The sequence below is a fragment of the Mycobacterium colombiense genome, from assembly GCF_001953985.1.
Lineage (GTDB): Bacteria > Actinomycetota > Actinomycetes > Mycobacteriales > Mycobacteriaceae > Mycobacterium > Mycobacterium colombiense_B.
Window position 1 is genome coordinate 1 of the sequence record NZ_MBEI01000030.1, and the last position, 56,378, is coordinate 56,378.

Consider the following 56,378-nt stretch of genomic DNA (forward strand, 5'->3'; position numbering starts at 1 on the left):
GCGGTTCCAGCCAATCCGAACGCAACAACTTGTAGAGCAGGTCAGTGCTGATATTCCCCGACCCGACAATGGCCACAGTCGCCTTAGTCGGCATGAATCCTCCTTTATTCCAACGACAATCGGACCGAACCCAGCCCGGTAAACTCCGCGACAAACTCGTCACCCGCGCGGGCGTCGATCGCCTTCGTGCAGGAGCCGGGCAGCACCACGTCGCCTTTGCGCAGCCTCACCCCGAAGCTTTCAACTTTGCGGGCCAGCCAGGCCACCGCGGTAACCGGGTTACCGAGCACGGCGTCGCTGCGGCCCTGGGCGATCAGTTCGCCGCCGCGCCGTAAGACCGCGTTGATTTTCGTAAGGTCGAGATCAGCCGGCGATACCCGGGCCCTACCCAGCACGAAACCCGCCGACGACGCATTGTCGGCGATGGTGTCGCAGAGTTCGATCTTCCAGTTGGTGATCCGGGTGTCGATCAGCTCGATCGAGGGGACGAGCGCCTCGGTGGCCGCCAGCACGTCGTCCTCGGTGCAGCCGGCTCCCGGCAGATCAGCGGAAAGGACGAACCCCACTTCCACCTCCACTCGCGGGTATAGGTAGTTGCCGGCTTTAACCGGAACGCCCTCGAACAGCTGCATCTCGTCGAGCAGATGCCCGTAGTCCGGCTCGTCGACACCCATCATCTGCTGCATCGGCTTGCTGGACAGGCCGACCTTGTGGCCCACCACCCGAGCCCCCTCCGCGACCTTCTGGCGGATGTTGATCAGCTGAATCTCATACGCGTCGACGACGTCGATGTCCGGATAGGCGGCGGTAAGCGGGGCGATCGGCTCGCCGCTCCGCTCGGCTTGCGCCAAGTCGGCGGCCAGCTCGTCGCGCACCTCATGGCTGAGCATGGCACCCAGGCGCCTCGTCGCCCGCCGAGGCCATTGCCTTGACATCCATGCCGCCAAGCGAGCCCATCCCGACTTCTGCGTTGTGCGCGTGGGCGAGGTGATGCAGGCCGAAGACGGCATCCATGCCGTTGCGTAACCCCATCTGGTCCTCACACTGGTTGATCGATCGCTTCGTCAACGCCAGACCGAAGCGCGGCATCTTTGCGATATGCGCTGCGAGGCTGAGGGTTTCGCGCTCCAGCTCCGGACGCGGAACCACCCGGTTGACCATGCCGACCGCGTAGGCGCGCCTAGCGTCGAACCTGTTGCCGGTGAAAAGGATCTCCTTGGCGAACCGCGGTCCGAGCACCCAGGGATGAGCGAAGTACTCGACGCCAGGGATGCCCATCCGCACGACGGGGTCGCTGAAAAAGGCATCCTCGGCAGCCACGATCAGATCGCAGATCCAGGCCAGCATCAGGCCGCCGGCGATACAAGCGCCCTGCACCATAGCGATGGTCGGCTTGGGAATGTCGCGCCAGCGTCGGCACATCCCCAGGTAGACCTCCATTTCGCGGGCGAAGCGCTGATCGCCGCCCGGTTTGCCGACATGGTCCCACCACAGCACGGCCCGATTGTCGTAACTGACGTGGTGGTCGCGGCCGGGAGTCCCGATATCGTGCCCCGCGCTGAAGTGCTCGCCGGCGCCCGCCAAGACGATCACGCTTGCCGCGTCGTCCTCGACCGCGCGTTGGAACGCGGCGTCGAGGGCATAGGTCATCGCCGAGTTCTGTGCGTTGCGAAATCGCGGACGATTCATGGTGATAACGGCAACACCGGCGGTCACCCGGTAAGTGACCACTTCATCTTCGTTTGGTGCGTCCATCCGCTGCCTTCCCACATGACGCTGTAAGTGCCGACCATCATCGATGCGGCTCGGCGGCGTATCGGACTCGGTGTCCGCCCACCGGGAGCCATTCCGGTCACGGCCCAGGCGAACAGCGCGATGCCGCCGCGCGAGCGATCCGACGTCCGGGGGCAGCCCCATCTGGACTATCACGAGACAGGCCGATGTTTGGTTGCGGCCGGGGGCGGCCGGGCTGACGGCCGCCTCCCGCACGAGAACCCGTGATTCCTACATCCGCACCAGCGCAAAGGGATACGTAGAGCTTCCCCCGGGCGCCCCGTGGCATCCGGCGGCAAACGACGAGTCGAGGGAACCGGCCAACGTCATGGCATCCCATGAGTAGACGTCGTGTGTGGGGATGACCGGGCCGTAGTAGACGTCGCCACATCGCAGCCCGTCCGGCACGTCGACGGACAAGATGTAACGGCCGTCGACGAATTGCGCCGAACCGCGGTACTCGAAAGCCTTCGCCACAGGCCGTGGTATCGCCTGGACGGTTACGCAGTTGCCGGTGCACGACGAGATCGCCCACACCCAGGTGTGAAAGTCGTACCTGCCGGTGATCGCGAGCTCATAGTTGCCGGTGTGCATCTCGGCGTGCGCGGCGGGTGCGAAAAGCATCGCCCCCGACGCGAACCAAATAGTTAGCGTCAAAGCCGTCACGCGGGCGCGTCGAGTCGTACGCGGCGTCATGTGGATATCACCGCCCGACGGTCGTATCGGGCATGCCATCCATGGCGACAGGTCACCCAGCGATACTGTGCCGCCGCGCCAGTGCCATCTGTCAGTCCTCCCGGTAGGCGGGACACACCGTGTTGGTCACCTCACTAATCCGGGAAGGTTTCGGCCGGGCTGTTCGTCGGCGCGGTTGGATCTGTTGGGTTTTGACCGCGGCGGCAACGATAAAAGAGGAGTCGTTCGAGTGGTGACCAAGGCGTCAGGCCGCTTGTCGCTGCGACTTCCGAAGCTCGGCAGGAACGTGGGCGGCCCTTTCCAGGCCGTCGGTGGTCTGGTCGCGATGGCGGCCGATGCGGCAAAGTTTGTCTTCCGCAGGCCGTTTCAAGGGCGTGAATTTCTGGAGCAGTCCTGGTTCGTCGCGCGGGTGTCGCTGATGCCGACGCTTCTGGTGGCCATCCCGTTCACCGTGCTGGTCAGCTTCACGCTGAACATCCTGCTGCGCGAGTTGGGTGCGGCCGATTTGTCCGGGGCGGGCGCGGCCTTCGGCGCAGTCACTCAGGTGGGTCCGTTGGTCACGGTGTTGATCGTGGCCGGCGCGGGCGCCACGGCGATGTGTGCGGACCTCGGCTCACGAACCATCCGCGAGGAGATCGACGCGCTGGAAGTGTTGGGCATCAATCCGATTCAGCGACTGGTGGCACCGCGCATGCTGGCGTCGGGGGTGGTGGCACTCCTGCTCAACAGCGTGGTCTGCATCATCGGCATATTGGGGGGCTATTTCTTTTCGGTGTTCGTCCAGGAGGTCAACCCGGGAGCATTCGCCGCCGGTATCACCCTGTTGACCGGAATTCCCGAACTCATCATCTCGTCGGTCAAAGCGCTGCTATTCGGTCTGGTCGCGGGCTTGGTCGCCTGCTATCGCGGGCTGACGATCACCGGCGGTGGCGCCAAGGCGGTCGGCAATGCCGTGAACGAGACCGTGGTGTACGCCTTCATGTCGCTTTTCGTCATCAACGTCGTCGTGACGGCAATCGGTATTCAGATGACGGCGAAGTAGGTAACCAGTGGCGTTACGCGCGACGTATCCGGGCCTGGTTCGGGAAATCAACAAACCGGTTGCCGCACTGGCCGGCATCGGTGATCACGCCGTGTTTTACGGAAGGTCGATCGCCGGGGCACCGTTTGCGGTCACCCGCTACCGACGAGAAATCATTCGGTTGTCCGCTGAAATCAGCATGGGTTCAGGGACATTGGCGATGATCGGCGGGACAGTCGTCATCGTCGGATTTCTCACCTTGGCAACCGGTGGGACGCTGGCGATCCAGGGGTACAGCTCCCTGGGCAATATCGGTATCGAGGCGTTGACGGGGTTTTTGGCGGCGTTCATCAATGTCCGGATCTCGGCGCCGATCGTCGCCGGCATCGGCTTGGCGGCGACTTTCGGTGCCGGGGTGACCGCCCAGCTTGGCGCCATGCGGATCAACGAGGAGATCGACGCGCTCGAAAGCATGGGCATTCGGCCCGTTTCGTATTTGGTCAGCACCCGGCTCATCGCGGGGATGCTGGCGATCACACCGTTGTATTCGATCGCGGTGATCTTGTCGTTCGTCGCCAGTCGCTTCACGACAGTGGTGGTGTTAGGGCAATCGCGAGGCTTGTACGGTCACTATTTCTCGACGTTCCTGAACCCGACTGACCTGGTGTGGTCGTTTCTGCAGGCAATCCTCATGGCTTTGGCCATTCTCTTGATCCACACGTACTACGGCTATTTCGCGAGCGGAGGCCCGTCGGGCGTAGGTGTGGCAGTGGGCAACGCGGTGCGGACCTCGCTGATTGTTGTCGTCTCGGTGACCCTGCTGGTCTCGTTGGCCATCTACGGGGCCAACGGAAACTTCAACCTGTCGGGCTAGGGAGAAAATCTGTGCTGAACTCCGCTGTCCGCCCGCTGCTCGGACTTGTCATCATCGGCGCGATCGGCGCGATCGTGGCGGGAACCGTCTTCCTGTTTCAGGGCGGTGCCTCGGAATCGGTTTCGGTCACAGTAATGTCGCCGCGTGCGGGTCTGGTGATGAATCCGGACGCCAAGGTGAAGCTACACGGCGCGCAGGTCGGCAAGGTCTCCTCGATCGAAAACCTGCCGGACGGGCGGGCGGCCATCCATCTGGCGATGGATCCGTCATGGCTGCACCTGATTCCGGCGAACTCGCGGGTAGACATCGAATCGACGACCGTCTTCGGATCGAAATTCGTTCAACTGATACCACCCCCGGATCCGTCTCCGCGGTCGTTGACGGCGGGCCAAATCCTTGACTCCGAACATGTGACGGTCGAAATCAACACGGTGTTCCAACAGCTGGTCTCGGTGCTGTCCCAAATCGAACCAGAGAAGCTGAACGAAGCCCTTGGCGCGCTCGCACAGGCGACGAGCGGCCGTGGCGCAAAGTTTGGTCGCACGCTCGCCGATCTCGATACGCTCCTGACCAAAATCAACCCCAGCCTTCTGACCCTGAGCCACGAAATGGCAGTGGCACCAGGTGTGCTCCGGGCGTATGCCGATGCGGGCCCGGATCTTGTCAGGACAATCGAAAACGGGACCCGCGTCAGCGATACGGCGGTCGACCGGCAGCGGGATCTGGACGCACTGCTGATCAGCGCGATCGGGTTGGCCGACATCGGAAACGACCTGCTGGTAACCAACGCGCAGCCGCTGGAGACCGTCCTGCATTCGCTGACTCCCACCACTGACCTGACCAATGAATACCACCAGGCCCTCACCTGCGGCCTGGCCGGCCTGAAACCGTTGGCCACCGGCCCACCGCTGCCCGTGCCGGGCGTCCTGTTGCTGGATTCGTTTCTGCTGGGCACCGAACGATACCGGTATCCGCAGAACCTGCCCAAGGTCGCGGCGACCGGCGGTCCCCAGTGTATGGGCCTACCGAATATCGGCTTCGGACAGCGCCCCCCGTATCTCGTCACCGACATCGACGCCAACCAGGCACAGTACGGAAACCAGGGAATCTTGGTGAATTCCAACCGTCTCAAGCAAATGCTGTTCGGCCCGATCGACGGGCCGCCACGCAACACTCCGCAGATCGGGCAGCCGGGATGAGAGGCGGGGGCGGGACTGCCGTCAAGTTCGGAGCCTTCGCCGTGGTGACGCTGCTGTTGACCGCGGCCCTATTCGCGATCCTCGGGCAATACCGCACGGGTGCGACCAACGGCTACTCGGCTGTGTTCACTGACGCATCCAGTCTGAAGCCAGGAGATTCGGTGCGCGCCGCAGGGATTCGGGTGGGGACGGTCGACGGCGTCGTCCTGCAGCCGGACAACTCGGTGCTGGTGGATTTCGATGCCGACCGCGCGGTCATGCTCACCACCAACACCAGGGTCGCGGTGCGCTACCTCAATCTGGTTGGTGACCGCTACCTCGAGCTGCTCGATGCGCCGGGTTCCACCACGATCCAAGCGCCCGGTTCTAGGATCCCGCGAAACCGCACCGAGCCGGCACTGGACCTGGATTTGCTGCTCGGCGGACTCAAACCGGTGATCCAGGGGCTCAACCCGCAAGCGGTCAACGCGCTGACCAACTCATTGCTACAAATTCTGCAGGGCAGCAGCGGCGATGTGGAGTCGCTGTTCGCCAAGACCTCGTCGTTTTCGAATGCGTTGGCAGACAACGATACTGTGGTGCAGCGACTGATCGACAATCTCAACGAGGTGCTCGCCACGGTCGCCAAAGACGGCGACAGATTCTCCGGGACCGTGGATCGCCTCCAACAACTCATTACCGGGCTATCGCGGGATCGCGATCCCATCGGTGACGCCATCACGGCACTGGACAGCGGGACCGCATCGTTGGCGGACCTGCTAACCCAGGCGCGTCCACCGTTGGCCGGAACCGTTGGCCAACTCAGCCGGCTGGCTCCGCTGCTCGACAATGACAAGGCGCGACTGGACCTTTCATTGCAGCGCGCTCCCGAAAACTATCGCAAACTCGTCCGGCTCGGCGCGTACGGCAGTTTCATCAACCAATACCTGTGTGGAATTTCCATTCGGGTCAGCGACCTTCAAGGCCGCACCGCGGTATTCCCATGGATCACCCAAAACACCGGAAGGTGCGGAGAGCCCTGATGCTCAAATATCGCGGAGCTCACCTGATCCGGGCCGGCTTCATCGGCTTCGTGCTGGTTGTGCTGATCATCGTCATCGGATTGCGCTCCCAGCAGTTGGTGTCGATGGCCACGTCGATCCGGTACCAAGCGCTGTTCGCCGAAGCCGGTGGTCTGACCGCCGGCAACGACGTCCGGGTGTCGGGCGTCAAGCTGGGCACGGTCTCCGACGTCGCGCTCAGTCACGGCAAGGCCCTGGTGACCTTCACCCTGGACGCGAAGGTCCGCCTCGGATCGCGCACCACGGCGCACATCAAGACCGGGACGGTGCTGGGTGCGCGAATGCTGGCGGTGGAGCCGGCGGGTAGCCGAGTCATGCATTCGTCCGACGTCATCCCGCTGTCTCAGACGTCATCGCCCTACTCGTTGACCGATGCCGTCAGCGACTTCGCCGGCAACACCGCCGAGACGGACACCGGTTCGCTCAACCGGTCGCTGGACACGCTGGCCGAAACGATCGACCGGGTTGCGCCGCGGCTGGGATCCACGTTCGACGGGCTGAGCCGGCTGTCGCGCTCGCTGAACGGCAGAAACGACTCACTGGCCAACTTGCTCAAGAGCGCCGCCGATGTGACCGCGGTCCTGTCTGCGCGCAGCCAACAGGTCAACACCTTGCTGCTCGACGCCAACGACCTGATGGGGGTCTTGAAGCAACGCCGCTACGCCGTCGTCAATCTGCTGGCCAACACTTCGGCGCTCGCCAAGCAGTTGTCTGGGCTGGTGTCCGACAACGAAAAGGAACTGGCACCGACCCTGAAGCAACTCAACTCGGTCACCGCCATGCTGGAGAAGAATCGGGACAACATCGCCAAGGCGATCGTCGGGCTGGCGAAATACCAAGTGACGCAGGGGGAGTCGGTCAACAACGGCTTCTACTACAACGCCTTCGTCGGGAACCTGTTGCCGGCACAGGCCCTGCAGCCGTTCCTCGACTACGCCTTCGGGTTCCGGCGAGGCGCCAACGCGGGCCAACCACCCGACAACGCCGGCCCACGAGCTGAATTCCCCTGGCCACACAACGGTATCCCGGGAGGACGATGATGCGGGCGCGGCCACCGTGGATCACCAAGGTGCTGATGTCGATCCTGACAGGGCTCATCGTTTGTGGCACAACGTTCCTGGTGCATCAGGAGTTCTTCGGGCCCAAGATCATCACCGCATATTTCAGCTCGGCGACGGCGATCTATCCCGGGGATGAGGTGCGAGTCGTCGGCGTCAATGTGGGCACCATCAAATCGATCGAGCCGCAGGGAACCCAGGCCAGGATGACCCTCGCCGTCGACCATGACGTGCCGATCCCGGCCAACGCGAAAGCGGTGATCGTGGCGCAGAACCTCGTCGCGGCCCGATACGTTCAGCTGACGCCGGCCTACGATGCCAGCGGTTCCGGAGGTCCCGTCATGGCGGACGGTGCGGTGATCGGCGTGGAGCGCACCGCGGTGCCCGTCGAGTGGGACGAAGTCAAAACGCAACTGATGCGACTGGCGACGGACCTGGGCCCGGCCAACGGAGTATCGGCCACGTCGCTGGGCCGCTTCATCGACAGCGCCGCGAATGCTATGGCGGGCAACGGGGACAAGCTGCGGCAGGCCATCGGCCAGCTCTCCAACGTGGGCCGCGTCCTGGCCGCAGGCAGTGGCAACATCACGGAAATCATCCAGAACCTGCAGATCTTCGTGGCGGCGCTGCGCGCCAGCAACGTTCAGATCGTGCAGTTTCAAGACCGGCTCGCCACCGTGAGCAGCATCGTCGACGACAACCGGTCCGATCTGGACGCCGCGCTCACCAACCTCTCTTCGGCGGTCGGCGAGGTAAAGCGGTTCATCGCCGGAAGCAGGGACCAGACCGCAGAGCAGATCTCGCGACTGGCGAACGTGACTCAGAATCTGGCCGACAACCGCATGGGGGTGGAGAACCTATTGCATGTGGCACCCAACGCGATCGCCAACGGCTACAACATCTACAGCCCCGACAGCGGGACGGCCCGAGGGGCCTTCGCGATGTCGAACTTCGCCAATCCGGTGACACTGGTGTGCTCGGCAATCGGGGCCGTCAAGAACGCCACCGCAACCGAGACCGGCAAACTGTGCGCGCAATACCTCGGCCCGGCACTGCGTTTGATCAACTTCAACTACCTGCCGATACCGTTCAATGCCTACCTGGCCAAATCGCCGAGCCCGGGAAATCTCGTGTACTCCGATCCGAAACTGGCTCCCGGTGGGTCCGGCGGAGTCCCCCCGATCCCGTCCGAACCGCCGGCGGTATCGGCGTACACGGGTGCCGATGACATACCGCCGCCGGCGGGCTGGGGAATGCCGCCCGGTCCGCCGGGAGCCTATGCGCCCAACGGGTTACCGGCAGATCCCTCGCCCGCGCTGTTCCCGGGTGCGCCGGTTCCACCCGGGGTGTCCAGGGCGGCGCAACCGGCACCCGCGCCGGGCAATCTGCGGGACATGTTGCTACCGGTCCAGTCCCAGCCGCCGGTGGCTGCCACGGCGCAGCCGGGCGGGGGGACAAAGTGACGGTCGCCCGATCCTTGCGTCGGATGACAGCGATCACGTCGTGGGTGGTGATGACCGCGACCGGATGCGCATTCGACGGGCTGAATTCGCTGCCTCTGCCTGGCACCGTCGCGCGTGGTCCGGACGCGGCGACCTACCACGTCGAGATCGCCAATGTCGGTACACTCGAATCGAATTCGCCGGTGCTGAGCCACGATGTCGTGGTCGGCAGCGTAGGCAAAATGACGCTGCGGAACTGGCACGCCGACGTCGAGATCTCGGTGCGCCCCGATGCGGTGGTGCCGGCCAACGCGGTGGCCAGCGTCGGCCAAACCAGCCTGTTGGGTTCGATGCACCTGGCGCTGGACCCGCCGCCGGGCCAGCCGGCGACCGGCAGACTCAAACCCGGAGCGACCATCGGTCTGCAACGCTCGTCGACGTATCCGTCCACGGAGCAGACTCTGTCCTCTCTGTCTGTGGTCGTCAACGGTGGCGGCCTGGGGAAGGTGGGCGTTCTGGTCAACGAGTTCAATGCCGCACTGGGCGGGCGGGAAGACAAAATCCGGGATCTGCTGACCCGCCTCGATGACTTCGTCGGCGTTCTGGATACGCAGCGCGACAATATCAACGCATCCATCACGGCACTCGACGCACTCGCAGGTACTGTGGCAGGCCAGCGGGGTGTCATAACCACTGCGCTGCAACGCATTCCGCCCGCTTTGGACGTGCTGATCAAAGAACGTCCACGGATCACGACTGCGTTGGACAAATTCCGGGTGTTCAGCAACACTGCGACCGGAGTGGTCAGATCAACGCAAGCCGATCTGGTCCAGAACCTCAAAAACCTGGAACCGACCGTGCGCGCTCTCGCCGACGTCGGCCCCAGCCTGGACACCGTTCTCGCCTTCGCGCCTGCCTATCCGTACCCGCAGAACTTCATCGACCGCGCGATCCGGGGCGACTATTTGAATGAGTTCATCACGTTCGATTTCACGATTCCGCGGCTCAAGAGGGGGCTGTTGCTGGGCACCCGGTGGGGGCAGGAGGGCGCCCAGTTGGTCCCCGCGCCCGGGGATCCCTGGTACAGCACCTTCACCAAGGACCCGCTCAACGCGCCGCTCACCGCGCCACCGACCGCAGTGGCGGTGCCGTCGGCGGCCGTCCCGGCACCGGCCGCCGCACCGGTCACGGCTCAACCAGTGACGAAGGCGCCGATCCCGGCGCCGACCGATTTCGTGCCCTTGGACGTGGGGGACCGCTGATGTTGACGCGTTTCGTCCGAATCCAGCTGATCATTTTCACGATCGCGTCGGTCATCGGCATGGCCGTGATGGTCGTCGAGTACCTGCAGGTGCCCACCCTGCTGGGGGTCGGCCGCATCACGGTCACGCTGGAATTGCCCGGCACCGGTGGGCTCTACCGGTTTTCGAACGTGACTTACCGGGGGGTGGAGGTCGGAAAAGTCACCGATGTGCGGCCCACACGCACGGGCGCGGAGGCGACGCTGTCGTTGAAGACCGCCCCGAAGATCCCTGCGAATCTGCACGCGGCCGTCCTCAGTGTGTCCGCGGTGGGCGAACAATACGTGGACCTGCAGCCAACCACCACGGCGGCGCCGTACCTCGATGACGGCGCGGTTATCCCCGCGGGGAGAACTTCGATTCCGCAGGCCGTCGGACCCATGCTGGATCAGGTCAGCTCGCTTATCGACAGCGTTCCCAAGCAAAAGATCGGCGGCCTGCTCGACGAAACGTTCCGGGCGTTCAACGGATCCGGGTTCGACTTCGGGTCGCTGCTCGACTCCTCGTCGCGAGTCATCGGCGACGTGAACGCGAACGCCGAGCAATCACGGTCCCTCATCGACGACAGCGGCCCGCTGCTGGATGGCCAGGCGCGATCTGCCGACGCCATCCGGACCTGGGCGCGGAGCCTCGCCGGAATCAGCCAGCAACTCGTCAACGACGATGCGAAGACGCGGACCCTACTGCGCACGGCGCCCGGGGCGGCCGACGAGGCGTCGCGCCTCTTCGAACAAGCGAAACCAACGCTGCCCGTGCTGTTGGCGAACCTCACCACCCTCGGTCAGGTGGGCGTCACGTATCACCCGTCGCTGGAGCAACTGCTGGTGCTACTGCCGCCTACGATCGCCGCCACTCAGTCCTACGGCGCACCAAAAAACAATCCCACCGGGTTCTCGCTCGGCGACTTCACCCTCACGATCGGCGACCCGCCCGCGTGCACGGTGGGCTTTCTGCCGCCGTCGTCCTGGCGATCCCCCGAGGACACGTCGGTGATCGACACCCCCGACGGCCTATATTGCAAGCTGCCGCAAGATTCCCCAATCGGGGTGCGCGGCGCCCGCAACTATCCGTGCATGGGACATCCCGGAAAGCGCGCGCCGACCGTCGAAATCTGCGACAGCGATAAACCCTTCGAGCCATTAGCGATCCGTCAGCACGTGCTCGGTCCCTACCCGGCGGATCCGAACCTTCTCGCGCAAGGCATTCCGCCCGACGATCGCGTCACCTTCGGGGACCAAATCTTCGGACCCGTGGACGGTACGCCGCCGCCGGGGACGCCCGCGTCACCGCCCGCCGCGCCCGAGTCGGCGCCGGGCGATCAGGGCGGCACCGTCCCCGAAGCCGCCCCGAGTGCGTACACGTCCCACCGCCCCGGCCCGTCGATCGCCATCGCCACCTATGATCCGCGCACCGGGCGCTACGCCACCCCCGACGGCACCGCATATCGGCAGTCGGATCTCGTCGCGCAGGCCGGGACGCGGTCGTGGAAGGATCTCTTCCCCACATGATCACCCGCCTCCCTCGGAGCATTCGAACCGCTAAACATGCTGCGGTGCAGACGATCTGCGCTTGTTCTGCCCTGGCGGGCATCGTCGCCGCCGGAACGATCGGGCTCGGGTTTGCGTCGCCACCGGTGGCCGCCGCTGACGATTGGGGACTCAACGGCACCTACATCGCGACCTCGAACGGAGAGTGGGCGAAAACCAACGAAGTCTTCCACAACGAGGCCAGCATCAGAAGCAGGTGGACCGTGAGCACGACGTGCAGTTATCCCACCGAGTGCACCGGCACTGTCGTGAGCGATTGGGGCTGGCGGGCTCCGATCTATCAGACCGGGGGCGTCTGGTTTGTCAAGCGCGCCGTCGACAACTGGCAGCCATGCCCGGACGGACCGGCAGGGCCCGGGCTACAGGTCTTCCGTTTCGCCCCCACCAGCCCCGACGGCGATTCCGTCGACCCGGCCTCGCCGATTCTGACCGGCGCCGACGAGACGACCGGCGTCAGCGGAACATGCGGCATCAGCAAGACACTGTTCATCTCCATGCCATTCAAGCTGGTCAGGGCGTCGGCATGACCGAAGCAGATAAAACCGTCTCTCCGGGAGAATATTTCGATTCTTTCGCAACGCGACGTCCTCGGCGTGATGCGGTGCGATCGGTCGTGCTCGGCATGGGACTGTTGGCCGTGGCCGTCGCGACGCCGGCACCCGCTCTTGCCGGTCCGTCATCGTGTGACGACCCGTCCTGTGTCCCGGGCATCACCGGTGGCGTCGTGCTCGGGGCGCCATGCTCGGATACCACCCGCTTCGTATTCGGCACGACGTCCTGGGGACGACTGGTCTTTTGCGGATCTCCGCGACGCTACGCGCCCAGATATTTCCGCTCCCCGTCGATGCGGGGGATCAAGGACGAGAACTCCGGCTGCGAGGGTTCCGAGAATTCGGTCGCACAGGCACCGGATGGTCTGTTTCTGACGTGCCTGTCGGTCGACGGTGCTCCCCGCTGGGTTCGTGGTGACGCGTAGGCCCCCCGAAGTGTCGGGAAGGAATCGAGCCTGGGTATGCGTGGTCGCGCTGGCATTGCCTCACCTGATCTCGACGGCCGCCGCAGCGGTCGCGGGTGCCGACCAACCGGTGCTGCACCACGTAACTTACACGGTCACCGCCGAACGACCGGCCCACGCGAACATCTACTTCCGGGACACCGACCCGCTCAACTGGGCCGAATATAGCCACGACCCATACCAATTCAGCCCCAAGGTCGACGCCGATATAGGCCCCAGTGCGCGGTGGACGCACGAGGTCATGCTCGCCGATCCTGAGCAGTGGGCGATGGTGAGCGTCACCGGCGGGCCGGCGGCGGCAACGGCAGGGTTTCACTGCGAGTTGTCGGTGGACGGTGCCGTCGTCACGTCCAACGATGGTGCCAAGGGCGCGCTGTGTTCAATGCGCCATTGGTGAGCCGGTACCGCGGGCGCCGAGACGAGTGCTCACTGAGCGGGAACCTGGTCCCGAGCCAACCCCCCATCGGGGTAAGTTGCCTTGTTCGAACCGAATTCGCGGCGCTCCCGCCCAATCCCGGTTCCTCGCATCCGGCGGAAAACGAGAGGACGGCAATGCCCGGCACGAATTCGCCTCTCGAGCTCGACGCCGACCGGGTTGCCCTGATCGACGCGGAGGAAGAAGCCGCCCGAGCTGAGGAGCTCGCTGCGGCAGCTCGAGCGCGTGTCGCAGCCCTGCGGCTACGCCGGCACGCCGAGGCGGCCGACGGTGGGGCATCGGAAACCTCGAAGACGGCCGCGACTGACGGCGTTTCAACGCCCCCTGCCGACGAAGCCGAACGGGTCGCGCCGGCATCAGCAGATGACGGCGTGGAAAGGACGCGGCGGCGATTCCGTCGTCCGCGGCGAACGACGGTCGCCGTCGGCGTAGCAGTTGTTTGCACCGCAGCGCTTCTGGCGGTGAGCGCCATGATGGTGCGACATCAGCGGGATCTGGTGCACAAGCAGCAAGACGCAGCGGAGTTCACGGCTGCGGCACGGCAAGTCGTCGTCACCCTCATGTCGATCAACGCCGCCAGCGCCAAAGACGATGTGCAGCGCATCATCGACAGCACGACCGGTCAATTCAAGGATGAATTCCAGCGCGCGGCAGAAGATTTCGCCAAGGTGGCCCAGAGCGCGAAGGTCTCCACCAAGACGAGTGTGCAGGCCGCGGCCGTTGAATCGATGACCGAGGACACCGCGGTCGTGCTCGTCGCCGCCAGCTCGACCCTCACCAATGCGGCCGGTGCCACCGAACAGCCCCGTTCCTGGCGGCTGAGCCTGAAACTGGCCAGGGAAGGCGGGAAGATCAAGATGTCGAGCATGGAATTCATTCCATGACCGCCGAACACCCCGAGGATTGCGGCGAGCCGCAGGTCGTTGACAAGCGAATCGGAGCCGGCGATCACCGGCACGCTGACGACAGTAGCCGCGACGCCGAATGTCTCACTGTCAGAACGTCTGTGCGTGCGCAGCGCCGCTGGGCGCGCCGAGCGATCTCGCGTTGGCCGTTGATCGCCGCCGGGGCGCTGCTGGTGGCCGCCGCCGCGACCACCGCGGGGCTGTACTTCGGTCAGTATCGGGACGGCAGGCAGATCAACGATGCCGCCGCGAAATCGGCGATCGGTGCCGCCTCCGATGGAACCGTGGCGCTCCTGTCATATTCTCCGGACCGGCTGCAAAGTGATTTGACGGCCGCAAAATCACACTTGACGGGTGAGTTCTTGACCTACTACGGCAAGTTCACCGATCAGATCGTGGCCCCGACGGCCAAAGAAAAGGCCGTCAACACCAAGGCCGTGATTCAGCGCGCGGCCGTAGCCGACCTGCACGAGGACACGGCCAGGGTGTTGGTGTTCCTGGATCAGACGACGACGAGCAAAGACGCGCCCGAGCCTGTTCAGACCGCCAGCAGTGTCATGGTCAGTTTGACCAAAGTCCATGGCGCGTGGCTCATTTCGGCATTCGATCCTCTCTAGCCCTGACACCGAGACGTTGCAACGACGCTGGGACTGAGTTGATGGTATTCGCTAATCGCGCGACAGGAACGCCAGCACAGTGCTTTCGAACGCGTCCTTGGCCTCGATCATCGCCCAGTGCCCCGAGTTGGGGAAGATGTGCAGCTCCGCGTTGGGAATGGTGCGCATCGGGATCAGCGCCATGTCCGGCGGGCTCACCCGGTCGTCGCGGCCCCACGTCAGCAGGGTGGGCGCGGTGAGCTTGTGCATGGTCGCCCACGGCAGCGGCCGGTCGGAGGAGTTCAGCGCGGCGTTCATCCCGGCGAACGCCGCCTTGCCGTACATGCGTCGCGCCGCGGCCAGGGTGTCCGGGTCGGTGGCCAGCTGCCAGCGTTCCTCGATCAGCTGGTCGGTGACCAGCGCCTGGTCGTAGACCATCGACTTGAGCCAGTCGACCAGCCGTTGCCGCGTGGGGTCCTCGACGAACTCCTGCAGCAGCCGAATGCCTTCGCTCGGACTGGGACTGAAGATGTTGGTGCCGATGCCGCCGATGGTCACCAGCCGGTCGACGCGGTCCGGATTGTGGGTGGCGAAGTTGATGCCGACGCCGCCGCCCATCGAGTTGCCGACGATGTGCACCTTGTCGACGCCCAGCGCGTCCAGAAAAGGCGACACCGTGCCGAACGCGGTGACCATCGGATGGCCGCCGAAGTCGTCGCTGACCCCGAAACCGGGGAATTCCAGGATCAGGCACCGGTAGTGGGCGGCGAAGGCGGGCAGCACGCCGCGGAAGTTCCGCCACCCGGTGACGCCGGGGCCGGACCCGTGCAGGAACAGCAGGACCGGACCCGAATCCGGGCCGCCGGTGTCGTAGTAACGCAAAGCGCCCTTTTCAAGGCCGATCTCACGCAGGTCGTCCGCTGCGATGGTCGTCGGTTCAGAAGTGTCTGCCACGGGTGTCACCCTGCCATGCCATCGCGCGCAGGGCGGACGTGGTTCCGCTGACCGGGCCGCTCAGAGTGTGCTGTCCGCGGGCTCGCCGCAATTCAGCAGCTCTTTGAGCGCGGCCGGGAACGCGTCGGCGAGGTCCCACAGGTCCGGCACCAGGTCGGGGCAGGAGATGATGCCGACGCCGAGTCGCCCGTTGAGCGACATCACGGTGATGTTGAGCGCGGCGCCCGCGATGATCGGGCCGAGCGGATACATGGCGTCGAGCCGGCACCCCAGGAAGTAGAGCTGGTCCTGCGGGCCGGCCACGTTGGACATCACCAGGTTGTGTGGCGGCTTGTCCGGGAGGGGGATGCGTGGCAGCAGTTTCCGGGCGGCGCCGAACATGGTCTGTCCGGCCACCTGCGTCCAGTCGTGCAAAAGGGTCGGGCCCAGCGCCGCGGAGTGGTCCTTGGCCGCGGCGTTTCCGGCGGCGATGCTGGCCAGCCGTTCCACCGGGTCGTCGATGTGGGTTTCGAGCCGGCAGAGCATCCAGGTCATCTGGTTGTGGCCCGTCCGAGTCGATTGGTCGCGGACGGACACCGGCACGCTGGCGACCAGGGGCAGGTCCGACAGCGCGCCGCGGTCCTGGAAGTACTGGCGCAGCGCGCCGGCGCACAGCGCCGCAACGACGTCGTTGACCGTCACCCCGAACCGGCGTTTGACGGTTTTGACGTCTTCGAGGTCCACACTCGTCAGGGCGATGTTGCGACGCCGGGTGAACGAGCCGTTGAACACCGTCGGGGGCGCCGCGAACGGAGCCGCCATCGTCTGCCCACCGCCGCGAGCACGCAGCAGGGTTCCCGCCAGGGTCAGCGCCGTTGACGGCACGACCTTGGCCAGCCGCCACGGCCGCAATGCCGCGCCGATCAGCCCACTGGCGGCGATCTGCAGCGGGTTCGCCGAGCCGATGCGCTCGGCCGGTTCCGGCGGCGCGGCGTCCGGCACGGCGCTGCACAACTGGGCGAGCAGATTGGCGCCGCCCACGCCGTCGACCACCGCGTGGTGGACCTTGAGGACGACGGACAACGCGTCGGTGCCGTGCAGGCCTTCGATCACCCACATCTCCCACAGCGGGCGATCCCGATCGAGCGCCAGCCCGGCGACGTGGCCGCAGATGTCCGCTAATTCCTTCGGGCCCCCGGGCGAGGGCAGGGCGACGCGGTGTAGGTGCCGTGCCAGATCGAACCGGTCGTCGTCGACCCACACCGGGTGGTCGAAGTTCAGCTGGTTGTCGGCCAGCTTGAGGCGGAATTCGGGCACGGCGTCCACCCGCACCGACAGCGCCTCCTGGAAGCGCTCGAAGGTGTAGCCCCCCGGCATCGTCGTGGGGTCCATCTCCAGGACGCAGCAAATATTCAACGGCTGCGTCGGTGATTCCAGGTATAAGAAGAACGCGTCTAACCCACTGAGTCGTTGCATCTTGCTCGTCTCGGTTGTGCGGCCATGACCGCTGGTCACGTGACCGGCGGTCATCCCGGAGCTCCCGACGGGACGCACGATCGGGGCGACCGCAGCTTATTTCGTGTGACTTATATCTGTAGCCGTTGCGGGGCTTTCGGCAAACATGCCGACGGTACATTTACGAAATCGCCACTCAGCCGCCGCCCGGTGCGGCCGACCGGTTGACGCTTACCCGCTGGTGGACCGGTGCCCGGCGAGCAGGTGGTCGACGGAGTAGCGGTTGTGGCCGCGGAAGGCAATCACGCTGACGAGAAAGAGCGCGTGCACCAGCTGATCGCCGATCACGTTGAAGTGCTCGATCGACGTCGCGCCCAGGACCAGGGCGATCATCACGAGTCCGCCGGCGATGGCGGCCGCGCGGGTCAGCGCCCCCGCCAGCAGCAGCGCCCCGGTGATCAGCTCCGCGAAGGGGAGTGCGTAACTGCACGCCGAGACTCCGGCGGTAGGCAGCATCGACTTGGTGAACTCGCCCATCATCTGCGCGTGAAACGCGGCCAGCTTCGGCATCCGGACCAGGCCGTGTCCGAACAGGCTGGCCCCGATGGTCAGCCGAACCAGCAGATACGCCAGCGCGCGGTCGGTGTCGGACGCGGACATGGTCGCACCTTTCCCCGGTCACCCCGGAGGTCGTGGAAGGCTCACGCGGACAATAGGTTTGGTGCGTTCGCGAGGACGCGATCACCGCGCGCCGGAGGGCTGGCGGGCCATCGCGGAGTCGGGCGCCGCCCAGTCGGTGGAGACTTTGCGGTGCTTGATCAGCCAGGCGTCACCCTGGGGCACCAGGAGGTCGCGGTAGCGGCCGCAGTGGTCGAGCCCGATGTGGGTGACCACGGTGAAGTAGGAGTCGACCCGGGCTTGCCCGGGTGCCACCTCGGTGAACAACACGTTCGCGACGTTATGGCGCACAATCGGTTTGACGCCGGCCTCGGCGGCGACCTTTCCGGTGACGCCGCCCAGGAAGGCCGCTATCTCCGAGCGCCCGCGCAGCGGGGCGAGACCCCGGATCTCGAGGACGCCGTCGACACAGAACGTCTCCGCAAGTCCGTCGAGCCGGCCGGCGTCACCGGACCAGTTGTAACGCGCCAATGTGTCCCGGATTCGCTCGCGGGCGACCAGTTCCCACATTTCCACCGTCACGACTCCTCGCGCCGCCGCCGACACCTCGGCCCACCAGCGTAGGCGCATCGGGTGACGGTGCGGAACTGAGGAGGCGCGGTGGTCGTCGGGCCCCTCATCAGTGATGTTGTCCGGCACGGCAATTGGCCATGCCCGCGATGAGCCTTTGGTGACGACGAACTGCCAGGTCACGGCTGTGGCGAAGGCTACTCGCCGCCCACGTTTCGAGAACGCACCGGTTGGGCAATAAAGGTGGCGAGCGCACGACACGGGCGTTCGTGCGCCACACGGAGGGAGAACGCATGTCGGACAAGAGTGGTCCCGCAGAAGCCGTCGAGGGCATCGTCGAGGGTGTCAAGGGCAAGGTCAAGGAAGTCGCCGGCGCGGTCGCCGGGCGTGACGACCTGATGCGCGAGGGCAAGGCTCAGCAGGACAAGGCCGACGCGCAACGAGAGGCCGCCCAGAAAGAGGCCGAGGCCGAAAGCGCCCGCAAGGCCGCAGAAATCAACGAAGCTCGCCAGAAAGCCGAACAGTAGCGACAACCGATGGTGGCCCGGTCACAGGCGTGGCCGGGCCACCGCTTTGTCGCGGCCCGGGTGGGAATGAAAAGCCGCGCGCGGGTGTAGGACAACGCATGAGACTCAACGACGCCGCCCGCGACCTCATCGGGAAGGGAGCGGATGCCACCCTGGTCACCGTCAACCCCGACGGCAGCCCCCAGGTGAGCGTGGTCTGGGTGGCGTTGCGGTCGACGCCCGACGGAGACGAACTCGTCAGCGCCCACCTTTCCGAACACAAGAAGGTCCGCAACGTCCGCAACGATCCCCGCGTCGCCGTGACGATCGTGTCGCTCGACGCCGCGGGCCAGGGGATGCGACCCTACCTCTCGCTCACCGGGACCGCCCGGATCACCGAGGGCGGCGCCCCCGAACTGCTGGCGGAGCTCAATCCGGTCGTGGGCGACCCGAACACGAAATTCCCGCCCGACGACGCGCCGCCGGGCTATCTCACCCACATTCGCATCGACAAGGTCGGCGGCATCGGCCCCTGGGCGGGCTGACCGCGAATCTTGGCACTTCCGCTACCTCCGGTAGCGGAATACAGTGGGTGGATGAAACCGGGCGAAGACGGGACGCATCTGCGCACGTGTCCCTTGTGTGAAGCCATGTGCGGCTTGGAAATTCACGTCGATGGCGGCCACGTCACCGGCATCCGCGGCAACCGTGACGACGTGTGGAGCCGCGGGCATCTGTGCCCCAAAGGAACCTCGCTTGCGGCCCTGCACGACGACCCGGACCGCATCCGCCAGCCGATGATCAAGGTCGACGGCCAATGGCAGGAAGTCAGCTGGGACGCGGCGTTTCGCCGCTGCACCGAATTGCTGACCCCGGTGATCGACAAGTACGGCATCGGCGCGGTCACCGCCTACACCGGCAACCCACTGGCGCATTCGTTCTCACTGGCCCGCTACGCGGGCATCCTGATGGGCATGTCCGGCATGCCGGTCACGTACTCGCCGGGCACGGTCGACCAGTGGCCGAAGAATTTGTCGTCGCATCTGATGTACGGCCTGTGGTGGAACTTCCCGGTGCCCGACATCGAACGCACCGACCTGCTGGTGATCATGGGCGCCAACCCGGCGGCGTCGCAGGGCTCATTGTTGGCCGCGCCCAACGTGATGGGCCTGATCGACGGGATTCGCAAACGCGGCAAGGTGATCGTGATCGACCCGGTGCGCACCCTGACCGCCGCACGCGCCGACGAATGGCTGCCCATCGTGCCGGGAACCGACGCGGCGCTGTTGCTGGCCGTCGCGCACACCCTCTTCGACGAGGACCTCATCAAACCGGGGCCGCACGTCGACGGTGTCGATGCCATGCGGCGCGCCGTCGCGGACTGGCCACCGGAACGGGTCAGCGCGGTCACGGGCATCGGCGAAGACCGCATCCGCCGGCTGGCCCGCGAGCTCGCCGGCACCGAGAAGTCGGTGGTATACGGCCGAATCGGCCTGTGCAACCAGGAGTTTGGCAGCCTCGCCAGCTGGCTGGTCGACGCCGTCAACATCCTTACCGGACATTTCGACACGCCGGGCGGCGCGATGTTCCCCAAGCCGGCGGCCTGGTCGATCACCACCCAGCCACTGCCCGGGCTGGAAGACGGCGCAGCGGAATTCGGTCGTTGGCACACCCGGGTGCGCGGCGCCAAGGAGGTGCTCGGTCAGGCGCCGGTGTCGTGCATGGCCGAGGAGATCGCCACTCCGGGCGACGGCCAGCTCAAGGCGCTGATCACGGTCGCGGGCAACCCGGTGCTGTCCACCCCCGCCGGTGACAAACTCGACGAAGTGCTGCCGATGCTGGAAGCGATGATCTCCGTTGACCTTTGGCTCAACGAGACCACGCGGCATGCCGACGTGATCCTGCCCGGCCTTTCCCCGCTCGAGCAGCCGCACCACGACGATCTGATCCTGCTCTTCGCCATCCACAGCATCGCGAATTACTCTGCCCCGGTGTTCGATCCGGGCGATCGCCCGCACGAATGGGAGATCCTGATCCGATTGACCGGCCTGTGCACCGGCACACCGGCCGAGGACGTGGACGTCGCGGCCATCGACGACGGCTTCTTCGACTACCTGGCCTTTACGCAGGGTCTCGACGGCGGACAGATCCGCAAGCTCTACGACCACGGCGGTCCCGAGCGGATGCTCGACCTCACCCTGCGCACCGGGCCCTTCGGCGACCAGTACGGCAAGAACCCGGGTGGGCTGACGCTGGACCTGCTCAAGGCCAACCCGAACGGCATCGACTTCGGGCCGATGGTGCCGCAGCTGCCCGACATCCTCGGCACCGCCGACAAGAAGGTCCGGCTCGCCCCGCAATACCTGCTCGATGACCTGCCGCGGCTGGCCGCGCGCATGGAGCGGCCCGCCGAGCCGCTCGTCCTGGTGAGCCGGCGGCATTTGCGATCCAACAACACCTGGCTGCACAACGTGCCGGCGCTGATGAAGGGAAAGGACCGGTGCACGTTGCTGATCCATCCCGACGACGCCGCCCGCTGCGGCGTCACCGACAACGACATCGTGACGGTGAAATCGGAGGCCGGCGAGATCAAAGTTCCCATCGAGGTCACCGAGTCCATCAAGCCCGGAGTGGTCTCGATGCCGCACGGCTGGGGGCACGGCAAGCCGGGCACCCGTATGTCGGTGGCCAACAGCTCGCCGGGCGCCAACACGAATGTGCTCTCCCCGCCAACGTTTGTCGACGAGCCCTCCGGCAACGGCGTGCTCAATGGCATCCCGGTCACGATCATCGATGATCAAGCCCGGTTCCGGCCCGCGCCAACCGCCTGAACGCCCTCGGGGATTCCCAGTCCCGCAGGCCCTTTCGCGCCGAACCAGGCGCGAGGCGACAATGCCCCCTCCCCGTGGCCTGTCGCCTGGTTAACGGCAGCTGCGCCGTTGTGGTTCAACTCACTTCGGCGGTGATCCGGTGAACCTTTTACGGGGCGGCCGTCGTCGGCATGGGCATGACTGCAACAACGTATTCCAACTCCCCGTATCGGGCCGCGGGCCGAGGGTGCGGCGCTCCACGGATCGCCGGCACCGCGGTGGCTTTCACGCCGCACCGCTACAACCAGGACGAGGTCGCACGCGAACTCACCGGGTTCACCGATCCCGGATTTCTGCGCTTTGCGCAGACCGCCGGCGTCGACCGGCGCAGCCTCGCGCTGCCGCTGTCGCGTTACCCGAGACTGGGCGGCTTCACGGAGGCGAACAACGCGTATCTCGAGGTGGCCGTCGATCTTGGTGAGCGGGCGATAAATTCGGCGCTGGCAACCGCCGGCGTGGCGCCGCACGAGGTCGACACCATCGTGATGGTCTCCAGCACCGGAATCGCCGTGCCCACCATCGACGCGCGGCTGATGACGCGAATCGGTTTGCGGCCCAACGTCAAACGGGTGCCGCTGTTCGGGCTCGGGTGCGTGGCCGGCGCCGCCGGAATGGCGCGCGTTTACGACTACCTGCACGGCTACCCCGGGCACGTCGCCGTGCTGCTCTCTGTCGAACTGTGCTCGCTCACCCTGCAGCGCGACGACACGTCGATCCCCGCGCTCATCGGCGTGTCCTTGTTCGGTGACGGTGCCGCCGCCGTCGTCGCCACCGGACCGGAACGAATCCCGTTGGCCGCCAGCCCAACCGGACCGCGCTTGCTGGCGACCCGCAGCCGCGTCGTTCCCGAAACCGTCGACGTGATGGGCTGGAACGTCGGTTCGAGCGGGTTTCAGCTCGTCATGTCCCGTGACGTCCCCAAGATGGCCGACGACTACCTGCGCGCCGAGGTCGACGAGTTCCTGGCCGATCACGGGCTGTCCGTCACCGACATCGCGGCCTGGGTGTGTCATCCCGGCGGTCCGAAAGTCCTCGAGTCGATCGAGAATGCGATCGGGTTGCCCGGCGATGCCCTCGCGCACAGCCGAAACTCCATGCGGGAGAACGGAAACGTGTCCTCGGTGTCCGTGCTGGACGTCCTTCGCCGCACGGTCGCCGCGCCGCCGGGCGACGGCGCCTTCGGGGTGATGCTCGCGATGGGGCCCGGCTTCTGCTTCGAGCTGCTGTTGCTGCAGTGGTAATCGGGACGACGCCATGTACTACTACCTGTTCATCCTGGCCGTCGGGGCCGAACGCCTCGTCGAGTTGGCGGTCGCTCAGCGAAACGCCAGATGGTCAATGGCGCACGGCGGCAAGGAGTTCGGGCGCGATCACTACCCGGCGATGGTCAGCATGCACGCCCTGCTGCTGGTCTCGTGCATCGTCGAGACGTGGAGCCTGGGTCGGCCGTTCATCGGGTGGCTGGGCTGGCCGATGCTGGCCGTGGTCGCGCTCAGCACGGTGGTCCGCTGGCGCTGTGTCAGCGTGCTCGGCAAGCACTGGAACCCGAGGCTGATCGTGATCCCGGACGCGCCGCTGGTTCGCCGCGGGCCGTATCGCTGGGTGCGCCACCCCAACTACACCGCGGTGGCGGCCGAGGTGGCCGCGCTGCCGCTGGTGCATTCCGCGTGGCTCACCGCGATCGTGTTCAGCGTCGCCAATGCGCTGGTGCTCTCCGTGCGCATCCGCGCGGAGAACGCGGCGCTGGGTTACGCGTGATCAGGGGGCGATCGGCCGATTGGTCCACTGGCGGTCGGGACGGCGCGTCGAGCGGAACCATCCGCCGGCCGCGCCGGTGCCGCCGTCGGTCGGGATGACGTGGCCGGTGACGAAGCCCGAGAGGTCGGAGGCCAGGAACAGGATGACCCTGGCCTGATCCTCGGGCAGGCCCATCCGCCCGACCGGAACCCACCGCGGCCAGTGCGCCTGCTCGTCGGCCGAAAGCCATTGCGAATAGGGCACTTGCAGGGATTCGGTGACGTCGGGCGCGATGGCGTTCACCCGCACCCCGTCGTTGCCCACCTGGACCGCCAGGCTGCGGGTGAACGCGTTGACCGCGGCTTTGAAGGCGGCATATACCGGATCCTCCGGATAGCCGCGCAGCCCCTCGACAGACGAGACGTTCACGATCGCACCGGCGTGCCGCTCGACCATGGCCGGCAGGAACGCGTGGGTCAGCAGGAAAACGTGGTGCAGGTTGATCCGGTAGAGCTCGTCCCACAGCTGTGGGTCGGTGCCGGCGAAGTTTCCGGGATGCCGCAACCAGTGGCCCACGTTGTTGACCAGCACGTCGACCCGGCCAAACCGATCGAGGACCGTTGCGGCCAGGCGGGAGACCTGATCGAGGTCACGGACGTCGGTGACGACCGCCAGCGCCGACCCGCCGGCTTCGGTGATCGAGGCCGCGGTCGCGTCGGCAAGGTCGGCGTCGATGTCGGCGATGATCACGTCGGCGCCGTGCTCGGCGAACAGCCGCGCGGTCGCCGCGCCGATTCCCCCCGCGCCGCCGGTAACGACCGCCACCCGGCCGGTCAGTAGCGGATCAGGATGCGTAGTGTGTGTCACCGCTCATATCTTCGGGCATTCTGGGGGTTGAGCAACAGCCGGTTCGGCCTGATCACGCCCGCGCGGTAACCGCAAAAGAGATAAACGAGTGATACCCATCTCCGCGGCTAGCAAACAGTGATGTACGCGACATTTCCCACGCGTTAATTTCCCGTTAGCCCTCTGCGGCAGGGGGTATTCGCCCTCCACTTAGGAGGTTGAAGCCCAATGGTGAGTACAGCCGAACCGACACATATTCTGCCGAGCGTGGCGACGACAAGGCGCGTTCATCATCGCCATAGCCCGCAGTCAGTTGCCGTCGGACTTGCCAGCCGCTTGATCGTGAAGAACGCCGTCCGGGCGTGGGCCATGACGCCGAACATGCGTTGGCCATTCGAATACGTCGACACCGTCGCGGGATTGTTCCCGCGCGTCGGGTACGCGGCGAGAGTCGAATCGGTGCGGTTGGACAACTGTGCCGCCGAATGGGTTCGCGCGCCCGGCGTATCGGGTGAGCGGGCAATCCTGTATTTGCACGGCGGCGCATTCCTGACCTGTGGCCTCAACACCCACCGCTCCATGGTGACCCGCTTGTCGAAGGCGGCCGATGCCCCCATCCTCGCCGTCGCGTACCGGAAGCTGCCCGCACACCAGATCACCGACGCAATCGACGACGGGATCAGTGGCCTGCGCTGGTTGCAGGATCACGGCTACGACGGCGACCAGGTCGTCGTGGCCGGCGATTCCGCCGGGGGATACCTGGCGTTCATGACCACACTCCTGGCGATCCAGGACGGCATCATGGAGCCGGCCGGCGTTGCGGCCGTCTCGCCGTTCACCGATGTGGATCCGGTGCGAAAGCTCAAACACCGCAACGCCCGCAAGTGTTCGATGTTCACCCGCCGGGCCTTCTCGCGATTCGCGCAATTCCTCAGCAACGCACAGGTTGTCGAGGGCGAGGGTGAAGGCGACGCCACGGTCGCGTCTCCGGTGGACGCCGATCTGTCCTCGTTGCCGCCGGTCACCATTCACGCCAGCTCGGACGAGTTGCTGCTCGCCGATGCCGAGCTGATGGCGAAGCGCTTGGAAGCCAGCGGGATCCACTGCGATCTGCACCTGTGGGATGGACAGATCCACGACTTCCCCTTGGCCGCAGACGTTTTGCCCGAGGGCAGGCGCGCCATCAAGTACCTTGGCGACTTCGTCAAGGACGTCACCGCTGTTCGCGCGAAGGTCCCGCGGGTGCGCCGCCTGCGCAATGCCGCGGTGGCCGGTTGAAGGCGCCGAAAGTAACTGCGCCGCAAGCTGGTTCGCTGTCCAGCCGCCTCGGCGGCCCCGCATCGTTTCCCGGCGCCCGCACTCGCCGGTGGTCGCGCGGAACGGCAACCGCCGAAGAACCCAGCGGATAAGTTGCGCCGCTGCCGTTACAGTTGGTGCTGATGACCCCACCAGCCCCGCCTGCGCTGACCGTGCGGTACGACGGAGCCGAGCGCACCTTCGCGCCGGGCAACGACGTAGTGATCGGGCGTGACCTGCGCGCCGACCTGCGAGTCGCCCACCCGCTGATCTCCCGCAACCACCTGATCGTGCGGTATGACCAGGGCCGATGGATCGCCATCGACAACGGCAGCCTGAACGGCCTATATGTGCACAACCGCCGCGTCCCGGTCGCCGACATCCAGGATGGCCTGCGGATCAACATGGGCAATCCCGACGGCCCGGCGCTCAGCTTCGAGGTCGGCCGCCACCAGGGCTCGGCCGGCCGGCCCCCGCTGACGACGTCGATACCCATCGTCAGCAACCCCAGCGAACCGCTGGCGCGGGCGCCGCAGAGCCAGCCGTCCAACACGCAGTGGCCGGGCCAGCCCCAGCAGCCGGCGTCGGCCTCGTTCCGGCACCCCGTTGCCCCGCCCACCGCGGCCCAGCCGGGCCAGCCGGCCGGCGGACCCACGCCGAGCTATCCGTCCGCGCCGCAGCCCCGGCACCCGACCAGCGGTCTACCGAGCGCCCCGCCCAGCGGCTCCCAGCACGCCCCGCAGATCTACCGGTCACCGTCGGTGCATGCGGCGCCGCCGAGCACCACCGAGCCGGCGGCGCCCCAGACGGGCCGCATCGGCGGCGACGCGTCGGTCATCGCCACCTCGATGATGAAGATCCTGCGGCCGGGAAAGACCGGGCTGGACGTGCCCGGCGCGATCAAGATCGGCCGCGCCAACGACAACGACATCGTCATCCCCGAGGTGCTGGCATCGCGCCACCACGCGACCCTGGTCCCGACGCCCACCGGCACCGAGATCCACGACAACCGCAGCATCAACGGCACCTTCGTCAACGGCGCCCGGGTCGATTCGGCCGTGCTGCACGACGGCGACGTCGTCACGATCGGCAACATCGACCTGGTCTTCCACGACGGCCACCTGGCCCGCCGCGACCAGGCCGCGACGGCGACGCGCAGCGGCGGCCTCGACGCGCGCGGCGTGACCTGGACGATCGAGAACAACAAAACGCTGCTGGACAACATCTCGCTGACCGCCCTGCCCGGCACGCTGACGGCGATCATCGGGCCTTCCGGCGCCGGAAAGTCGACGTTCGCCCGATTGATCGCCGGGTACACCCACCCGACGACGGGGACCGTGTCGTTCGAGGGCCACAACATTCACGCCGAGTACGCCTCGTTGCGCAGCCGGATCGGGATGGTGCCGCAGGACGACGTGGTGCACGGGCAGCTGACCGTGCAGCAGGCGCTGATGTACGCCGCGGAGCTGCGGCTGCCGCCGGACACCACCAAGGACGACCGCGCCCAGGTGGTGGCCCGGGTGCTCGAAGAACTCGAGATGACCCAGCACCTGCACACCCGGGTGGACAAGCTATCCGGCGGTCAGCGCAAGCGCGCGTCGGTGGCGCTGGAGCTGCTCACCGGGCCGTCGTTGCTGATCCTCGACGAGCCGACGTCAGGCCTGGACCCGGCGCTGGACCGGCAGGTGATGACCATGCTGCGCCAATTGGCCGACGCCGGCCGCGTGGTGCTGGTGGTCACCCACTCGCTGACCTACCTCGACGTCTGCGACCAGGTGTTACTGCTGGCCCCCGGCGGCAAGACGGCGTTCTGTGGGCCGCCCAGCCAGATCGGTCCCGCCATGGGCACCACCAACTGGGCCGATATCTTCAGCACCGTCGCCAACGATCCCGACGGATCCCGCGCGCGCTACCTGGCCCGGACGGGCCCGCCGCCCGCTCCGCCGCCCGCCCAGAAACCCGCCGAATTGGGCGACCCCTCGCACACCAGCCTGGTTCGGCAGTTCTCTACGATCGCCAGACGCCAGATCCGGTTGATCGTCTCCGACCGCGGCTACTTCGCGTTCCTCGCGTTGCTGCCGTTCATCATGGGTGCGTTGTCCATGTCCGTGCCCGGCGATGTCGGCTTCGGCATCCCCAATCCGATGGGTGCGTCGCCCAACGAGCCGGGCCAGATCTTGGTGCTGCTGAACGTCGGCGCGGTGTTCATGGGCACCGCGCTCACCATTCGCGACCTGATCGGCGAGCGCGCCATCTTTCTGCGCGAACAGGCGGTCGGTCTGTCCACCTCCGCGTATCTGCTGGCAAAGGTCTGTGTCTACACGGTTTTCGCGGTCGTTCAGTCGGCGATCGTGAGCGTCATTACGGTGTTGGGCAAGGGCGGTCCGACGCAGGGTGCCGTGGCGCTGGGCAAACCGGGCCTCGAGCTGTTCGCCGACGTCGCGCTGACGTGCGTCGCGTCGGCCATGCTGGGGCTGGCCCTGTCGGCAGTCGCCAAGTCCAACGAGCAGATCATGCCGTTGCTGGTGGTGGCCGTCATGTCGCAGCTGGTGTTCTCCGGCGGGATGATCCCGGTCACCGCGCGCGTCGGGCTCGACCAGATGTCGTGGGCGACACCGGCGCGGTGGGGATTCGCGGCCTCGGCCTCCACCGCCGACCTGACCAAGTTGGTGCCCGGGCCGCTCACGCCGAAGGATTCGCACTGGCGGCACACGCCGGCGACATGGTGGTTCGACGTCGGCATGCTGTTCGTCATCAGCGCCGTCTATCTGGGCTTCGTGCGCTGGAAGATCCGCCTGCGGGGCGGCTGAGCGCGCCTATTCAGGCGCCCTTGCGTACCAGCTGCTCGGCCGCGTCCCGCATGCGGTCGGACAGCCGCAGCAGGTCGTGCTCACCCACGCCCAGCGGCAGCGTGTACGCCAGTTGCCGCAATTCGACGGCGTAGTTGCGCAAATCTTCTCGGAGGCGCATCTCAACAGTGGGCATCACTTCTCCCTCAGGCCGGGCGGAATGCCTGGTCCGCATCGACCAGCCGATCTGAAAATCCTCGCAGCCCTTCCGCATAACCGCGAGGGTGTCGACGCCTTTTAACGGGAGTTTGACAGCGTATTTACAGTCGGCGCGCCGACGGTGCCGGCGCTCGAGCGTGCCGCAATACCGAAATTCCCGGCGACATCTCGCCGTGGCGTTACGCTGACGACGCTCGGTGAAAAGCACGCGGAAAGGCACAGGCGCCGGAATGGATTTCGAACTCGACGCTGGGCAGCGCGCCTGGCTCGCCGAGGTTCGTGAATTTCTGCAGCAGAACGTCACCCCGGAATTGCGCGCCGAGCTCGCCGAGCACGACCTGGAATTTCGCGGCGGCGAGGTCGCCCGATTTCGCCGCAAGATCGGGGCCAAGGGCTGGTTCGGGCTGAACTGGCCGCGCGAATATGGGGGACTGGGCCTCGGCGCCATTCATCTGCATCTGCTGATGAGCGAATTCGAATATTGGGGCGTGCCCGGTCCCGACCTGACGGTGACCTCGGTGGCGCCGATGATCATGCGGCACGGCACCGAGCGCAACAAGACCGAGTGGCTGCCCCCGATCGCCCGGGGCGAAATGATCTGCGCGGTCGGCTATTCGGAGCCGGATGCGGGAACCGACCTGGCCAGCCTGCGGACCAGCGCCGTGCTTGACGGCGAGGAATGGGTGATCAACGGCACGAAGATCTGGAACAGCGGCGCCCAGCGCGCCACGCACGAATGGCTCTGTGTCCGTACCGATCCCAGCGGCGCCCGGCATCGGGGCATCTCGGTCATCATCGTGCCGATCGACAGGCCGGGCATCGACATCCGCCCGCTGTACGCGTGGTCGGGCTATCGGACCAATGAGGTGCACTTCCGTGACGTGCGGGTGCCGGTCACCAACCTGGTCGGCGAGGTCAACCGCGGCTGGACCTACATCACCGGCGCTCTCGATCTCGAGCGCGGTGCGCTGACCAACGCCGGAGACCTGCGCCGCGCCGTCGAGGAGCTGCGCGAGCTGGCGCGACGGCCGCGCCGAGACGGGTCGGTGCCCGCCGACGATCCGTCGCTTCGCCGCCGGTTGGTGCAGGCCGAGGCCGACGTCGCGGTGGCCGTTCTGATGGGCTACGAGGCGGCGTCGATACTCGACAGCGGCGTCATCCCCAGCGTGGAGGTCAGCGTCGAGAAGGTGTTCACCAGCGAGCTGCGCCAGCGCATCGCCGACCTGGCGCTCGACCTCCTCGGCCCCGACGGCCTGTTGGCGCACCGCAGCGAACAGGCCCCGCTGGCAGGCACATTCGAGCGGCTCTACCGCGCCGCCCCGCTGATGCGCTTCGGCGGGGGTACCAACGAGGTGCTGCGCGACATCATCGCCCAGCGCGGGCACGCGATGCCCTCCTATGGACGCTGACGAGACTCATGGACGCTGACGGAAGTTACGCACCCCGCCGATGAAGACGATCCCCACCGCCGAACAGCGCGAGTTCGCCTCGGCGTTGCGTGCCCTGCTGGCCGCCGAGAACCCGATCGCTCTGGTGCGCGCCCTCGGCGAACCCGGCGCGGACCGCGGCACGCCGGCGCTGTGGAAGGCGCTGGCCGAGGCGGGCGTCTTCGGCCTGGCCATCACCGAGGAGTACGGCGGCGCCGGCGGCTCGCTCGACGACCTCGCCGTCTTCTACACCGAGGCGGGTCGCGCGCTGTGCCCGACGATGGTGCACAGCACCGTGCAGGCCGCGCTGGCCATCGATCAGCTCGGCTCCCCGGACGCCAAGGCCCGCTGGCTGCCGCCGCTCGCGTCCGGAAGCGTCCGGGCCACCACCGCGCTGTGGAACGCCCGCGACGCCGCCGTCGTCGCCCCGCCGCTGCACGCCGAATCCGCCGGAGAACGGTGGCGGCTCAACGGAATCGCGGACTACGTCCTCGATGCCGACGTCGCCGATCTCATCGTGGTGTCGGCCACGGCGGCCGGGCGCACCCCGGTCTTCGTCGTCGACGTCCGCGATGTCAGCGTGCAACCGCTCGACATGGCCGGTGGGCTCCGGGCATTCACGGTGCGCTTCGACGACGTCACCGCCGACGCGGCGCTCGACGGGGTCACCGCACCGGCGCTGCGCCGGCTGGCCAACACCGCCGTGGCGCTGGGATCGCTCGACCTGGTCGGGGTCGGCCAGGCCGTGCTGGACCGCACCGTCGAGTACACCAAGCTGCGCCATCAGTTCGGCCGGCCCATCGCGTCGTTCCAGGCCGCCCAGCATCTGGTCGCCAACATGCACATCGCGCTCGCGGCGGCGCGATTGGCCGCGCACGCGGCGGTGTTCTGGCTGGGGCGCGGCCGCGTGGCGACCAGGGAGACGGCCGTCGCGCGCATGCACGCGGCCGCCGCCGCGCGGCTGATCACGTTGGACGCTCACCAATTGCATGGCGGCATGGGCTATGTCACCGAGACCGACCTGCACCTGTGGAGCGAACGCGCCCGGCTCGGCTCGACATTCGGCGGCGGAGCCGACGTCGCCGCCTCCTGGCTTGAGCAGAGTGACGAGACAGACGAAGGGGAGCGCCGTTGAGTGAGGACAGTCTGATCGATGCGGAATCGGCATCGCGCGTGGGCACGGTCGCCGCGGCGGCGACCGGTGAGGTGAACCGGCGCGATTGGCAACGCTGGGCCGCGGCGGTGGGTGACCACAACCCGCTGTATTTCGACCCGGATTACGCCAGGGCCAATGGATATCGCGACATCATCTGCCCTCCGTTGTTCCTCCAGTACGCGATCCTCGGCGTCGCACCGCTCGAGTCGCTGCGCCCCGACGGATCGTCCGGCGCGGTCTCCGGCAGCCTCGCCTTCCCCCGGGCCCCCAAGCGGATGGCCGGTGGCGAGAGCTTCACGTTTCACCTGCCCGCCTACCACCGCGACGAGATCGAAATGGTCCGCACCATCGAGTCGATCATCGAAAAGCAGGGCCGCTCCGGCAAATTCGTTCTCGTCACGTGGCACACGGTGTACCGCAACCAGCATCGCGACCTGCTGGCCGAAGCGTCGACATCGATGATCGCCCGTCCCTAGGAGCGCCGTGACCGACTCGCAGGTGTGTTACGAAGACGTCGCGGTGGGCGACGACATTCCCACGCTGACCGTCACCGTGGACGAGACCCAGATGTTCTTCTTCAGCGCCGCCACCTACAACGGCCACCGCATCCACTACGACAAAGAATGGGCCCGTGACACCGAAGGCTACGACAACGTCCTCGTGCACGGCCCGCTCCAGGCGGCGCTGCTGGCCCGCGCCCTGGGCGATTGGATCGGCGGGCGCGGGCGACTGGTGTCGTTCTCGGTGCAGAACCGGGCCGTCGCCTATCCCGGCGAATCGCTCAGCTTCGGTGGTGAGGTCACCGGTAAACGGCTGAGCGACACGGGAACCGGGCTGGTCGATCTCGTCATCGCCGGGCGCCGCGACGACACGATACTGATGCCCGGAATGGCGACGGTCGAGCTGCCGATGCGGGGAGCCCTTCCGTGACCGGGCTGCGCGGCGAGGCGGCCATCGTCGGCATCGCGGAGTTGCCCGCCGAACGGCGTCCCACCCGTGCGCCGCTGTTCACCCTCGACCAATACGCGGTGCTGGCGAAGATGGCGATCGAGGACGCCGGGGTCGATCCCGGCTGCGTCAACGGCCTGCTGACCCACGGCATCGCCGAGTCGGCCATGTTCGCCCCGGCCACGCTGTGCGAATACCTGGGTCTGGCCCTGGATTTCGGTGAACGCGTGGACCTCGGCGGGGCCACCGCCGCCGGAATGATCTGGCGGGCCGCGGCGGCCGTCGAACTCGGCATCTGCGAAGCGGCGCTCGCCGTCGTACCCGGATCGGCGTCGGTGCCCCAGTCCGAGCGCCGACCCACGCCCGATCCGAATTGGTATGGGGCGTCGTCGAACAACTACGGCTCGCCGCAAGCCGAATTCGAGATTCCCTACGGCAACGTGGGCCAGAACGCGCCGTACGCACAGATCGCCCAGCGTTACGCCGCGGAATTCGGTTACGACCCGGCCGCGGTCGCCAAGATCGCCGTCGACCAACGCACCAACGCGTGCGCGCACCCGGGCGCGGTGTTTCACGGCACCCCGATCACGGTGAACGACGTGCTGGAAAGCCCGATGATCGCCGACCCGATCCACATGCTGGAAACGGTGATGCGCGTGCATGGGGGAGTGGGCGTGCTGATCGCCAACGCCGATATCGCGCGCCGCGGCCGCCACCGCCCGGTGTGGATCAAGGGCTTCGGCGAGCACATCGCCTTCAAGACGCCGACCTATGCCGAGGACCTGCTGTCCACCCCGATCGCGCGCGCGGCCGACCGGGCCTTCGCGATGGCCGGGCTGAACCGGTCCGATGTGGACGTCGCGTCGATCTATGACTGCTACACCATCACGGTGCTGATGAGCCTGGAGGATGCCGGATTCTGCGCGAAAGGCGAAGGCATGTCCTGGATTACCGAGCACGACCTGACCTTTCGCGGTGACTTCCCGCTCAATACCGCCGGTGGCCAACTGTCCTTCGGCCAGGCCGGCATGGCCGGCGGCATGCACCATGTGGTCGACGGTGCACGCCAGATCATGGGCCGGGCGGGCGACGCGCAGGTGGCCGACTGCCACACCGCGTTCGTGACCGGCAACGGCGGCATCATGAGTGAACAGGTCGCGCTGCTCCTGCGGGGCGACTAGCCGTGGCCCATCCCATCCCCGAGCCCACACCCGTCTCACGGCCGTTCTGGGACGGCCTGGCGCAGCACCGGATCCTGGTGCAGTACTCGCCGTCGGCGCAGCGCTACGTGTTCTATCCACGCACGCTGGCCCCGGCCACCCTGGCCGACGACCTGGAATGGCGCGAGATCGACGGCGCCGGAACGCTGTACACCTTCACGATCGCCCGCCGGCCCACCGGCCCGCCGTGGAAAGACGCGTTGCCTCAGCTGCTGGCGGTGGTGCAGTGGGATGCCGGGCCGAAATTCAGCACCGAGTTGGTCGACGTCGACCCGGGCGACATCCGGATTGGCATGCGGGTGCAGCCGGTGTTCTACGATCTGCCTGAAGAGGGCATCACCCTCCTGAAATATCGGCCCGCATGACCTCATCGACGAGGTCGGAGGTGCACATGGACGACCCGCTCAACGGCGTAGTGCAGACGATGCTCGACCAGTTGAACGCCGGATTCCCGCGCGTCGAGTGCATGACCTGCCCGCAGGCGCGCGCCGCGGTGGCGCAGCGACGCATGCCGGTCGACAACCTCGACGACGTCCGCAGCGCCGCCGACCGCGTGGTCCCGGGGCCCGGGGGCGCGGTCCCGGTACGGATCTACGAGCCGCACGGCGAGCCGTCGGGGGAGCGCGCCGCGATCGTGTTCTACCACGGCGGCGGATTCGTCTTCTGCGACATCGAGTCTCACGACGGGTTCTGCCGGGCCCTGGCCCGCGGCAGCCAGGCCGTCGTGGTCTCGGTCGACTACCGCCTGGCCCCCGAGCATTCCGCGCCGGCGGCGGCGCTCGACGCGTTCGCGGTCTTCGGCTGGGTGGTCGAGCACGCCGCCGAGCTGGGCATCGACCCGGCACGCACTGCGGTCGCCGGAGACAGCGCCGGCGGCAACCTGGCCGCGGTCACCGCCATCCTCTGCCGCGACCGCGGCGCCACAACACCCGCCGCGCAGCTGCTCATCTACCCTGCGATCGATCCGAGCTTCGACACCGACAGCTATCACCGCTACGCCACGGGATACTTCAACACCCGCGCGGCGATGCAGTGGTACTGGCGCCAATACCTCGGTGCGCAAACGGTTTTCGACCCGCCCTATTTGGTGGCGCCGGCTCGCGCCGGCACCCATGCGGGCCTGCCGCCCGCGGTGATCGTGACGGCCGGGCACGATCCCCTGCACAGCGAGGGCTGCGACTACGCCCGCCGGTTGCGCGGCGCGGGAGTGCCCGTCGTGCACCGGGATTTCCCCGGGCTGTTCCACGGCTTCATGACGATGCAGGCGTTTCCGCCGGCGGCATCGGCGCAGCATCTGGTCTGCGCCGATTTGCGCGAGCTGTTGCATCCGGCGGCCCGGAGCGCGGCGTCGTGACCGAAGTCAGCGACGTCATCGTCATCGGTGCCGGGTTCGCCGGGCTCTACGCCGTGCACCGGGCCGCCTCGTCGGGCTTCTCGGTGACCGCCCTCGAGGCCGCGCCCGACGTAGGCGGCACCTGGTACTGGAACCGCTATCCGGGCGCACGCTGCGATGTCGAAAGCGTGGACTACTCCTACTCTTTCGACGAGGAGCTACAACGGAGTTGGCGGTGGACCGAACGCTTCGCCGCCCAACCCGAAATCCTGGCCTACCTGCAACATGTCGCCGATCGTTTCGCTCTGCGCCGCCACTACCGATTCGGCGTCGACGTCGTCGGCGCCACCTTCGAGCGGGGCCGCTGGCGCGTCGACACCGCGGCCGGCGACACCTATGCCGCACAGTTCCTGCTCTGCGCGACCGGCTGCCTGTCCGCGGTGAACCGGCCCGATATCCCCGGCGCCCAAGACTTCTCGGGCGAGGTGTATTTCACGGCGGCGTGGCCGCGCGAGGATCCGAAGCTGCGTGGCAAGCGGGTGGGCCTGATCGGCACGGGATCGTCCGGCATCCAGGTGGCGCCGATCATCGCCGCCAACGCCGATCACCTGGTGGTGTTCCAGCGATCCGCGAACTACACCATCCCGATGCCCAACCGCGCGTGGTCGGCCGAGGAGCAGCGAGAAATCCAGGAGCAGTACCCCGAGCGTCGCCGGGTCTCGGCCTACGCGGCTGCGGGCACCCCACACGGCACCTACCATAAGAATGCCCTCGACACCGAGGCCCACGAGCGGTCCGAGGCGCTGTGGAAGCGCTGGCGTGAGGGCGGCGTCCTGTTCGCCAAGACCTTCCCCGACCAGACCAGCGACCTGTCCGCCAACGACGTCGCCAGGACCTTCGCCGAGGAGCGGATCCGCGAGATCGTCGCCGATCCCGTCGTCGCAACGGATCTCATCCCGGTCGATCACCCGATCGGAACCAAACGGATCTGCACCGACGATGGCTATTACGCCACCTTCAACCGTGACAACGTTGCGCTGGTGAACCTGCGCCGCGAGCCGATCGAGGCGATCACCGCCGACGGCGTACGAACCGGCGCAGCGACATATCCCTGCGACGTGCTGGTCTTCGCGACCGGGTTCGACGCCATGACCGGGGCGCTGACCCGAATCGACCCGAAAGTCCCTGGGGGACAACGACTGCGCGACCTCTGGGCCGAAGGCCCGGTGACCTTCCTCGGCCTGATGGTGCCGGGGCTGCCGAACCTGTTCACCATCAGCGGGCCGGGCAGCCCGTCGGTGCTGGCGAACATGGTGCTGCACGCCGAGGTTCAGGTCGACTGGGTCATCGATCTGGTGCGGGCGGCGCGACGCCAGGGGGTGAGCGAGGTCGAGCCCCGCCGCGACGCGGCGCTCGCCTGGACCCGGCACGTGAGCCAGGCGGCCGACCGGACGCTGTTCCCCAAGGCGGCATCCTCGTGGTACCTCGGCGCCAACATCGAGGGCAAGAAACGGGTCTTCATGCCCTACATCGGCGGCTTTGGCACCTACCGGCGCCACTGCGACCAGGTGGCCCGCAACGACTACGCGGGGCTGGTGCTGACCACGCGATGACGACGTCAAGGGGAAGTGAACCCATGCTGGAGACGGTTCAACAGCTGCTGCGGCAGCGTCGCGACGACGACACCCCGGCGCTCGCCCACGGCGAGGAGACGTGGACCTGGCGCGAGCACCTCGCCGAGGCGGAGGCGGAGGCAGCGGCGCTCATCGCGCTCGCGGACCCGGCCCGGCCGCTGCATGTCGGTGCGGTACTGGGCAATTCGCCGGCCATGTTGCGGGCCATGGCCGCGGCCGCGCTCGGCGGCTACGTGTTGTGCGGCATCAACACCACGCGGCGCGGGGCCGGACTGCTGGCCGACATCCGGCGATCCGACTGCCAGCTGCTCCTCGTCGACCCCGACCATCTCGACCTGCTGGATGGGTTGGACCTCAACGGTATTCAGGTGCTCGATGTGACCGGCGCACGCTACGCCGAAGCCATCGCCGCGGCGCCACCGCTGGTCCCCGTTCGCGAGGTTGCGGCCGCCGACACCCTGATGATGATCTTCACCTCGGGCACCAGCGGTGACCCGAAGGTGGTGCGGTTCGCCCACGGCATGGCGATCATGTGCGGTGCCAGCCTGATCTACCAATACGACGTCACCGCCGACGACGTCTGCTACCTGGCGATGCCGCTCTTCCATTCCAACGGTGTCGCCGCCGGGTGGGCCGTCGCCATCGGCTGCGGGGCCACCATGGTGCCGGCCCGGTTCTCGCCGTCGCGCTTTCTCGACGATGTCCGCCGCTATGGGGTGACGTACCTGAACTACGTCGGCAAGCCGCTGGCCTTGATCCTGTCCACCCCCGAGCGTCCCGACGACGCCGAGAACACCCTGCGGGTGGCGTTCGGTAACGAGGCCACCGATCGCGATATCGCGGAATTCGCAAGGCGTTTCGGCTGCCGGGTCGTCGACAGTTTCGGCTCCAGCGAATTCGCGGTCATCGTGGTGCGCGAAGACGGCACCCCGCCCGGCTCCATCGGCAAGCCCTACCCGGGCGTGAGCATCTACAACTCGACGACGTTGCAGGAGTGCGAGGCCGCGCGTTTCGACGCGCACGGGGCGCTGACTAATTTCGATGACGCCGTCGGTGAACTGGTCAACACCCAGGGCGCGGGCCCGTTCGCCGGCTACTACAACGACCCGGGCGCGACCGCCGAGCGGATGCGGCATGGGATGTACTGGTCGGGCGATCTGGCCTACCGCGACGCGGACGGCTGGATCTATCTCGCCGGGCGGACCGCCGATTGGATGCGGGTGGACGGGGAGAACCTGGCGGCCGGCCCGATCGAGCGGATTCTGGCGCGGTTGCCCGGCATCAGCCAGGTCGCCGTCTATGCGGTTCCCGACGACCGGGTGGGTGACCAGGTGATGGCCGCCCTGGTGCTGCGGCCCGGGGCCGGCCTGAACCCGGATGAATTCGAGAAATTCCTTGCCGCGCAAGCCGACCTTTCCCCGAAGGCGTGGCCGCGCCACGTCCGCATCAACGATCAGTTGCCCGCGACCGCGACGAACAAGATCCTCAAGCGGGCGCTGATCGCCGCGGGCGTCACCGCGCAGGGCGGTGTGTTGTGGACGCGGCCCGCGCGCGGCACCAGCTATGCGCCGGTGGACGAAACCGCCGACGGGCGTGCGGCATCGGCCCTCGGGTCATGAACTAGCCGGATGGCGGCGGCCCACTGCGTGCGGCGTCAGCCCGCTTCCTCGGCTGGGGCAGGTTGGGGGGCCTCCCCGAAGCGCGCCAGCACCAGGGTGCCGGACACGGCGACGGCGAACCCCACGATCACCAGCCAGCCGAGCCCGTCGCGCGCGGTGTCACCCAGCCACACCACCCCGACGAACGCGGGCGCCAGCGTTTCTCCGACCACCATTCCCGCGACCGCCGTGGTCACCGATCCGCGGTGCAACGCGGAGGTGAGCAACAGAAATCCCGCGGCGCCGCCCGCGGCGGCCGCGTACAGGGCGGGGTTGGTGTAGAAGGAGCGTTTGGTGGGATCGATCGCGTCGATCAGGCGCACGCCCACCTCGACGACGCCGAAGCCGGTTCCGGCGCCCAGCCCCAGTGCGAGCGCACGGGCGCGGTCGGGCAGTCGCCCGGCGGCGGCGCCTCCGACGAAGATCGCGGCCACCACGCCCAGCAGGGCCCAGCCGAGCCCGGCCGGGGCGTGCCGGAAGTGGCCCGCACCGGCGGCCAGGGCCAGCACGACCAGGCTGACGCAGACGACGCCGACGGCCGCCCACTCGGCCGACGACAAGCGCGCCGACAGCACCCACGCGGCGACGACGCCGGTGACCGCGATGGAGGCGGCCAGCGCCGCCGCGACCACGTAGATCGGGACCAGGCGCAGCGCGGCGACCTGCAGCGCAAAACCGACGACGTCCAGGCCGACACCAACCAGGTATCGCCACTGCCGCACGGCGCGCAACAGCAACACCGCGTCCACACCCGAGCCGCTGCCAGCCTCCACCGAGCGCGTCCCCGCCGCTTGCAACACGGTCGCCGTCCCATAGCAAAGCGAGCAGCCCAGCGCGAGGAGGAAGCCGATCAGCACATCCACCGACACTAGGCGCCGCGAGGCCGGCCGGCGCGGCGGATGACCCCGCGAAACAGCTGAACAAACGTTTGGGCGCCCGTGGCCCGGGGCACCTCACAGGTATCTGTTGTCACAGCCCAAATCCCGCGCATAGCGGCCAGTGAACGGCTGAGATTTTGCTGTGAACGCATTTTGCATATGTGTAAGCTTGTGCCACAACGACATTCAAAACAACGTTTAGAGTCGGTGTACAACTGTGTACTCTTGCGGCATGGCTGAACGCGGTGCCCAGCCCGACGTCCCCAGGGGACGTCGGTTGTTCCTGCGGGCGGTGCGGCGGCTGTTCAGCCCGCTGCAGCCCGACGACTACCTCGAAATGATCAATCCGCTGTGGACCACCAAGGAGCTGCGCGGGAAGGTCGAAGGCATCGAGGCGCAAGGCTCGGACGCGGCCAGCGTGCTCATTCGCCCAGGGTATGAGTGGCCCGGCCATAAGCCCGGTCAGTACGTGCGGCTGGGCGTGGTGATCGATGGGGTTTACCACTGGCGCGCGTACTCGCTTACTTCGGATCCCAGGCCCGATGACGGGCTGATCAGCGTCACGCCCAAAAGGGTGGACGGCGGAGTCGTATCGCCATATCTCGTGCACAAGATTCAGCCGGGGGACCTAGTACGGCTCGGCGAGATCGAGGGCGTGTTCACGCTGCCCGACCCGCTGCCATCCAAGCTGCTGTTCATCAGCGCCGGCAGCGGCATCACACCCATCATCAGCATGCTGCGCGACCTCGACCATCGCGACGAATTGCACGACGCGGTGGTCATTCATTCCGCCCGCACGCGCGAGCAGGCCATGTTCCTGCCCGCCTTGGAGGAGCTCGAGGGGCGCCACGGGGGAATGCGGCTGGATCTGCGCCTCACCTCCGAGCAGGGGCGACTAACACCCGAGGAACTCGATGACGTGTGTCCGGACTGGCGCGAGCGCGAGGCGTTCTGTTCTGGACCCGGTCAGATGCTCGATGCCCTGATCGAGCACTGGGAAGAGAACGGGGATTGCGAACGCCTTCACTTCGAGCGGTTTCAGCCCAAGATCGGCGGCGACGCCAACGCCGGCGAGGGCGGCACCGTCTGCTTCCTGGACAGCAATAAGGAAGTCGAATGTGACGGCGGCACATCAATTCTCGAGGCCGGCGAGAAGGCCGGTCTTAATCTCGCGTTCGGCTGTCGAATCGGAATTTGCCATACCTGTGTCGGCACGCTGAAGTCGGGCAAGCTGCGTGACCTGCGCTCAGGCGACGTGATTGAGCCGACGGAGCAAGACGTGCGGATCTGCATCAACACCGCCGAAGGCGACGTCGAACTCGAACTGTGATCGAAAGGAGCGGCCCATGACAACTGCCGTGAAAAGGGTTGGGGAAACACCGCTTTCCCGGCTGGGGGAACAAGAGCTGGAAAAGCTCGCTAAGGAGTTCGACGCGATCCACGACGAGGTGTTCGCCGACCTCGGGGACCGCGACCGCCGGTACATCAAGAACGTCATCTCGGCACAACGGCAGATAGTCGTGGTAGGCCGGGTGCTGTTGCTGGCGTCGCGCTCGAAGACCGCATGGCTGCTGGGCACCGCCTGCCTCTCCATGGCCAAGATCTTGGAGAACATGGAAATCGGCCACAACGTGATGCACGGCCAATGGGATTGGATGAACGACCCCGACATCCACTCCTCGGTGTGGGACTGGGACACGGCGTCCACCGCCGAGTCGTGGAAGCACTCCCACAACTACATCCATCACACGTTCACGAACATCCTCGGCAAGGACAAGGATCTCGGCTACGAGATCATGCGCATCGATCCCAACCAGAAGTGGGAGCGTCGCTTCCTGTTCCAGCCGCTGTACAACCTGTTGCTCACGCTGCTGTTCGAGTGGGGCGTGGCCGTCCACGACATGGACATCGAGGCCATCCGCAAACGCGAGAAGCCGTGGTCGGAGGTACGCAAGGACCTGAAGGGCATCGGGGTCAAGGCGCGCGCGCAGATCTACAAGGACTACCTCGGTTGGCCGGCCATCAGCGCCGGCGCATTCGCCCTCACCCAACTGGCTTTGCGCGGCCGGCTTGAGCAGCCGGCCAAGTCACGGTTGGGCAGGAGGCTGCGCAAGGTGTCCAGCGGCCGCCGCGTCGGGGCCGCGGCGAACTTCCTCGACAAAGTTGCGCCCGGCGTGGAAAGTACCTACCTGCGCACGCTGGCCGCCGATGCGATTGCCAACGTCGTCCGCAATGTGTGGGCGCACGCGATCATCTTCTGCGGGCATTTCCCGGACCAGACCTACACGTTCACGCAGGAAGAGACCGAGAACGAAACGCGCGGCGGTTGGTATGTGCGCCAATTACTCGGCGCCGCCAATATCGACGGCAGCCCGCTGTTTCACATCATCAGCGGCAATCTCGGTTACCAGGTCGAGCACCACCTCTACCCGGACATGCCGAGCAGTCGATACTCCGAGATCGCGCCGCAGGTCAAAGACATCTGCGAGCGCTACGAGCTGCCGTACAACTCCGGCCCGTTCGGCAGGCAGTGGCTGACGGTGCACCGCAGCATCTTCCGCCTGGCCTTCCCGGGTGGAAAGCCCCGGCCGAAGCCGGGTCCCTACCACGGCAACGTCCATCGGCCCGACCCCGAGCGTCCCAGTGAAGGCACCCGATTCCGTGACCGCGTCCCGCCCGAACACGCGGCGGCCGGCCCCGAACACGAGTCCGGCGGCGTCGAGGTGCAGCCCCCGCCGCGCGGCAAGGACTGACGCCCACAGTCCGTTCCCGCCGGACCGTCAAAACTGAACCCTTTTCCCCGCCCCGTCGTGGATGATCGTTGACGGCACGGCAGACGTGCTCGCGAACAGCGGTTAGGGGCGGATGAAGCCAACGCAGACGACCGATGCGCCCGCTCCCGAGGGCATCGACGCGGCGGAAAAGACCCGCGGTGACGTCGCTCGGCTGTGGCGCAGCCCGTTGCGGGGACCATGGCTGACGTCGGTGTTCGGCTCGGTGCTGTTGGTGATGTTGCCGATCGTCATCCTCACCGGCCTGCTGTCCTACATCGCCTACGGGCCGCGGTTCGGCCAGGCCATCCCCGGCGATGTCGGCTGGCTCAGGCTGCCGACCTTCGATTGGCCCACCAATCCGTCGTGGCTGTACCGGCTGACCCAGGGGCTTCATGTCGGGCTCGGTCTCGTCCTCATCCCGGTGGTGCTGGCCAAGCTGTGGTCGGTGATCCCCCGGCTCTTCGTGTTTCCGCCGGTGCGGTCGATCGCCCAACTGCTGGAACGGGTTTCGCTGCTGATGCTGGTCGGCGGAATTCTGTTCGAGATTGTGACCGGCGTGCTGAACATCCAGTACGACTACATCTTCGGGTTCAGCTTCTACACCGCGCACTACTTCGGCGCGTGGGTGTTCATCATCGGCTTCGTCATGCACGTTGCGATCAAGAGCCGGCGGATGTGGGCGGGCCTGCGCTCGCTGTCGCTGCGCGACGTGCTGCGCACCGGGCGGGCCGACACCGAGGCCCAGCCGTGGCGGCCCGACGGGCTCGTCGCCGCCGAGCCCGCCCCGGCGACGATGAGCCGCCGCGGCGCCCTGGCGCTGGTGGGCGGCGGCGCCCTTTTCCTGGCGGTCATCACCGCCGGCCAAACTCTGGGTGGCTACGCGCGGCCCGCCGCGCTGCTGCTGCCGCGCGGGCGCCGGCCCGGAAGCGGACCCAACGACTTCGAGATCAACCGCACCGCGGCCGCGGCCGGCATCTCCACCGCGGACACGGCGGAGCGCTGGCGGCTCACCCTGAGCGGCGGCCCCCGGCCGGTGGCGCTGGACCGCGCCGCCTTGCTGGCGATGCCACAGCACACCGCCGTCCTGCCGATCGCCTGCGTCGAGGGCTGGTCGACCACCCAGACGTGGACCGGTGTGCGACTGGCCGACCTCGCCCGACTGGCCGGCGTGCCGGCACCGGAATCCGCACGGGTGTCGTCGCTGGAACGCTCGGGCGCATTCACCGGCGCGACGCTGCAACGCAATCAGGTGCTGCACCCGGACGCCCTACTGGCGCTGGGCGTGAACGGCACCGACCTGTCGCCGGATCACGGCTTCCCGGCGCGGATCATCGTGCCCGCGCTCCCCGGCGTGCACAACACGAAGTGGGTGACCTCCATCGCTTTTCGGACGGCCGCAGATGCGTAGCGCGTTCGCGCGGATCTATGGATCCCACCCGCTGCACCTGCTGACGATGATCGCCGGCTTCGCCCTGCTGGGCTACGTCCTCGCCGTCGTCAAACCGGTGACGCTGTGGAACCCGCACGTCTGGTGGCAATCGATCATCGTCTGGTTCGCGGCCGCCATCGTCGCCCACGACCTGGTGTTGTTCCCCGTTTACGCCCTCGTTGACCGGATGCTGTCGGGCGGCCGCGCCCGGCCTGCGCGCGCCGATGCCGCTGTGCCGGTGCTCAATTACCTCCGGGTGCCCGCGTTGGGGGCGGGCCTGACACTGCTGGTGTTCCTGCCCGGAATCGTGCGGCAAGGCGCCACCACCTACGGGGCGGCGACCGGCCAGACTCAGGACCCGTTTCTCGGCCGGTGGCTGCTGCTGACGGCCGCGATGTTCGCCGTCAGCGCCGGGGTGTACGCCCTGAGGCGGGCAGCGGCGCGCCGCCGGGCGCGGCCACGCTGACCTAGCTGCCGGAGATGATCTCCAGACGCAGGGCCCGGTATTCGCGGTCGGAGATGGCGCGCCGCGCATACAACATCTCCAGCTGCTCCAGCCGCTCCGATGGCGCGAGCGGGCCGTCGGGAGATTCCCCGCGCCGCAAGGCATCCGGTCCGGCACCCCAGCCGTCGCCCAGCTCGAGCAGCCGCAGCGCGAACAGCACGCCGGCCCCCGTCACCGGTAGGCCCAGATAAAGCATCCATCCCAACGGCACGCCGGCCCGGCTCAGCGCAAAATAGCGCGCTACCAGAAACAGGGAGAGCGCCACCCCGGCCGCCAGCACGATGACTTTGCTCTTCATTCGCGGCTCTTCATTCGCGGAAATCCTTTGTCGTTCGCTGGGGAGTGGGCGCCGAAGACAACTGCAAACCTCCTGCGTCGCTACCGATCCCAACTTGTGGCGACGTAACCCTGCGGCCGACGCCTTGAAGAATCCTTGGAGTGTGCTCGTAGTTCGGCGTCGTGACCTGCGCGTCTACCCACCAGCAACTACTGTTGTGCCTCGTGGGGACCCCGAACGCCAGGACACGTGCCGCGCTGTGCGTGTGCCTGACCGCGGTCGCCCTGGCCGCCGCCCTCTCGTCGGGCGGCGCACCGCCGGCCACCGCCACGCCGTCGGTCGTGACGCCCGCGCCACCGGCCCCGGGCGGTGCCGTGCCGGTGCAACAAGTCGGGGGAGGCGGCGGCTGCATCATCGGCCTCAATTGCGGGTGCATTCGCAACGTCACCTGCCCGTCGCCGCGCCCGCGCCGCCCGAGCGTCGACAACAACCAGCACGCCGCGCCCGCCCCGCCGAATCCCTAGCGCCGAAACCGCGGGCGGCTTTCCTATCATTTGGTGATGAGTGCCGGTGGGCTGGAAACCGTGGGCTCGCCGGCGTTCACCGACGAGGACCCGGCCCGCTTTCGCGCGGCCGGCTGGTGGTGCGATGCGACGCTGTCGGACGCGGTGCGTCGCAATGCCGAACGGACACCCGACCGCTCCGCCTATGTCGACCACGGCGGAACCGCGTTCACCTGGCGTGAATTCAACCGTGCTGCAAACGGTTTGGCCGAGACATTGACCGGGGCCGGCGTCACCCGCGGCGACCGTGTGGCGGTATGGCACGGCGACTCCGCCGCCATTCACGTGCTGTTCGTGGCAATCGAACGCTGTGGCGCGGTGGTCGTCGGCATCGGCGCGCGCGCCGGCGCCCGCGAGGCGTCGGCGATCCTGCGCACCGCCCAGCCGAAGATCCTGATCAGTGACCCGCTCCGGGCAGGCACCGCGGCGGACGTGGCCGACGAACTGCGGGTGGCCGGCGTGGTGTTGAGCCACGACGGCGGGACGCTTCGGCTCGTCGTCGACGCCGAGCCCAAGGCGCCGGCGGCCGGCTGCGAACTCGGCCCCGACGATGTCTTCCTGATCAACTCGACGTCCGGCACCACCGGGCTGCCCAAGTGTGTCGTGCACACCCAGAACCGGTGGCACTACTTCCACCAGAAGGCCGTCGCCAACGGGCTGCTGACGAGCGACGAGGTATTCCTGCCGGTGATTCCCACCCCGTTCGGGTTCGGGCTGTGGACCAGTCACACCACCCCGATCTACCTCGGCGCCACCGCGGTGATTTTGGACCGGTTCACCACCAAGGCCACCTGCGAGGCGATAGCCCGGCATAAGGTCACCGTATTATGTTGCGTCAGCACGCAATTGACCATGCTGATGGCGGACCCGGCCAGCCGCGGCCACGACCTCAGTTCGCTGCGCGTCGTGTACACCGGCGGGGAGGCGTTGCCGTACCGGCCCGCGGCCGAGTTCGAGGAACTCACCGGCGCCAAAATCCTGCAGTTCTACGGCTCCAACGAGACCGGGATGCTCAGCGCCACCACCGTCGACGACTCGCGCGAGCGCCGGCTGCGCACCGGCGGCCGCCTCATCCCCGAAATGGAGGTCCGGCTGTTCGACGGGGACCGCGACGTCACCGCGACGGGGCGCGGCCAGCCCGCCTGCCGGGGGCCGGCGACCAGCCTCGGTTACCTCGGCGGCACCGACCACGACAAGCTGTTCACCCGCGACGGGTGGATGCGCATGGGCGACATCTGTGAAATCGACGCCGACGGCTACCTGCGCGTCACCGGGCGTACGTCCGATTTCATCGTGCGCGGCGGCAAGAACATCAGCGCAAGCCAGGTCGAAGACGCCGTCATGACCCATCCCGCCATCGCGATCGCGGCGGCCGTCGCCATGCCCGACCCGGTATTCGGCGAAAAGGTCTGCCTCTACGCCGAACTCACCGACGCCGGCACCGTCGACCTGCCCGGACTCGTCGAACACCTGCTGGCGCTGGGCGTTTCCAAAGAGCTGCTGCCCGAGCGGCTCATCGTGGTCGACGAGTTGCCCCGCTCATCCGGCGGAAAGATAGCCAAAGGCCGGCTGCGCGAGGATATTGGAGCCAGAATGGAGGGCGGTCATGAACGCTCCTGAAGCCCGCCGCGGCGGGTTGGAAGTCTGGGCACCGTCGGTGGTTCCGCCCATCGGCGTCGACCTGTCGAATCAGCAAGCGCTGGCCATCGCCTTCCGTCACCTGGCCGGCATCGGGTTCGCCGAGAACATGGCAGGACACATCACCTGGCAGCTCGACGGCCAGACCGACATGTTCGTCAACCCGTGGGGGCTGTGGTGGCAGGAGATCACCGCGTCGGATATCTGCGTGGTCGACGGCGACGCGCGCGTGGTCAGCGGGCGCTGGGACGTTACCCCGGCCATCCACATCCACACCGAACTGCACCGGGTGCGCGATGACGCCCGAGTGGTGATCCACAACCATCCCTACTACGTCTGCGTGCTCGCCGCGCTGGGCAGGCTGCCCGAGCTGGTGCACCAGACCGGTTCGCTGTTCCTGGACGACCTGTGCCTGGTCGACACCTACGACGGCGAGATCGACAGCCCCGCGCGCGCCGCGGAACTCGCCGCGCGGATCGGCGGCGCCAACCTGACGATCCTGGCCAACCACGGCGTCATCGCGACCGGCCGCAACCTGCCCGAGGCCGTCTACCGCGCCGCGTCCATCGAACGCGTCTGCAAGCTTGCCTATGACGTCCTGCTCACCGGCCGGGATCCGGTGCTTATGAACTGGTCGGACATGGCCGGCATGCAACGGTCGCTGATCGAGCGGGCGGCCGACGTGTATTGGGCCGGGGCCGCGCGCATGACGATCAACGCCGACCCCGACGTGCTGAGCTGAAGCGGACTGCCTACACATGAAATCGATCGACGAACTCGCCACCGACCTGAACTTCACCACGGCCAAGACGGGGGAGGACCGCTCGGTCACCTTCCTGCCCGACCCGCCCCGGGCCGCGCGCCGCTACACGGTGATCTCGGTGGACGATCACATCGTCGAGCCCCCGGACACCTTCACCGGTCGCCTGCCCCGCAAGTACGCCGACCGGGCGCCGAAAGTCGTCGAGACCGAAAGCGGCGGGCAGACGTGGATTTACGACAATCAGGAATTGCCCAACGTCGGTTTCAACGCCGTAGTGGGCAGGCCGGTGTCTGAGTACGGCTTCGAACCGGTCCGATTCGACGAAATGCGCAGGGGCGCATGGGATATCCACGCCCGTGTCAAGGACATGGACCTCAACGGCATTTACGCCTCGCTGAACTTCCCGTCATTCCTGCCGGGCTTCGCCGGGCAACGGCTGCAGCAGGTGACCAGCGACCGCGACCTGGCGCTGGCCTCGGTACGGGCTTGGAACGACTGGCATTTCGACGTCTGGGCGGGGTCGTATCCCGACCGGATCATTCCCTGCCAATTGCCGTGGCTGCTCGATCCCGAACTCGGCGCGACGATGATCCGCGAAAACGCGGAGCGCGGCTTTCACGCGGTGACGTTCAGCGAGAACCCGGCAATGCTGGGGCTGCCCAGCATTCACACCGATCACTGGGATCCGCTGATGGCGGCCTGCGCCGAGACCGGCACCGTGGTGAACCTGCACATCGGATCGTCGGGGTCGTCACCGTCCACCACCGCGGACGCGCCACCGGACGTGCAGGGTGTGCTGTTCTTCGCCTACGCCATTTCCGCCGCGGTCGACTGGCTGTACTCCGGGCTGCCCAGCCGATTCCCCGACCTCAAGATCTGCCTGTCCGAAGGTGGAATCGGTTGGGTGGCAGGCCTACTCGATCGGCTCGATCACATGCTGAGTTATCACGCGATGTACGGCACGTGGCAGGCGCTCGGTGAGCCCTTGACCCCGGCGGAGGTGCTCACCCGTAACTTCTGGTTCTGCGCGGTCGAGGACAAGTCCTCGTTCGTACAGCGTGACCGGATCGGCGTCGACAACATCATGCTGGAAGCCGACTACCCGCACTGCGACTCGACGTGGCCACACACCCAGCAGACCATTCACGAGCAGATCGGCGATCTACCGGCCGACGTCATTCGAAAATTCAGCTGGGAGAACGCGTCTCGGCTCTACCGGCACCCGGTGCCGGCCGCGGTGCAGGAGGACCCCGAGGCGTTCTGACCGGGCGCTCCCGTCGCCCGAGCACAATGCGCAAAACTGCGAAAATCGCTCGTTGCGTGGGTATCGCGCACAAGCGAGTCATGGCCCGTGTCGGTCCGTAACTTCGATCGCAACGAGGTGCCGGGACCCCCTCGGCATCGCCACCGGTCAGGAGTTCGCCGTGTTCATTGAGCCAGAACTGATTACGGGATCGAACGCGTACCGCTCGACCAACGTGACGCCGCCGCGGCGGCTGGAAGCCAAGCGTGGCGGCTATGCCGAGCGGACGGTCACCACGAGTGACGGCGTGCGGCTTGCGGTTCGCGACTACGGCTCGGCCGGCGCCCGCGAGCACACCATCGTTCTGCTGCACGGCCTTTGCCTGACCCAGTCGAGTTGGGCACTGCAGATTCGGCACCTGCTGCGCCGGTGGGGCAGCCGCGTGCGGATCATCACCTACGACCACCGCGGCCACGGCGAATCCACCGGTGCCGACATGCGCACCTACCGCATCGACCGGCTGGCCGACGACCTCGCCGAGGTCCTCACCGCATTGCGCGTCACCGGGCCACTCACGTTGGCCGGTCACTCCATGGGCGGCATGACCGCGCTGGCCTACCTCGGCCGTCCCGCAGCCGATCGTCCGATCGAGCCGCAGGGCCTGGTCCTGGTCGCCACCGCGGCGGGCCGGCTCGCCGAGCGGGGCCTCGGCCGGCTGCTGAACACGCGCGCCACCGAGATGCTGTTCGAACTCGTCCACCACATTCCCCACCGCGCCATGGACCGGGCGATCAACGGACTGGCCCGCCCCCTGAGCGGCCTGGCCAAATACTCCGGTGCCGACTGGCGGGGCGCGGCCGCACTGACGGTGTCGGCCATCCGCACCACGCCGTTGACCACGGCGGCGGGCTTTCTGCCCAGCCTGAAGCGCTACGACGAGTACCACGCGCTCGCTACCATCGGCGCCAACACCGTCGTCGTGAGCGGCGGTGCCGACCTGACCACCCCCACCGCGCACGCGCGCGACATGGCGGCGGCCATCCCGGGCGCCACCCACCTGCACCAGCCCGACGCCGGGCACATGCTGCTCGAAGAGCGGCCGCGGTGTGTCAGCGACGCGATCGACAGCGTGCTGGGCATGCGCACCCTGGCCGCGCGGGGCGCCGCGAGCTGACACTCGACGCGCCCGAACCCGGACGCGGTTCCCCGAACCGACCCATCGGTGTAAGTTACGTTTAGTACGTACTGAACGAACTGGAGGCACATGTCCCCGGAAGAGGCCGAGTTCGTCGACCGCCTCGGGCTGTTCTTCGAGCTCCTCGGAGCAACCCGCACCATGGGCCGGGTCTATGGCTGGCTGCTGATCTGTGATCCACCGCAGCAGTCGTTGACCGAACTGACCGAGGCCTTATCGGTGAGTAAGGCCTCGATCAGCACCGTCGCCCGCCAACTGCTGGACGGCGGCATGGTCGAGCGGCTGCCCAGCTCGAACCGTCAGCACCTCTACCGCGTCAGGCCGGGCGGGTTCACCAGCGTCCTGGAAACGCAGCTGTCACTGATGCGGCTGGGCATCGAACCCGCCGACTTCGCGCTGTCGGTGCTGGGGGAGGACCGGGCCGAACAGCGCCAGCGCGTCGAGGATTTCCGCGACTTCTGCGAATTCTGCACCCAGGCCTACGGCGACCAACTCATGAAAATGTGGACCGAATATCGGAAAAGGAAGAAGCCATGACCGCGACGGAACTAGTCGACTTCAACTCCGTCCCTTGGGGTTCGGTGGAGTGGACCAACCTCGTCACGCTGTACCTGCGCGCGCATGAGAGCCGCACGGAGCGGCCGATTCTGGGGGATCGGGCGGCCGCGGAAGCGGTGGACCGGATCGCGTATGACTTCAAGAGAATTCACCGGATGTCGTGGCCGGCGGCCAATCAATACCTGGTCGCGTTACGGGCCAGACAGCTCGACGACTGGTGCACGGATTTCCTTGTCCGGCACCCGGATGCCGTTGTGCTGCACCTGGGTTGCGGCCTCGACGGCCGCTTCTTCCGGCTCGCCCCACCGCCGTCGGTCCTATGGTTCGACGTCGATCAGCCGAGTGTGATCGGGCTCCGCCGCCGGCTCTACGACGACACCGACCGCTACCGGATGATCGGCTCATCTGTGACCGAACTGCAGTGGCTCGATCAGGTCCCGACCGGACGCCCGACGCTGATCATTGCCGAGGGCCTGCTGATGTACCTGCACGAGGACGAAGTGCGGCGCCTGCTGCAGCGCCTGACCGACCGATTCACCGGCGGGGAAATGCATTTCGACACGCTCTCCGCGCTGGCACCGCTGATGTCCAAGCTCTTCACCCGGGGAATCATCAAGTGGGGCATCCGGGACGTGCGCGAAATAGCCACCTGGAATCCCCGGCTGCGGTTCCTCGAGCAGACACCCGTGCTGGCCGACTACAACCGGATCCCGTCGGCGGCGGTGCGGTTGATCTACCGGTTGACATGGCTGACGGCGGGTCGCCACTACGACGTGTTGAACCGTTTCGAATACTGACTGATCACAGGTCGGACGCCAGCCGGCCCAGAATGTCGGCGGCCGACTCCGCGGTCGCGTGCCGGTATCCGGTGCCCGCCCAGAGGTGGACGTAGTCCGGCCTGCCCGCCGCCGCAGCGGCCTTGCGCAGCGGGCTGGTCAGGTAGTGGATGGCGGGATAGCCCGCCGGCGCCTCGGCTTCGTGAGCGTCGATGAACGCGTTGCGCAGGCCGCGGGCCGGCCGGCCGGTGAAGGCGCGGGTCAGCACGGTCTCGGTGTAGGCGGGATCGATCAGGGCCGCCTGATGAGTGGCCGAGGCACCGCTTTCGGTGGCGCGCAACAGCACGGTGCCCACGGCGGCCGCGGTCGCGCCCGCGCGGATCACCTCGGCCACCGCGGCGGGGGTGGCCAGCCCGCCGGTGGCCATCACCGGCAGCGGCACCTTCGCGACGACTTCCTTGACCAGGTCGACGATCGGGACCGGCGTCAACGGCCGCTGCGGCGAGAGGGTGCCGGAATGGCCGCCGGCGTCGGCGGCCTGCACGGCGAGCATGTCGACGCCCGCGTCGTGCGCCCGCGCCGCCTCGTCGGCCGTGGTGACCGTCTGCACGACAACGCTGTTGGCGCGTTGCAGCGCGGCGATCACGTCGCGCAACGGAATGCCGAAAGTGAACGACACCATCGGAACCGGGTCGTCGAGCAACAGCGCGATCTTCTCGTCGAATCTGTCGTCGTCCTCGATGGGCTCGGGTGGCAGCGTCAGCCCGAACTGGTCGGCCTCGGCCTGGACGATCGCGGCGTAGGCGTGGTAACGCTGCGGGTCGACCGGCACCGGATTGGGCGCGAAGACGTTGACTCCGAATGGGATTGACTCGGCGCGAACCGCTTTGATCTCGGCCTCGATGGCCTCGACGGTCTTGTATCCGGCCGCGAGCAGGCCCAGCGCGCCCGCGCGGGTGGCGGCCGACACCATGGCCGGGGTGGTCGGCCCGCCCGACATCGGCGCCGCCACCAGCGGAACGGACATTCCAAACTGCGCCAACATGTCCAGGCCCTTTCTCTGTGCGCCGCGTAAAAGCCTGCCTGCCTAGACCCTATCGGCGCCCGGCCGGTGCGGCAGCATTCCGCTGCGCCGGCCGACCTGGCAGGATGCTTGAGCGTGACGCGCCCCAACTTCCTGGTGATCGTTGCAGACGACCTCGGCTTCTCCGACATCGGCGCGTTCGGCGGCGAGATCGAGACGCCCAACCTCGATCGGCTGGCCCACGCGGGGATCCGGCTCACCGATTTCCATTCGGCACCGGCCTGCTCACCGACCCGGGCGATGTTGTTGACCGGGACCGACCACCACATCGCCGGCATTGGCACCATGCTCGAGGTCGCGTCCCCGGAATTCCGCGGCGCGCCCGGGTACGAGGGCTATCTGAACGACCGGGTCGTCGCGCTGCCCGAACTGTTGCGCGACGCGGGGTATCTGACGCTGATGTCGGGCAAGTGGCACCTGGGTGCCACAATCGAGACGTCGCCGTGGGCGCGTGGCTTCGAGCGCTCGTTCGCCCTGCTGCCGGCCGGCGCCAGCCATTACGGCGGATCGGGAGCACGTGGATTCTCGCCCGTGCCAACGCTTTACACCGAGGATGACCAGTTCGTCAGCGTCGGCGACGACTTCTATTCGTCAGACTCCTACACCGACACCCTGCTGCGGTATCTGGATGAGCGCGCCCCCGACGACGACCGGCCCTTCTTCGCCTATCTGCCCTTCCAGGCGCCGCACTGGCCCCTGCAGGCGCCCGACGAATCCGTCGCGAAATACCGGGGTCGCTACGACGCCGGGCCGGATGCGCTGCGCGAGGAGCGCCTGGCCGCGCTCAAGCGGCTCGGCCTGTGTCCACCCGACGTGGTCGCCCACCCGGTGGTGGCCGACGGCGCGCCGGAGTGGGCCGACATGACCGACGAGCAGCGCGCGCGTTCGGCCCGCAGCATGGAGGTCTACGCGGGGATGGTCGACCGGATGGACTACAACGTCGGCCGTGTCATCGACTACCTCTCGGCCAGCGGCGAACTCGACAACACCGTCGTCGTCTTCATGTCCGACAACGGCGCCGAGGGCGCGATCGTGGAGGCGATGCCACTGCGCGGTCCGCAGATCGTCGCGCAGATCGAAAAGCATTGCGACAACAGCCTGGACAATCTTGGCCGGCCCACGTCGTTCATCTGGTATGGCCCCCGCTGGGCGCAGGCCGCCACCGCGCCGTCGCGCCTGCACAAGGCGTTCACCACCCAGGGCGGGATCCGCGTGACCGGCTTCGTCACCTGGCCCGGCTTCGCCCGCCAACGACAGATCGGCACCGCGTTCAGCACCGTGATGGACATCGCGCCGACCCTGCTGGAGCTGGCCGGGACCACGCACCCGGGCACGTCGTACCGCGGCCGCGAGGTGGCCCCGATGCGCGGCCGTTCACTGGTGGGCTACCTGACGGGCGCCGCGGAGACCGTGCACGACGCGGGCACCGGCACGGGCTGGGAGCTGTTCGGCCGTCGCGCCATCCGGCAGGGCGACTGGAAGGCGCTGTACCTGCCGCCACCGTACGGACCGGGCAGTTGGCAGCTCTACGATCTGTCGTCCGACCTCGGCGAGATCGACGACCTGGCCGAGGCCCGGCCCGACAAGCTGGCCGAGCTGCTGGCGCTGTGGGATCGTTACGTCGAGGAAACGGGCGTGATCCTGGATCCCATCTCGGTGTACGACGTTCAATTGTGACCGTTGGGTCGAACGGCCTCGAATAGCTCGACTGAACCGCTGTGCCGTGCAACCGAGACTTCGAGGCCCGCATCCCCGAGCCAGCGCTGCACGTCACCAGCCTGGGGCGTGATCCCGAAAAAGCCCGCCGCCCGCAGCGCCGTCACAAAACGATCCTGACGCCAGCCGCGACCACGTACACACGTGCTGCCGCGAAGAATCCCACCGGGCTTGAGCACGCGGGCGAGTTCGAAAACCGCCGCTCGCGGGTCGGGAAGACAATGCAGGCCGTTGAAGGTCAATGCGAGGTCAAAGGTGTTGTCTTGGAAGGGCAAGGCTGTGATATCGGCATCGGTGAACTCCATCAGGTCGGCCACCCCCAACTGAGTCGCCCGGCTGCGTGCCCGCCTCAGCATGTCCGGGGAAATGTCAGCGGCCACGTAGCGGCAATCCTGCCCAGGCCGCAAGCCACGAAAGGCAAAGCCGCCACCGCACGGGATATCCAGTACGTGGGCGCCGGCGGGGGCTACGCCGACACGCTGAACCTCCTCCAGGAGATCGTGTAACGCCAATCCCCACAACGCTTTTGCGCCCACGGCGGCGATGCTGTCATGCGTCGCGGCGGTGTTGTACAACGCCGATGCCACCCGAGCGGCACGCCAGCGGTCCGTTACCTGCCCCATGCGCTGACTCTAGCTGGAAACCAAGGTGTGGCAAGCTCGGCTGGACAGGCGGGCGATAAGCTCAGCGGCGTGTACGGACCCCAGGGCCGCGATGGCTGACTCCGCGATACGCATCGGCATCCTCGGGGCGGCCAGCATCGCGCCGGTGGCGTTGATCGGTCCGGCCAAGGAGAACGCGGAGGTGATCGTCGCGGCCGTGGCGGCCCGCGACGTGCCGCGTGCGCAGGCGTTCGCTGCACAACATGACATCCCCACGGTGCACGGTGATTACGGCGCGTTGATCGCCGACCCCGACGTCGACGCGATTTACAACCCGCTGCCGAACGGCCTACACGGGCGCTGGACCCGGGCCGCACTCGCCGCGGGCAAACACGTGCTGTGCGAAAAGCCGTTCACCGCCAACGCAGCCGAGGCACGCGAAATCGCCGAGCTGGCAGCGGATTCGGACCGCGTGGTGATGGAGGCCTTCCACTACCGCTACCACCCGTTGACGCTGCGCGCCGAGGAGATCATCGCCTCCGGCGAGCTGGGCACGCTGCGGCACGTGGAGGCCGCGCTGTGTTTCCCGCTGCCGAAGTTCTCCGACATCCGCTACGACTACGCGCTTGCCGGCGGGGCGACGATGGACGCGGGCTGCTACGCGGTGCACATGGCCCGCACGTTCGGTGGGCCCCGCCCAGAAGTCGTTTCGGCGCACGCCAAACTGCGCGACCCACGGGTCGACCGGGCCATGACCGCCGACCTGCGGTTCCCGGCCGGCCACACCGGGCGGGTGCGCTGCTCGATGTGGTCGCCGCGGCTGCTGCAGATCAGCGCCCGGGTGATCGGCGAACACGGTGAGCTGCGCATCCTGAATCCCGTGCTGCCACAGACTTTCCATCGGCTGTCGGTGCGGTCCCGGCGGGGCAGACGGGCGGAACGGTTCGGGCGCCGGGCCTCCTACGCGTATCAACTGGACGCGTTCGCCGCGGCGGTGCTGCGCGGCGAACCGGTCAAGACCACCCCGCACGACGCGATCGACAACATGACCGTTATCGACGCGATCTATCGCGCCGCGGGTCTGCCGCTGCGCTACCCGAGCTGACGTCACATTCTGGGCGTGCACGGTGTCATCTTTAGTGAACCGTGCAACGGGGAAGGCGTCGAGGGATGAATGAGAACGAATGGTTGGCACGCCAGTTCGAGGAGCACCGTCCTCGCCTCCGCGCGCTGGCGTACCGGATGTTGGGATCGCGCGCCGAGGCTGACGACGCCGTGCAGGACACCTGGCTGCGTCTCAACCGCGCCGGCGACGATCAGATCGATAACCTCGGCGGATGGCTGACCACCGTGGTGGCCCGAGAGTGCCTGCATCTACTGCGGTCCCGGCGAAGCCGCCGCGAGGACCTTATCGGCACTGAGCTTCCGGACCCGATCATCACCGCGGATGAGGGCCTGGGCCCCGAGCAGGAAGCGTTGCTCGCGGAGTCGGTTGGCCTTGCGCTGCTGCTGGTACTTGACCGGCTGCCTCCCGCCGAGCGGGTGGCTTTCGTGCTTCATGATGCGTTCCAGTTGCCATTCGACGAGATTGCCCGCCTGATCGATCGGCAGCCCGCCGCCGCTCGCCAGCTCGCCAGCCGGGCGCGCCGGCGTGTGCGCGATGCCGGTCTGGCGGCCGCGGCGACTGACGTGGCCGGCCAGCGCAAGGTGGTCGACGCCTTCTTCGCCGCGGCGCGGGCCGGTGACTTCGACGCACTCGTGAAACTGCTCGACCCGGACATCGTGCTGCGCGCCGACTTCGGTCCCGGCCTGCTACAGGCCGAGTACCGCGGCACCGCCGAGGTGTCCCGGTTCGCCCGTGCGCCCCGCGGTGCTGAGCTGCACCCGGTTTTGGTCAATGGTCGAATCGGCAAATTGGTCACCATCGATGGACGGCCGTTCTCCATCCTGGTGTTCACCGTTGCGGACGGCCGGGTCCTCGAAATCGACGCTGTTCGCGCCGGTTCGGCTGCCCGGGCGGCGCGGGCCGATTCATGAGTGCGGTGTCCAGTGCGGCCAGCCCGCCAGCACACCGACCACCACCGTTGCAACCACCGGTGCCACATAGGTCAGCGGGGCGGGGATGTGGCCGTACCACCGACGCGCTATCGAAATAGCTATTGCTCCAACGAAATAGACGATCAGACAAATTCCGGCCAGCACACCGACAGCCGGCACCACGAGGCCCGCGATCAGGCC

Annotated in this window: 57 protein-coding genes and 1 pseudogene (1 of these 58 running past the window's edge); 43 read left to right on the forward strand and 15 right to left on the reverse strand. The window is 67.2% G+C overall.

Going from position 1 to position 56,378, the window contains the following annotated elements; all coding sequences use genetic code 11:
• From A5732_RS26905 to A5732_RS05460, 4 genes and pseudogenes are all read right to left on the reverse strand, one after another.
• Positions 1–94, reverse strand: a pseudogene (locus A5732_RS26905) (acetaldehyde dehydrogenase (acetylating)); the annotation flags it as partial.
• Between the two features lie 10 nt (positions 95–104).
• Positions 105–890, reverse strand: a complete 786-nt coding sequence (locus tag A5732_RS05450) for a 2-keto-4-pentenoate hydratase (protein WP_076101266.1) — start codon at positions 888–890, stop codon at positions 105–107.
• A complete protein-coding gene (locus A5732_RS05455; protein ID WP_076055566.1) occupies positions 877–1,755 on the reverse strand; it encodes an enoyl-CoA hydratase in 879 nt (292 codons plus the stop codon). The genes A5732_RS05450 and A5732_RS05455 overlap by 14 nt, the downstream gene beginning before the upstream one ends.
• A 249-nt stretch (positions 1,756–2,004) precedes the next feature.
• Positions 2,005–2,367: a hypothetical protein gene (locus A5732_RS05460; protein WP_076055598.1), complete on the reverse strand. Its 363-nt coding sequence runs from the start codon at positions 2,365–2,367 to the stop codon at positions 2,005–2,007.
• Between the two features lie 427 nt (positions 2,368–2,794).
• Between A5732_RS05460 and A5732_RS05465 the strand changes: the two genes are divergently transcribed.
• The 13 genes from A5732_RS05465 (at position 2,795) to A5732_RS05525 (ending at position 14,945) form a co-directional block, all read left to right on the forward strand.
• A complete protein-coding gene (locus A5732_RS05465; protein ID WP_170880129.1) occupies positions 2,795–3,511 on the forward strand; it encodes an MlaE family ABC transporter permease in 717 nt (238 codons plus the stop codon).
• A 7-nt stretch (positions 3,512–3,518) separates the two neighbouring features.
• The gene (locus tag A5732_RS05470; protein WP_076101269.1) at positions 3,519–4,364 is read left to right on the forward strand and encodes an ABC transporter permease; all 846 of its coding nucleotides are present in this window, start codon (positions 3,519–3,521) and stop codon (positions 4,362–4,364) included.
• Positions 4,365–4,375: 11 nt separating this feature from the next.
• Entirely contained in the window at positions 4,376–5,563 is a 1,188-nt protein-coding gene (locus A5732_RS05475) for an MCE family protein (protein WP_076101270.1), read from the forward strand.
• Entirely contained in the window at positions 5,560–6,585 is a 1,026-nt protein-coding gene (locus tag A5732_RS05480; protein WP_076055559.1) for an MCE family protein, read from the forward strand. Before A5732_RS05475 ends, A5732_RS05480 begins: the two co-directional genes overlap by 4 nt.
• Positions 6,585–7,664, forward strand: coding sequence for an MCE family protein (locus tag A5732_RS05485; protein WP_076101273.1), 1,080 nt, complete (start codon positions 6,585–6,587; stop codon positions 7,662–7,664). Before A5732_RS05480 ends, A5732_RS05485 begins: the two co-directional genes overlap by 1 nt.
• Before the next feature lie 35 nt (positions 7,665–7,699).
• A complete protein-coding gene (locus A5732_RS05490; protein ID WP_253189008.1) occupies positions 7,700–9,145 on the forward strand; it encodes an MCE family protein in 1,446 nt (481 codons plus the stop codon).
• Positions 9,146–9,168: 23 nt separating this feature from the next.
• Positions 9,169–10,386: an MCE family protein gene (locus tag A5732_RS05495; protein WP_076101278.1), complete on the forward strand. Its 1,218-nt coding sequence runs from the start codon at positions 9,169–9,171 to the stop codon at positions 10,384–10,386.
• Positions 10,386–11,933: an MCE family protein gene (locus A5732_RS05500; protein WP_076101280.1), complete on the forward strand. Its 1,548-nt coding sequence runs from the start codon at positions 10,386–10,388 to the stop codon at positions 11,931–11,933. The genes A5732_RS05495 and A5732_RS05500 overlap by 1 nt, the downstream gene beginning before the upstream one ends.
• A 44-nt stretch (positions 11,934–11,977) precedes the next feature.
• Positions 11,978–12,499 carry a hypothetical protein gene (locus tag A5732_RS05505; RefSeq protein ID WP_139334763.1) on the forward strand — a complete coding sequence of 174 codons (522 nt, stop codon included), beginning with the start codon at positions 11,978–11,980 and terminating at the stop codon, positions 12,497–12,499.
• Positions 12,500–12,594: 95 nt separating this feature from the next.
• Positions 12,595–12,948 (forward strand): hypothetical protein, encoded by a 354-nt coding sequence (locus A5732_RS05510; RefSeq protein ID WP_142256565.1) that lies wholly within the window; start codon positions 12,595–12,597, stop codon positions 12,946–12,948.
• Between the two features lie 40 nt (positions 12,949–12,988).
• The gene (locus A5732_RS27275) at positions 12,989–13,384 is read left to right on the forward strand and encodes a hypothetical protein (protein ID WP_076101284.1); all 396 of its coding nucleotides are present in this window, start codon (positions 12,989–12,991) and stop codon (positions 13,382–13,384) included.
• Between the two features lie 155 nt (positions 13,385–13,539).
• Positions 13,540–14,307 carry a hypothetical protein gene (locus A5732_RS05520; protein WP_076101287.1) on the forward strand — a complete coding sequence of 256 codons (768 nt, stop codon included), beginning with the start codon at positions 13,540–13,542 and terminating at the stop codon, positions 14,305–14,307.
• A gap of 170 nt (positions 14,308–14,477) precedes the next feature.
• Positions 14,478–14,945, forward strand: a complete 468-nt coding sequence (locus A5732_RS05525) for a twin-arginine translocation pathway signal (protein WP_249266831.1) — start codon at positions 14,478–14,480, stop codon at positions 14,943–14,945.
• A gap of 51 nt (positions 14,946–14,996) precedes the next feature.
• On the opposite strand, the gene A5732_RS05530 is transcribed toward A5732_RS05525, so the two are convergent.
• From A5732_RS05530 to A5732_RS05545, 4 genes are all read right to left on the reverse strand, one after another.
• The gene (locus A5732_RS05530) at positions 14,997–15,878 is read right to left on the reverse strand and encodes an alpha/beta fold hydrolase (RefSeq protein ID WP_076055548.1); all 882 of its coding nucleotides are present in this window, start codon (positions 15,876–15,878) and stop codon (positions 14,997–14,999) included.
• A gap of 60 nt (positions 15,879–15,938) precedes the next feature.
• The gene (locus A5732_RS05535) at positions 15,939–17,333 is read right to left on the reverse strand and encodes a WS/DGAT/MGAT family O-acyltransferase (RefSeq protein WP_076055591.1); all 1,395 of its coding nucleotides are present in this window, start codon (positions 17,331–17,333) and stop codon (positions 15,939–15,941) included.
• A gap of 210 nt (positions 17,334–17,543) precedes the next feature.
• Positions 17,544–17,972 carry a DoxX family protein gene (locus A5732_RS05540; RefSeq protein WP_076101289.1) on the reverse strand — a complete coding sequence of 143 codons (429 nt, stop codon included), beginning with the start codon at positions 17,970–17,972 and terminating at the stop codon, positions 17,544–17,546.
• Positions 17,973–18,053: 81 nt separating this feature from the next.
• The gene (locus tag A5732_RS05545) at positions 18,054–18,506 is read right to left on the reverse strand and encodes a nuclear transport factor 2 family protein (RefSeq protein ID WP_076101436.1); all 453 of its coding nucleotides are present in this window, start codon (positions 18,504–18,506) and stop codon (positions 18,054–18,056) included.
• A 287-nt stretch (positions 18,507–18,793) separates the two neighbouring features.
• Here A5732_RS05545 and mbp1 point away from each other — a divergent pair, with 287 nt between their 5' ends.
• The 5 genes from mbp1 to A5732_RS05570 all read left to right on the forward strand — a co-directional run bounded on the left by mbp1 (position 18,794) and on the right by A5732_RS05570 (position 23,634).
• Complete coding sequence (mbp1, locus tag A5732_RS05550; protein ID WP_065053167.1) at positions 18,794–19,027, forward strand: microaggregate-binding protein 1; 234 nt, start codon at positions 18,794–18,796, stop codon at positions 19,025–19,027.
• 98 nt (positions 19,028–19,125) lie between these two features.
• Positions 19,126–19,551 (forward strand): PPOX class F420-dependent oxidoreductase, encoded by a 426-nt coding sequence (locus A5732_RS05555; protein ID WP_076101291.1) that lies wholly within the window; start codon positions 19,126–19,128, stop codon positions 19,549–19,551.
• A gap of 51 nt (positions 19,552–19,602) precedes the next feature.
• Entirely contained in the window at positions 19,603–21,837 is a 2,235-nt protein-coding gene (locus A5732_RS05560) for a molybdopterin-dependent oxidoreductase (protein WP_076055544.1), read from the forward strand.
• A 176-nt stretch (positions 21,838–22,013) separates the two neighbouring features.
• Positions 22,014–23,117: a type III polyketide synthase gene (locus A5732_RS05565; RefSeq protein ID WP_171974967.1), complete on the forward strand. Its 1,104-nt coding sequence runs from the start codon at positions 22,014–22,016 to the stop codon at positions 23,115–23,117.
• A gap of 13 nt (positions 23,118–23,130) precedes the next feature.
• Entirely contained in the window at positions 23,131–23,634 is a 504-nt protein-coding gene (locus A5732_RS05570) for an isoprenylcysteine carboxyl methyltransferase family protein (protein ID WP_076055586.1), read from the forward strand.
• Here A5732_RS05570 and A5732_RS05575 read toward each other — a convergent pair whose 3' ends face one another.
• On the reverse strand, positions 23,635–24,480 hold the full coding sequence (locus A5732_RS05575; protein WP_076101293.1) for an SDR family NAD(P)-dependent oxidoreductase: 846 nt from the start codon (positions 24,478–24,480) through the stop codon (positions 23,635–23,637). It abuts the gene before it with no gap.
• Positions 24,481–24,687: 207 nt separating this feature from the next.
• Here A5732_RS05575 and A5732_RS05580 point away from each other — a divergent pair, with 207 nt between their 5' ends.
• Entirely contained in the window at positions 24,688–25,737 is a 1,050-nt protein-coding gene (locus tag A5732_RS05580) for an alpha/beta hydrolase (protein ID WP_170880125.1), read from the forward strand.
• Between the two features lie 161 nt (positions 25,738–25,898).
• Positions 25,899–28,565: an ATP-binding cassette domain-containing protein gene (locus A5732_RS05585; protein ID WP_081395992.1), complete on the forward strand. Its 2,667-nt coding sequence runs from the start codon at positions 25,899–25,901 to the stop codon at positions 28,563–28,565.
• A gap of 10 nt (positions 28,566–28,575) precedes the next feature.
• On the opposite strand, the gene A5732_RS27280 is transcribed toward A5732_RS05585, so the two are convergent.
• On the reverse strand, positions 28,576–28,740 hold the full coding sequence (locus A5732_RS27280; protein WP_155763098.1) for a hypothetical protein: 165 nt from the start codon (positions 28,738–28,740) through the stop codon (positions 28,576–28,578).
• 253 nt (positions 28,741–28,993) lie between these two features.
• Here A5732_RS27280 and A5732_RS05595 point away from each other — a divergent pair, with 253 nt between their 5' ends.
• The 9 genes from A5732_RS05595 to fadD1 are packed head-to-tail and all read left to right on the forward strand — an operon-like array spanning position 28,994 to position 38,100.
• The gene (locus tag A5732_RS05595; protein ID WP_076055537.1) at positions 28,994–30,172 is read left to right on the forward strand and encodes an acyl-CoA dehydrogenase family protein; all 1,179 of its coding nucleotides are present in this window, start codon (positions 28,994–28,996) and stop codon (positions 30,170–30,172) included.
• A 40-nt stretch (positions 30,173–30,212) separates the two neighbouring features.
• Positions 30,213–31,325 carry an acyl-CoA dehydrogenase family protein gene (locus A5732_RS05600; protein WP_076055535.1) on the forward strand — a complete coding sequence of 371 codons (1,113 nt, stop codon included), beginning with the start codon at positions 30,213–30,215 and terminating at the stop codon, positions 31,323–31,325.
• Positions 31,322–31,822, forward strand: coding sequence for a MaoC family dehydratase (locus tag A5732_RS05605; RefSeq protein ID WP_076101298.1), 501 nt, complete (start codon positions 31,322–31,324; stop codon positions 31,820–31,822). Before A5732_RS05600 ends, A5732_RS05605 begins: the two co-directional genes overlap by 4 nt.
• A 7-nt stretch (positions 31,823–31,829) precedes the next feature.
• On the forward strand, positions 31,830–32,276 hold the full coding sequence (locus A5732_RS05610) for a MaoC/PaaZ C-terminal domain-containing protein (protein ID WP_076101300.1): 447 nt from the start codon (positions 31,830–31,832) through the stop codon (positions 32,274–32,276).
• Positions 32,273–33,475 (forward strand): thiolase family protein, encoded by a 1,203-nt coding sequence (locus tag A5732_RS05615; RefSeq protein ID WP_076101303.1) that lies wholly within the window; start codon positions 32,273–32,275, stop codon positions 33,473–33,475. The genes A5732_RS05610 and A5732_RS05615 overlap by 4 nt, the downstream gene beginning before the upstream one ends.
• A 2-nt stretch (positions 33,476–33,477) precedes the next feature.
• Positions 33,478–33,879 (forward strand): Zn-ribbon domain-containing OB-fold protein, encoded by a 402-nt coding sequence (locus A5732_RS05620; RefSeq protein ID WP_076101305.1) that lies wholly within the window; start codon positions 33,478–33,480, stop codon positions 33,877–33,879.
• A complete protein-coding gene (locus A5732_RS05625) occupies positions 33,876–34,868 on the forward strand; it encodes an alpha/beta hydrolase (RefSeq protein ID WP_253189009.1) in 993 nt (330 codons plus the stop codon). Before A5732_RS05620 ends, A5732_RS05625 begins: the two co-directional genes overlap by 4 nt.
• Positions 34,865–36,460 carry a flavin-containing monooxygenase gene (locus tag A5732_RS05630; RefSeq protein WP_076101310.1) on the forward strand — a complete coding sequence of 532 codons (1,596 nt, stop codon included), beginning with the start codon at positions 34,865–34,867 and terminating at the stop codon, positions 36,458–36,460. The genes A5732_RS05625 and A5732_RS05630 overlap by 4 nt, the downstream gene beginning before the upstream one ends.
• 23 nt (positions 36,461–36,483) lie before the next feature.
• Positions 36,484–38,100, forward strand: coding sequence for a fatty-acid--CoA ligase FadD1 (gene fadD1, locus A5732_RS05635; RefSeq protein WP_076101312.1), 1,617 nt, complete (start codon positions 36,484–36,486; stop codon positions 38,098–38,100).
• Between the two features lie 35 nt (positions 38,101–38,135).
• Here the strand turns inward: fadD1 and A5732_RS05640 are convergent, their stop codons facing one another.
• The gene (locus tag A5732_RS05640) at positions 38,136–39,008 is read right to left on the reverse strand and encodes a DMT family transporter (protein ID WP_076101314.1); all 873 of its coding nucleotides are present in this window, start codon (positions 39,006–39,008) and stop codon (positions 38,136–38,138) included.
• Positions 39,009–39,249: 241 nt separating this feature from the next.
• Between A5732_RS05640 and A5732_RS05645 the strand changes: the two genes are divergently transcribed.
• The 4 genes from A5732_RS05645 to A5732_RS05660 all read left to right on the forward strand — a co-directional run bounded on the left by A5732_RS05645 (position 39,250) and on the right by A5732_RS05660 (position 43,686).
• Entirely contained in the window at positions 39,250–40,347 is a 1,098-nt protein-coding gene (locus A5732_RS05645; protein ID WP_076101317.1) for a ferredoxin reductase, read from the forward strand.
• 16 nt (positions 40,348–40,363) lie between these two features.
• A complete protein-coding gene (locus tag A5732_RS05650; RefSeq protein ID WP_076101320.1) occupies positions 40,364–41,770 on the forward strand; it encodes a fatty acid desaturase family protein in 1,407 nt (468 codons plus the stop codon).
• Positions 41,771–41,882: 112 nt separating this feature from the next.
• Positions 41,883–43,199 carry a molybdopterin-dependent oxidoreductase gene (locus A5732_RS05655; protein ID WP_081395991.1) on the forward strand — a complete coding sequence of 439 codons (1,317 nt, stop codon included), beginning with the start codon at positions 41,883–41,885 and terminating at the stop codon, positions 43,197–43,199.
• Positions 43,192–43,686, forward strand: a complete 495-nt coding sequence (locus A5732_RS05660; protein ID WP_076101323.1) for a hypothetical protein — start codon at positions 43,192–43,194, stop codon at positions 43,684–43,686. Before A5732_RS05655 ends, A5732_RS05660 begins: the two co-directional genes overlap by 8 nt.
• A 1-nt stretch (position 43,687) precedes the next feature.
• Here the strand turns inward: A5732_RS05660 and A5732_RS05665 are convergent, their stop codons facing one another.
• Positions 43,688–44,023, reverse strand: coding sequence for a hypothetical protein (locus A5732_RS05665; protein ID WP_076101325.1), 336 nt, complete (start codon positions 44,021–44,023; stop codon positions 43,688–43,690).
• 203 nt (positions 44,024–44,226) lie between these two features.
• Here A5732_RS05665 and A5732_RS05670 point away from each other — a divergent pair, with 203 nt between their 5' ends.
• The 7 genes from A5732_RS05670 to A5732_RS05700 all read left to right on the forward strand — a co-directional run bounded on the left by A5732_RS05670 (position 44,227) and on the right by A5732_RS05700 (position 50,759).
• Entirely contained in the window at positions 44,227–44,526 is a 300-nt protein-coding gene (locus A5732_RS05670) for a hypothetical protein (protein ID WP_142256563.1), read from the forward strand.
• Between the two features lie 36 nt (positions 44,527–44,562).
• Entirely contained in the window at positions 44,563–46,185 is a 1,623-nt protein-coding gene (locus A5732_RS05675) for a class I adenylate-forming enzyme family protein (RefSeq protein WP_076101330.1), read from the forward strand.
• On the forward strand, positions 46,172–46,945 hold the full coding sequence (locus A5732_RS05680; RefSeq protein ID WP_076101333.1) for a class II aldolase/adducin family protein: 774 nt from the start codon (positions 46,172–46,174) through the stop codon (positions 46,943–46,945). Before A5732_RS05675 ends, A5732_RS05680 begins: the two co-directional genes overlap by 14 nt.
• 16 nt (positions 46,946–46,961) lie before the next feature.
• Positions 46,962–48,230 carry an amidohydrolase family protein gene (locus A5732_RS05685; RefSeq protein WP_076101336.1) on the forward strand — a complete coding sequence of 423 codons (1,269 nt, stop codon included), beginning with the start codon at positions 46,962–46,964 and terminating at the stop codon, positions 48,228–48,230.
• A 160-nt stretch (positions 48,231–48,390) separates the two neighbouring features.
• Complete coding sequence (locus A5732_RS05690; protein ID WP_081389593.1) at positions 48,391–49,383, forward strand: alpha/beta fold hydrolase; 993 nt, start codon at positions 48,391–48,393, stop codon at positions 49,381–49,383.
• 90 nt (positions 49,384–49,473) lie between these two features.
• On the forward strand, positions 49,474–49,941 hold the full coding sequence (locus A5732_RS05695; protein WP_064950056.1) for a GbsR/MarR family transcriptional regulator: 468 nt from the start codon (positions 49,474–49,476) through the stop codon (positions 49,939–49,941).
• On the forward strand, positions 49,938–50,759 hold the full coding sequence (locus A5732_RS05700; RefSeq protein ID WP_076055505.1) for a class I SAM-dependent methyltransferase: 822 nt from the start codon (positions 49,938–49,940) through the stop codon (positions 50,757–50,759). Before A5732_RS05695 ends, A5732_RS05700 begins: the two co-directional genes overlap by 4 nt.
• Before the next feature lie 4 nt (positions 50,760–50,763).
• Here the strand turns inward: A5732_RS05700 and A5732_RS05705 are convergent, their stop codons facing one another.
• A complete protein-coding gene (locus A5732_RS05705) occupies positions 50,764–51,783 on the reverse strand; it encodes an NAD(P)H-dependent flavin oxidoreductase (protein WP_076101339.1) in 1,020 nt (339 codons plus the stop codon).
• 114 nt (positions 51,784–51,897) lie between these two features.
• Between A5732_RS05705 and A5732_RS05710 the strand changes: the two genes are divergently transcribed.
• Positions 51,898–53,499, forward strand: a complete 1,602-nt coding sequence (locus A5732_RS05710) for an arylsulfatase (protein WP_076101443.1) — start codon at positions 51,898–51,900, stop codon at positions 53,497–53,499.
• On the opposite strand, the gene A5732_RS05715 is transcribed toward A5732_RS05710, so the two are convergent.
• Positions 53,490–54,161, reverse strand: coding sequence for a class I SAM-dependent methyltransferase (locus A5732_RS05715; protein WP_076101342.1), 672 nt, complete (start codon positions 54,159–54,161; stop codon positions 53,490–53,492). The two genes, A5732_RS05710 and A5732_RS05715, sit on opposite strands and share 10 nt — an antisense overlap.
• Positions 54,162–54,252: 91 nt before the next feature.
• Between A5732_RS05715 and A5732_RS05720 the strand changes: the two genes are divergently transcribed.
• Together A5732_RS05720 and A5732_RS05725 are read left to right on the forward strand one after the other, a co-directional pair.
• Complete coding sequence (locus A5732_RS05720; protein ID WP_076101344.1) at positions 54,253–55,245, forward strand: Gfo/Idh/MocA family protein; 993 nt, start codon at positions 54,253–54,255, stop codon at positions 55,243–55,245.
• Positions 55,246–55,310: 65 nt separating this feature from the next.
• Positions 55,311–56,177: a sigma-70 family RNA polymerase sigma factor gene (locus A5732_RS05725; protein WP_076101347.1), complete on the forward strand. Its 867-nt coding sequence runs from the start codon at positions 55,311–55,313 to the stop codon at positions 56,175–56,177.
• On the opposite strand, the gene A5732_RS05730 is transcribed toward A5732_RS05725, so the two are convergent.
• Positions 56,172–56,378, reverse strand: the 3' portion of a protein-coding gene (locus A5732_RS05730) for a DoxX family protein (protein ID WP_076055577.1). 168 nt of this gene lie beyond the right edge of the window; only the last 207 of its 375 coding nucleotides appear in the window; the start codon falls outside the window, past its right edge — the gene reads right to left on this strand; it ends in the stop codon at positions 56,172–56,174. The two genes, A5732_RS05725 and A5732_RS05730, sit on opposite strands and share 6 nt — an antisense overlap.

What these genes read in the sequence shown, in the direction of transcription:
- A5732_RS05725 (WP_076101347.1), top strand. Translation starts at nt 55,311, where the DNA reads ATGAATGAGAACGAATGGTTGGCACGCCAGTTCGAGGAGCACCGTCCT.
- A5732_RS05655 (WP_081395991.1), top strand. Translation starts at nt 41,883, where the DNA reads ATGAAGCCAACGCAGACGACCGATGCGCCCGCTCCCGAGGGCATCGAC.
- fadD1 (WP_076101312.1), top strand. Translation starts at nt 36,484, where the DNA reads ATGCTGGAGACGGTTCAACAGCTGCTGCGGCAGCGTCGCGACGACGAC.
- mbp1 (WP_065053167.1), top strand. Translation starts at nt 18,794, where the DNA reads ATGTCGGACAAGAGTGGTCCCGCAGAAGCCGTCGAGGGCATCGTCGAG.
- A5732_RS05455 (WP_076055566.1), bottom strand. Translation starts at nt 1,755, where the DNA reads ATGGACGCACCAAACGAAGATGAAGTGGTCACTTACCGGGTGACCGCC.
- A5732_RS05560 (WP_076055544.1), top strand. Translation starts at nt 19,603, where the DNA reads ATGAAACCGGGCGAAGACGGGACGCATCTGCGCACGTGTCCCTTGTGT.
- A5732_RS05705 (WP_076101339.1), bottom strand. Translation starts at nt 51,783, where the DNA reads ATGTTGGCGCAGTTTGGAATGTCCGTTCCGCTGGTGGCGGCGCCGATG.
- A5732_RS05650 (WP_076101320.1), top strand. Translation starts at nt 40,364, where the DNA reads ATGACAACTGCCGTGAAAAGGGTTGGGGAAACACCGCTTTCCCGGCTG.
- A5732_RS05720 (WP_076101344.1), top strand. Translation starts at nt 54,253, where the DNA reads ATGGCTGACTCCGCGATACGCATCGGCATCCTCGGGGCGGCCAGCATC.
- A5732_RS05600 (WP_076055535.1), top strand. Translation starts at nt 30,213, where the DNA reads ATGAAGACGATCCCCACCGCCGAACAGCGCGAGTTCGCCTCGGCGTTG.
- A5732_RS05510 (WP_142256565.1), top strand. Translation starts at nt 12,595, where the DNA reads ATGGGACTGTTGGCCGTGGCCGTCGCGACGCCGGCACCCGCTCTTGCC.
- A5732_RS05450 (WP_076101266.1), bottom strand. Translation starts at nt 890, where the DNA reads ATGCTCAGCCATGAGGTGCGCGACGAGCTGGCCGCCGACTTGGCGCAA.
- A5732_RS05540 (WP_076101289.1), bottom strand. Translation starts at nt 17,972, where the DNA reads ATGTCCGCGTCCGACACCGACCGCGCGCTGGCGTATCTGCTGGTTCGG.
- A5732_RS05700 (WP_076055505.1), top strand. Translation starts at nt 49,938, where the DNA reads ATGACCGCGACGGAACTAGTCGACTTCAACTCCGTCCCTTGGGGTTCG.
- A5732_RS27280 (WP_155763098.1), bottom strand. Translation starts at nt 28,740, where the DNA reads ATGCCCACTGTTGAGATGCGCCTCCGAGAAGATTTGCGCAACTACGCC.
- A5732_RS05520 (WP_076101287.1), top strand. Translation starts at nt 13,540, where the DNA reads ATGCCCGGCACGAATTCGCCTCTCGAGCTCGACGCCGACCGGGTTGCC.
- A5732_RS05625 (WP_253189009.1), top strand. Translation starts at nt 33,876, where the DNA reads ATGACCTCATCGACGAGGTCGGAGGTGCACATGGACGACCCGCTCAAC.
- A5732_RS05680 (WP_076101333.1), top strand. Translation starts at nt 46,172, where the DNA reads ATGAACGCTCCTGAAGCCCGCCGCGGCGGGTTGGAAGTCTGGGCACCG.
- A5732_RS05685 (WP_076101336.1), top strand. Translation starts at nt 46,962, where the DNA reads ATGAAATCGATCGACGAACTCGCCACCGACCTGAACTTCACCACGGCC.
- A5732_RS05565 (WP_171974967.1), top strand. Translation starts at nt 22,014, where the DNA reads ATGACTGCAACAACGTATTCCAACTCCCCGTATCGGGCCGCGGGCCGA.
- A5732_RS05495 (WP_076101278.1), top strand. Translation starts at nt 9,169, where the DNA reads ATGACAGCGATCACGTCGTGGGTGGTGATGACCGCGACCGGATGCGCA.
- A5732_RS05580 (WP_170880125.1), top strand. Translation starts at nt 24,688, where the DNA reads ATGGTGAGTACAGCCGAACCGACACATATTCTGCCGAGCGTGGCGACG.
- A5732_RS05695 (WP_064950056.1), top strand. Translation starts at nt 49,474, where the DNA reads ATGTCCCCGGAAGAGGCCGAGTTCGTCGACCGCCTCGGGCTGTTCTTC.
- A5732_RS05485 (WP_076101273.1), top strand. Translation starts at nt 6,585, where the DNA reads ATGCTCAAATATCGCGGAGCTCACCTGATCCGGGCCGGCTTCATCGGC.
- A5732_RS05480 (WP_076055559.1), top strand. Translation starts at nt 5,560, where the DNA reads ATGAGAGGCGGGGGCGGGACTGCCGTCAAGTTCGGAGCCTTCGCCGTG.
- A5732_RS05595 (WP_076055537.1), top strand. Translation starts at nt 28,994, where the DNA reads ATGGATTTCGAACTCGACGCTGGGCAGCGCGCCTGGCTCGCCGAGGTT.
- A5732_RS05535 (WP_076055591.1), bottom strand. Translation starts at nt 17,333, where the DNA reads ATGCAACGACTCAGTGGGTTAGACGCGTTCTTCTTATACCTGGAATCA.
- A5732_RS05660 (WP_076101323.1), top strand. Translation starts at nt 43,192, where the DNA reads ATGCGTAGCGCGTTCGCGCGGATCTATGGATCCCACCCGCTGCACCTG.
- A5732_RS05555 (WP_076101291.1), top strand. Translation starts at nt 19,126, where the DNA reads ATGAGACTCAACGACGCCGCCCGCGACCTCATCGGGAAGGGAGCGGAT.
- A5732_RS05460 (WP_076055598.1), bottom strand. Translation starts at nt 2,367, where the DNA reads ATGCACACCGGCAACTATGAGCTCGCGATCACCGGCAGGTACGACTTT.
- A5732_RS05715 (WP_076101342.1), bottom strand. Translation starts at nt 54,161, where the DNA reads ATGGGGCAGGTAACGGACCGCTGGCGTGCCGCTCGGGTGGCATCGGCG.
- A5732_RS05645 (WP_076101317.1), top strand. Translation starts at nt 39,250, where the DNA reads ATGGCTGAACGCGGTGCCCAGCCCGACGTCCCCAGGGGACGTCGGTTG.
- A5732_RS05465 (WP_170880129.1), top strand. Translation starts at nt 2,795, where the DNA reads ATGGCGGCCGATGCGGCAAAGTTTGTCTTCCGCAGGCCGTTTCAAGGG.
- A5732_RS05675 (WP_076101330.1), top strand. Translation starts at nt 44,563, where the DNA reads ATGAGTGCCGGTGGGCTGGAAACCGTGGGCTCGCCGGCGTTCACCGAC.
- A5732_RS05500 (WP_076101280.1), top strand. Translation starts at nt 10,386, where the DNA reads ATGTTGACGCGTTTCGTCCGAATCCAGCTGATCATTTTCACGATCGCG.
- A5732_RS05570 (WP_076055586.1), top strand. Translation starts at nt 23,131, where the DNA reads ATGTACTACTACCTGTTCATCCTGGCCGTCGGGGCCGAACGCCTCGTC.
- A5732_RS05490 (WP_253189008.1), top strand. Translation starts at nt 7,700, where the DNA reads ATGTCGATCCTGACAGGGCTCATCGTTTGTGGCACAACGTTCCTGGTG.
- A5732_RS05585 (WP_081395992.1), top strand. Translation starts at nt 25,899, where the DNA reads ATGACCCCACCAGCCCCGCCTGCGCTGACCGTGCGGTACGACGGAGCC.
- A5732_RS05665 (WP_076101325.1), bottom strand. Translation starts at nt 44,023, where the DNA reads ATGAAGAGCAAAGTCATCGTGCTGGCGGCCGGGGTGGCGCTCTCCCTG.